Genomic DNA, 57,671 nt, shown 5'->3' with positions numbered 1-57,671 from the left:
CTGTTTGAACTGTATGACCGCATCCTTTCATCCATGAACAAACTCACAAATTTAAATGAACTTGCGCGCACGCTGCGCAATATGATACGCACCGGCGTTATTGTCGACACTGACCTTGATGCCGGGCGCTGTCGCGTGCAGACCGGCGGCAATGTTACCGACTGGCTCCAGTGGCTGACGCAGCGCGCCGGGCGTTCGCGCACATGGTGGGCTCCCTCCATTGGCGAACAGGTGCTCATTCTGGCCGTAGGCGGCGAGCTCGATACCGCGTTTGTGCTGCCCGGCATTTTCTCCGATGAGAACCGCGCCCCGTCCGCTTCGGCTGACGCCCTGCATATTGCTTTCCCGGATGGCGCGGTTATTGAGTACGAACCGGCGACCAGTGCGCTGACGGTCAGCGGCATCAGAACCGCCGACGTTACCGCATCGGAATCCCTCACCGCCACCGTGCCGGTGGTGCTGGTCAAAGCCTCTTCGCGCATCACGCTCGACACCCCGGAAGTGGTCTGCACGAACAGGCTCATTACCGGCACGCTGGAGGTGCAGAAAGGCGGCACGATGAGCGGGAATATCTCGCACAGCGGCGGCGCATTGTCGTCCAACGGCAAAGTGCTTCACACCCATCAGCACCCCGGCGACAGCGGCGGCACAACAGGAGCCCCCCTGTGACAGTGAACTATACCGGCATGAGCCGCGTAAATGGCCGCGCGCTTACTGATTCACAGCACGTCAGCCAGAGCATGAGCGACATTCTGCGCACGCCGGTCGGCTCCCGCGTCATGCGCCGGGAATATGGCTCGCTGCTCTCCACGCTGATTGACCAGCCGCAGACACCGGCGCTCACGCTGCAAATCCGCGTGGCCTGTTATATGGCGCTCCTGAAGTGGGAGCCGCGCATCACGCTGAGTGAAATCACTACGGAGCAAAGCGAAGGCCGGATGACCGTCAATCTGACCGGCCAGCTCGTCAGCACCGGGGAAACCCTTTCATTAACCCTTCCTGTGAGTTGAACCCATGCCGATTGTTGACCTGAGCGAGCTCCCCGCCCCGGATGTGGTCGAGGAACTCGATTACGAGAGCATTCTCACCGAACGCAAGGCGACGCTGGTTTCGCTGTTCCCTGCTGAAGAGCAGGACGCCGTTGCCCGCACGCTGGCACTGGAATCCGAGCCGCTGACCAAGTTTCTGGAAGAGAACGCGTATCGTGAGGTGCTGTGGCGTCAGCGCGTGAACGAAGCCGCCCGCGCGACGATGCTTGCCTATGCCACCGGCAATGACCTCGACGTTATCGGCGCGAATTATGACGTCGCGAGGCTGGTTATCACCCCGGCTGGTGACGCCGCATTCCCGCCCGTCGCGGCGGTGATGGAGGCGGACAGTGATTACCGGCTACGCATTCAGCAGGCAATGGAAGGGCTGAGCGTGGCGGGCTCAACCGGGGCTTATGAATTTCATGGGCGCAGCGCCGACGGACGTGTCGCGGATATTTCCGTTATCAGCCCGGCACCCGCCTGTGTAACCGTCTCTGTGTTGTCGCGCGAGGATAACGGCGCAGCGTCGGATGACCTGCTGATGGCCGTGCGAAATGCCCTTAACGATGAGGATGTGAGGCCGGTTGCCGACCGCGTGACCGTGCAGTCAGCGGCGATTGTTGATTACCGGATTGACGCCACGCTTTATCTCTACCCGGGCCCGGAAAGTGAGCCGGTTCGCCGTGCGGCGGAAAACAAACTCAAGGCGTATATCAGCGCACAGCATCGCCTCGGTCGCGATATCCGTAAATCTGCCATTTATGCCGCACTCCATGTTGAAGGTGTGCAGCGTGTTGAGCTGGCCGCCCCGGCGGCTGACATCGTACTCGATAAAACACAAGCCTCTTTTTGCACTGATTACCGGATAGTTGTCGGGGGCTCCGATGAGTGAATCGCGGCTGTTGCCGGTGGGCTCCTCGGCGCTGGAGGTGGCCGCCGCGCGCGCCTGTTCTGAAATCGAAAACACCCCGATACCGCTGCGCCGCCTGTGGAATCCTGACCTGTGTCCGGTCAGCCTGTTGCCGTGGCTGGCCTGGGCGTTTTCCGTTGACCGGTGGGACGAGAACTGGCCGGAAGAGACGAAACGGGACGTTATCCGCAGCGCCTATTTTATCCACTGTCATAAAGGCACCATCGGCGCAGTGCGGCGCGTGGTCGAGCCGCTCGGCTATCTCATTAATGTCACCGAGTGGTGGGAGACCGGCGATCCGCCAGGCACATTCCGGCTTGATATCGGCGTACTGGAAACCGGTATCACCGAAGAAATGTATACCGAGATGGAGCGGCTCATTGCGGATGCAAAGCCCGCCAGCCGCCATCTTATCGGCCTCAATATTATTCAGGACGTTGCCGGAGCTCTCTTTGCCGGTGGCGTGAATTACAGCGGCGACGTGACCACGGTTTACCCGGAGTGAGTAAAAGAAAATGGCAACGAAATACAAAACCGTCGTCACCACGGCAGGGGTGGCAAAATTTGCGGCAGCCCTCACGCCGGGCGGGAAAAAGGTGAATATTACTGCGATGGCCGTCGGTGATGGCGGCGGTACGCTGCCGCAGCCGGACGCCGGGCAGACAAAACTTATCAATGAGGTCTGGCGCCAGACGCTGAATAAAATCAGCCAGGACAACAGGCATAAAAATTATGTGGTGGCCGAACTGGTCATCCCGCCGGAAACGGGCGGTTTCTGGCTGCGTGAAATGGGACTTTATGACGACACCGGCACACTGGTCGCCGTCGGCAATATGGCAGAAAGCTATAAGCCAGAGCTCGAAGAAGGTTCCGGGCGGGCCCAGACTCTGCGCATGGTGATTATGCTGTCCGATGTTGCCTCTGTTGAGCTGGCTATTGACGGTTCCGTCGTGATGGCCACGCAGGATTATGTGGATGACAAACTTGCGGAGCATGAGCAATCGCGTCGCCATCCCGATGCCACACTGACGGACAAAGGTTTTACCCAGCTCAGCAGCGCCACGGACAGCGCAGCGGAGAACCTTGCCGCCACGCCCAGAGCGGTTAAGGCAGCGTATGACCTTGCCAGTGGCAAATACACGGCACAGGACGCGACCACGGCGCAGAAGGGGCTTGTCCAGTTGAGCAGCGCCACCGATAACGTATCTGAGGCGCTCGCCGCGACGCCGAAAGCGGTTAAGGCGGCGTATGACCTTGCTAACGGAAAATACACGGCACAGGACGCGACCACGGGGCAAAAGGGGCTTGTCCAGTTGAGCAGCGCGACCGATAACGTGTCTGAGGCGCTCGCCGCCACGCCGAAAGCGGTTAAGGCAGCGTATGACCTTGCTAACGGAAAATACACGGCACAGGACGCGACCACGGGGCAAAAGGGGCTTGTCCAGCTCAGCAGCGCGACCGATAACGCGTCTGAGGTGCTCGCGGCCACACCCAGAGCGGTTAAGGCGGCTAATGACAATGCCAATGGCCGGGTTCCGCTCACCCGCAGGGTTAATGGCCGGGAATTATCCGCTGATATCAACGTGACGGCGCAGGATATTTTTAACGGCCAGGCGGTGGCTATCGGCAATGCGGCTGACCTCAACTCGTTTATGACACCGGGGCTGTATTACCAGAATACAAATGATTATGCAGCGGCTGGTGCTAACTACCCGGAAGCTAGTGCTGGTTCACTTGAGGTATATAAACACGCCGGTATTACGCAGATTTACCGTATTTATAATAATTCGCGCAGCTATATCCGTACATACTGGAACAACGTCTGGAGCGCATGGGTTTCCAGTATTGATGCCTCCGGAGGAACCATAAACGGCGAGCTGAATCTTCACCGCGGATTCTGGATATCGGATAAGCAGACCGGCATTACCTTTGGCAATGATGATGCCAGCTTTAACAGTGCCAACATGATGATTAAATCCTGGTATGGGATTGGTTTTTATTCCACGCTCAACGGAAATGAGGGGATGGCGGGCTATATCAATGTCCGAACCGGTCATTTGCAAATGGCCGGGCATATAGTACCCGGCAACTACAGCAATTTCGACGAACGATATTTGCAGGATTTAAGCCCTTATGCAACAACAGCATGGGTCGGCGGTAATTTTGCCGGGGCTTCGTGGGTGGGCACTAATTTCCTGCAAGGAGGCATCAGATTAGCGTCACCAGGCGAAGTAAATAACGGGAATAATGATAATAATTTTGCCTATGCTCCAGCCGGCGCTGTTGTTACTGCGGTGCTGCAAAAGTCAAACTATACAGCAGTACAATATCGTTATATTCAATATAACATTGGTGGGAACTGGTTCACGGCATGGGTGGCTTAATGACAATGCAATCAGGCACATTTAAAAAATATGAACCATTAGAAAAATGGGGAAAATACACACCAGAGGAGGTTGCAACACTTTCCCCCGATGAGCTGGAATTATATTACATCGCAAAATCTCCGGGAATGAATATCGTTTTTCTGAAAGATGAGAATGATAGCGACTGGTATCTATGGCTTAAGACGCTGTCAACTGAAACGCTTAAAATATCATTTAATCCGGATTCAAAAGAAATCGTCCACTTTTCTTATGATGCGAGCACAATATTTCCGGTTAATCAGATTGTGGTGGAAATCGCACCGGAGAATGTGCCGCATGAATTTACCGCTGCGGGAGAAAAAGCAATCGGCGGGGCATTTATTTTTGACGGTGGGAAAATTACTGCCGCACCAGTGGATGATGAGGCAGAAGCCCAACGCAAAAAGCAGGAGCGGTTAACTCAGGCAAATAACATGATTGCGACACTTCAGGATGCTGTTGAACTGGGTATTGCCACCGACAGCGAAAAAACGTTGTTAACGGAGTGGAAGACATACCGGGTGGTACTGAACCGGATCCGGCCGGAGGATGCCCCGGAAATCGACTGGCCGGAGTTACCGGCATAATCACAGCGGGCAGACGCCCGCTTTTTTTTGTTTGCTGTTGTCCCTCACGCCCGCCAACCCTGATAAATAGCTCCGCACCCGCGCAGCCCGGACAATAACACTCACCCCAACCCCACGGAGTTAAACGGATGAGTGATTATCATCATGGCGTGCAGGTCGTCGAAATCAACGACGGCACGCGCGTCATTTCCACGGTCTCGACCGCCATTGTCGGCATGGTCTGTACCGCCAGCGATGCCGATGCCGCGACCTTTCCCCTTAACGAGCCGGTGCTGATTACCAGTGTACAAAGCGCCATCGCAAAGGCCGGTAAAAAAGGCACGCTGGCGGCATCATTACAGGCCATCGCCGACCAGGCAAAACCGGTGATTGTCGTTGTGCGCGTTGCCGAGGGCACCGGCGACGATGAAGAGGCGGCGCTCGCGCAGACCATTTCCAACATCATCGGCACCACGGACGAGAACGGCAAATACACCGGCCTGAAAGCGCTGCTGACCGCCGAGGCGGTGACCGGCGTAAAACCCCGCATCCTCGGTGTACCGGGTTTCGATACACTCCAGGTGGCGACCGCGCTTGCGCCCGTTTGCCAGAAGCTGCGCGCATTCGGCTACGTCAGCGCGTGGGGCTGCAAAACCCTCTCTGATGCCATCCGATACCGCGACAATTTCAGCCAGCGTGAGCTCATGGTTATCTGGCCGGATTTTCTCGCCTGGGACACCGTGAAAAATGCGACCACCACGGCATACGCCACCGCCCGCGCCCTCGGTCTGCGCGCGTACATCGACCAGTCGGTCGGCTGGCATAAAACCCTGTCTAACGTCGGCGTCAACGGTGTGACCGGCGTCAGTGCGTCGGTGTTCTGGGATTTGCAGGAGCCCGGCACCGATGCCGACCTGCTTAACGAGGCGGGTGTGACCACGCTTATCCGCAAGGACGGTTTTCGCTTCTGGGGCAACCGCACCTGCTCCGATGACCCGCTTTTCCTGTTTGAGAACTACACCCGCACGGCGCAGGTTATCGCTGACACGATGGCCGAAGCGCACATGTGGGCGGTGGATAAGCCGATCACCGCGACGCTGATCCGCGACATCGTGGATGGCATCAACGCCAAATTCCGTGAGCTGAAAAGTAACAGCTACATTGTGGATGCGACCTGCTGGTTTGACGAGGACGCCAACGACGCGGAAACCCTGAAAGCCGGGAAACTGTATATCGATTATGACTATACGCCGGTTCCCCCACTGGAAAATCTGACCCTGCGCCAGCGCATCACCGATAAATATCTGGCGACGCTGGTTTCCTCAGTAAACAGCAATTAAGGAGCCTGACTGAATGGCAATGCCACGCAAGCTGAAATACATGAATGTGTTTCTCAATGGCTACAGCTATCAGGGTATCGCGAAGTCGATCACTCTGCCGAAGCTGACGCGCAAGCTCGAAAACTATCGCGGGGCGGGGATGAACGGCGTCGCGCCGGTTGACCTCGGTCTCGATGATGATGCCCTGTCGATGGAATGGTCGCTCGGCGGTTTCCCGGATCCGGTTATCTGGGAGCTGTACGGCGCAACCGGCGTTGATGCCGTGCCGGTGCGTTTTGCCGGTTCCTTCCAGCGCGACGACACCGGCGAAACGGTCGCCGTTGAAGTGGTGATGCGTGGCCGTCAGAAAGAAATCGACACCGGCGAGAACAAACCCGGCGAAGACACCGAAGCGAAAATTTCGGTCGTCTGTACCTATTTCAAACTGACGATGGACGGCAGGGAGCTGGTTGAAATCGACACCCTCAACATGGTGGAGAAGGTCAACGGCACCGACCGGCTGGAACAGCACCGCCGCAATATCGGCCTGTAATTTTCACCCCGGCCGGTGCGCTGGCCGGTTCATCCTGAAACCCGGTTAAGAAGAGAAAATTATGAATAACGACAACGTGATCACCCTGGAAAATCCTGTTCAGCGCGGCGGGCAGACTATCGACACCATCACCCTGATTAAACCGAATGCCGGAACGCTGCGCGGTGTCAGCCTTGCTGCGGTGGCTAACTCCGACGTCGATGCCCTGATTAAAGTGCTGCCCCGCGTCACCGCGCCGTCACTGACCGAGCAGGAAGTCGCCGCGCTGGAACTGCCCGACCTTGTGGCGCTGGCGGGTAAGGTGATCGGTTTTTTGTCGCCGAGTTCGGCGCAGTAAATTTCCCCGACACACTCACTGTTGATGACCTGATGGCGGATATTGCGGTGATTTTTCACTGGCCGCCCTCAGAGCTCTATCTCCTGAGCCTGACAGAGCTCATTACATGGCGAGAAAAAGCCATCCAGCGAAGCGGAAACACGAATGAGTAGTGTGAAATTACAGGTATTACTCAAGGCTGTTGACCAGGCAACCCGCCCGTTAAAATCCATCGACAAGGCCAGCAAGGAACTGGCCGGAGGGATGCGGGCGACGCAAACCACGTTACGTGAGCTCAACAGCCAGGCATCAAAAATAGAGGGTTTTCGCAGGGCCCGCGCACAGCTTGCCGTGACCGGCCAGTCGCTCGAAAAAGCGAAACAGGAGGCCGCCGCGCTGGCCGTGGCATTTAAACAGACCGAAAACCCGACCCGCGCGCAGGCGCAGGCGATGGAGACGGCACGCAAAAGCGCCGCCGCGCTCCAGCTTAAACACAACAGCCTGCGTGAATCCGTGCAGCGTCAGCGGCAGGAGCTCAGCCTTGCCGGGATAAACACCCGCACGCTGGCCGCTGATGAGCGTCGCCTGAAAACCAGTATTGGTGAAACCACGTCACAGCTTAACCGGCAGCGTGAGGCGCTGGCGCGTGTCAGTGCGCAACAGGAGAAACTGAGCCGGGTTAAGCAGCGCTATCAGGCCGGGAAGGCGCTCGCCGGTAACGCGGCAGCGGTGGGCGCGGCAGGGGTGGGAATAGCGACAACCGCCACGCTGGCGGGAACGGCGCTGCTGAAACCGGGCTATGACTTTGCGCAAAAGAACTCGGAGCTTCAGGCGGTGCTTGGCGTGGGTAAAGACTCGGCAGAGATGGCCGCACTGCGCAAACAGGCGCGCCAGCTCGGCGACAACACCGCCGCCTCGGCTGACGATGCCGCCGGGGCGCAAATCATTATCGCCAAAGGCGGTGTCGTGGCAGCGATCGCCGCACGTAACAAACTGACCGCGAGTGTCATTCCGGCGCTGGCCGGGATTCATATCCCGCATATCGACCAGACGCAGGAATCCGACGCCAAATTCCTGACGCGGCTGGCTGACCGGAACGGCGGCGAGGTGTCGGTCAAGGCGGGGAAATTGCTGTTTCTCAAAGCCGGGAATGCCACAACCGCCAGCGGCAGGCCCATTCCGCAGGTGATGATCACCCGCAGTGATGGCGACCGGCACCAGTTTTCGATTGCAGACCGGGGCGCTTATACCGGTGTTACGGCTCAGTGGCTTCATACCAAAGACCCGAAACCGAAAAAAGTGAAGGTGAAGCGCAAGCCCAAAGAGCAGCATTTACGCGCACTACAGCACCCGAAAGCCAAAGCTAAAAAGAAGGAAACTAAAGTCCCGGAAGCCCGCGAGGGAGAATATCTGGCCGGTGAGGCGGATAACGTGTTTGCGCTTACAACGGTGTTCGCCACAAAAGCCCAGGCCATGCGGGCGGCGCAGGCGAAGTGGGACAAGCTACAGCGCGGTGTCGCGGAGTTCTCGATAAATCTGGCCGTCGGGCGTGCCGATCTCTACCCGGAAACGCCGGTGAAAGTCTCAGGGTTTAAGAGCGTCATAGATGAGCAGGCGTGGTTGATTAGTAGGGTGACTCATAACCTCAATAATAATGGCTTCACGACGGGCTTAGAGCTCGAAATAAAGCTTTCTGAGGTTGAGTACGAATCAGAAAATGATGAGTGACACAATTAATTTAACTTTTTGTTATATAAGGTTTTTTGTCGTAAAATTTCGACATTACTCAAACCGTCGAGGTGCTCATTATGTTCCATTGCCCGTTATGCCAACATGCCGCCCATGCGCGTACCAGTCGTTACATGACCGATACCACCAAGGAACGTTATCATCAATGCCAAAACGTTAACTGTAGTGCGACGTTTGTCACGCTGGAGTCAGTACAGCGCTATATCGTGAAGCCTGGCGAAGTGCAGCCAGTCAGACCGCATCCGACTTCATCGGGGCAGCAAACTTTGTGGATGTAATAATAAGCAGAGATCGTCACTCACGTTAGGATTTGCTATTTACCTGATCTTGAGTAGATTGCTTTTTAAGCACTAACCTACTAAATGATGGTCAAAAATGGAAAAAGTAATAATAGAGCTTGATAGGCGCTGGGAGTTGGCTGACTTTGCTGTTTTAACGAAAGAATATCTACAGCTTTACGGCTTCTTTTACTCTTTAAGAGAACGTCAGAAAATTGTTGCCAAACAGCTCCAATCTGGGGGAATACCGAAGGGCTACTCTACTATGCCTTGGGAAGGCGGGCATAGTGTCGTTAATTTTTTTAGAAGTGTTTACAGTAGCACTCCATCTGATTATCGCCCCGTTGTAAAAAAAATACAGTATGCCTCTCCTGGGTTTATAGAACTCTCAGCGCTAACAGATATAGCTTGGCAAGTTGCCGGACTAGTAACGGCAATTGGAGCTAGCATATTGGCTGCTAACAAGGTTGTTGATCAGATTATGCGTACTTATAGGCAACGTGAGTGGGCTAAGCTGAAATCAGAAAAACTACGCTTGGAAAATGAGCAGCTTGAAATAAAAAGAGTCCGTGAAGCCGTTAAAGCACTTGAATCAGTGATGTCACTTAGTGAAGAACAACGAAAAAATCTGGTTTTACTTTCTGGTGCAGACGAACTAGTACAGTTAAAAATGCTCTTAGCGGTCTATAGAAGGGTTCTGCCTCTCGCTGAGCTTCAACAGAGCGGTAAAGCTAATTTTACAAAAGATTAAACGCTGAGATGAAAAGAGCCCTGATGTACTACAGGGCTCTTTGTCGATGTGGTCAATGTGTGGACATTACAAGAAATAAATCCTTTTATTTCATTAAGATAGGTCTGATGCTAAAACACCATCCCTGTCTTCCCCCACATGATGTGGGGGTTTTTTTTATCTATGGCTTACTGTTAAGCCCTGAGCCGCTAACTTACGATAGTGGTAGGAGGCGCTTTTCTATCTAAATTTTACCTTTTATCCTCACTAAACGCGCGGAACCTCATAACACCATTTTTCTCCACATTTTTTTGATATATCATCAAGATGATATGTAGACGACGAGATACATAAACTCTATTGGTGGATTTCGGTAAATGATCGAGAAATTGAGAAATATTAATTTAAAAAAATATAGTTTTTGTTTTATTAAGGGACTGATAGTAGAGGCGTTATGTGTTTCAGTTATAATTTGTTTTTTGAAAATGGTCTTGGGTATCATCGGTGATAGCCCATATGGTATTAATCGACATGAGATGATTAGAATGTACTGGATGTCCGTACCAGTTATTTTTATTTACCTTATCCTTAGGTTGATTAATCTCAGAGTTCTTTTTTCCCTTTATTTAATAGCTTTGGTTTCAGCAATTATTTCGTTTATTAATATGACGAAAATATCACTAACTGATGAACCTCTATCCTTTAATGACATTGTTGCTGGATCCAATATTTCCCTGGCCTCAAAATATCTTTCTGTTGATAATATAATACTTTGTGCCGGCGCGATTCTTACTGGGCTGCTCTTGTTTTTTTTGGATCGGAAATTAAAATCCCCTAAATCTAATAAGCTGGCTGTTATTTTATTTTTGGTGTTTACCACACCTATGTTTTTTTCACCTTATTCAAATGCAATAGGTGGTCTACCGGATTGGATAGTAGAGAATGCAAACAGACTCACCAATAAATATGATGTTTATTATATTTCATGGGATTGGCCTGGCAACGTTAAACGCCATGGATTACCTATGCATCTAATTCAGACTAGCGTTCGTCGTTCAGCTCCTGGATTAAAAAAAGATAACGTCAAAGAGTACCTATCTCTGCGTACTACATATGCTAAAAGTGAACCCGGGAAGAAGACGGTAATATTTATTTTGTGTGAATCTTGTTGGTACGATGATAATAATTTTAAAGACCTTTATCAGCCCCTTATGGATAATGGCTTTACGGCCATGCGGGCAACATCTCCACACTATGGTGCAGGCACAGCTAACATTGAATTTGAAATGCTTACCGGCTTACCAAGCACGAGTCAGCATCTTTCTGGTATCATTTACCAGGAGTACGTTGATATTTTTAAGGATAATACCGAGTCTTTTGCTAGCGCCTTAAAACGTAAAAATTACTATGCATTTGCAGCCCATAACAATAACCGATCATTCTGGCGCAGAGGTGATGTCTACCGTAAATTTGGTTTTGATGAATTTGTCGATATAACTCAAATGGGTGACGTGCCAGTCGAAATTGCAAAAAATAAGAAGTCTTGGCAGTGGCAAACAGATGACATTGTACTTTACCGCTCAGCATTAAAAATGCTTCGAGAGAAGCAGGGAAAACCCATTTTTATGAATCTCATTACCATGGGTACTCATGGTCCTTTTCCACATCTCAATGATTCTGGTGAAACCGTTTATAAATATGAAGTGGCAGAATCTATCTCCCGTTTGACTGATTTTGCTCAACAGGTACAGGAGATAGATAAAGACGCGGTGATTATTGTTTATGGTGACCATAAACCAGCGCTTAATAAATATTTTTATGAACATAATGTACTTCCACATAATTTGTTCTCTGCTACTGGCAGCAAGGATGAGGATTTTACTTTTAAAACTAATGCTACCCCATTAGACCTTGGTGATGTTCCTGTTTTTGTTAAATCCAGCGATCAGAATGCCGTTGCAAAATTTGTACAGGACGCTAATAAGAAACCCTATTTCTGCGTGGCTGCACTTGCGGATAAATATTTTATAAGTTCAGGTATGTTCTCCGTTAATTATACACAGAGACACGGTTGCCAGGATCCGCTATATAGTGACCATAGTGGGTACCTTGACCTGATAAACAGTGTACCTTCATGGGTTTATGCCGTTTCATTGTTTGAAAATGTAAAAGAATAAAATGGCCCGGGATTGATTGTCTGTGGTGACCAGGCAATCAATCCCTGACAGGTCAACGCTATTCCTCCTGCAATGCACTGCACTATCAAACAATCTTACGCTTACTCATACTATCCCCACCGATGCCATCCGTTATAATTCCCGCACGGCAAAGCAGGAGCATTTATGAATCAATCCTATGGGCGGCTGATTACCAGGGCGGCAGTCGCGGCGACCGTCATGGCATCGTCACTACTGTTAATTAAAATTTTTGCATGGTGGTTCACCGGGTCGGTCAGCATACTGGCGGCGTTGGTGGATTCTTTGGTGGATATTGCGGCATCGTTGACCAACCTGTTAGTGGTGCGTTACTCGTTGCAGCCCGCTGATGAAGAACACACTTTCGGGCATGGTAAAGCGGAGTCGTTGGCCGCACTGGCGCAAAGTATGTTTATTTCTGGCTCGGCGCTGTTTCTGTTTTTGACCGGTATCCAGCATCTGGCCAGCCCCGAACCGCTTCGTGCTGCCGGGATTGGTATTACCGTCACGCTAGTAGCGTTATTCAGTACTGTGATATTAGTCACTTTTCAGCGCTGGGTGGTAAGTAAAACCCACAGCCAGGCGGTGCGGGCGGATATGCTTCATTATCAGTCTGATGTTATGATGAACGGTGCAATTCTCATCGCGCTTGGTCTGTCCTGGTACGGTTGGCGCCGTGCTGATGCGCTGTTTGCACTGGGGATCGGCAGCTATATTCTGTATAGCGCGTTACGCATGGGGTATGAAGCGGTTCAGGCGTTGCTTGACAGAGCGTTACCCGACGAAGAGCGCCGGGAGATTATTGATATCGTCATTGCCTGGCCCGGCGTTAGCGGCGCGCACGATCTTCGCACGCGGCAGTCAGGACCGACCCGCTTTATTCAAATACATTTAGAAATGGACGATAATTTGCCGTTGGTTCAGGCGCATATCGTGGCTGAGCAGGTAGAGTTAGCCATTTTGCAACGTTTTCCGGGATCGGATGTGATTATTCACCTGGATCCCTGCTCAGTCGTCCCTCAGGGACGTTAAGCGCAACAGTGCATTCGTATTTCAATGTAAAAAAATGAGCCAGACCCGTTTTTGTGTATAAATTACCGCCAGTTGGGCTGACCTGAATCAATTCAGCAAGCAGTGATTGATATACTATTTGCAGCATAGTTGTTCGCTCCCGTGGGGAGTCGCTTCGGGCCACAGAATTTATTTTGCATTCCTAGTTCAGAGGTAGTCATGATTAAAAAAATCGGTGTGTTGACAAGTGGCGGTGATGCGCCAGGCATGAATGCCGCGATCCGCGGGGTCGTCCGTGCCGCATTAACAGAAGGTCTGGAAGTTGCTGGTATCTATGATGGTTACCTCGGCCTGTACGAAGACCGCATGATTCAACTCGACCGCTACAGCGTGTCGGATATGATCAACCGCGGCGGTACCTTCCTCGGCTCTGCTCGCTTCCCTGAGTTTCGCGAAGAGCATGTCCGTGCCGTGGCTATTGAGAACATGAAAAAGCGCGGCATTGACGCCCTGGTTGTTATTGGCGGCGATGGTTCTTACATGGGTGCCAAGCGCCTGACAGAAATGGGTTTTCCGTGCATTGGTCTACCGGGCACCATCGATAACGACGTTGCGGGAACGGACTACACCATCGGTTATTTCACCGCGCTGCAAACCGTCGTTGAAGCGATAGACCGCCTGCGTGACACCTCTTCTTCCCACCAGCGCATCTCCATCGTTGAAGTGATGGGCCGTTACTGCGGTGACCTGACTCTGGCTGCGGCAATTGCTGGCGGCTGTGAGTTTATTGTTCTGCCGGAAGTAGAATTCAACCGCGAAGATCTGGTGTCAGAAATCAAAGCCGGTATCGCCAAAGGTAAAAAACATGCGATTGTGGCGATCACTGAGCATATCTGCGACATTGACGAGCTGGCGAAATACATCGAAAGCGAAACACAGCGCGAAACGCGTGCGACCGTTCTCGGCCACATTCAACGCGGCGGTTCTCCGGTGCCTTACGATCGCATTCTGGCATCCCGTATGGGTTCTTACGCTATTGAATTGCTGCTGCAGGGCTTTGGCGGTCGCTGCGTCGGTATCCAGAACGAAAAAATGGTTCACCACGACATTATCGACGCTATTGAGAACATGAAGCGTCCGTTCAAAGGCGACTGGCTGGACTGCGCGAAGAAACTTTATTAATCGTGCGAAACGTCCTCACAGTGAGGGCGTTTTTTTAGATTTATTTATTCCTCATAGTTATAGCCAATCTTTTTTTATTCTTTAATCATTGATTATCTTTCTGGCAGGCTGGTTTTATCAAAATAGATAACCAAAGAGAGTGGGCGATGAATAAATGGGGCGTAGGGATTACTTTACTGCTGGCTTCCACCAGCGTTCTGGCTAAGGACATCCAGTTATTAAACGTGTCTTACGATCCAACGCGTGAGTTGTACGAACAGTACAACAAAGCGTTTAGCGCACACTGGAAGCAAGAGACCGGCGATAATGTTGTGATCCGTCAATCTCACGGTGGCTCTGGTAAACAGGCGACCTCGGTGATTAACGGTATTGATGCCGATGTTGTGACACTGGCACTGGCTTATGACGTTGACGCTATCGCTGAACGCGGTCGCATTGATAAAAACTGGATCAAACGCCTACCGGACAACTCCGCGCCATATACCTCAACCATCGTCTTCCTGGTACGTAAAGGCAACCCGAAACAGATTCATGACTGGAACGATCTTGTAAAACCGGGCGTTTCCGTTATTACGCCGAACCCGAAAAGTTCCGGCGGCGCACGCTGGAACTATCTGGCTGCCTGGGGCTACGCTCTGCACCAGAACAATGGCGATCAGGCAAAAGCGCAGGAGTTCGTGAAAGCGCTGTATAAAAACGTTGAAGTGCTGGATTCCGGCGCTCGTGGCGCGACCAGTACCTTTGTTGAACGCGGCATTGGCGATGTGCTGATTGCGTGGGAAAACGAAGCGCTACTGGCAACCAACGAACTGGGAAAAGACAAATTTGAAATTGTGACACCGAGTGAATCGATCCTCGCTGAGCCAACAGTTTCTGTCGTTGATAAAGTTGTCGAGAAAAAAGGCACCGGGAAGGTGGCTGAAGCCTACCTGAAATATCTTTACTCGCCGGAAGGTCAGGAGATCGTTGCGAAGAACTTCTATCGCCCGCGTGATCCGCAAATTGCCGCGAAATATGCAAGTGAGTTCCCGAAACTGAAACTCTTTACCATTGATGATGAGTTTGGTGGCTGGGCCAAAGCGCAAAAAGAGCATTTCTCTAACGGCGGTACGTTCGACCAAATTAGCAAACGTTAATCCTCCAGACATTGCCCTCTTTTGAGGGCAATGTTGTTTTTGCGCCTGCGTAAAATCCAGGATTTCCGACTTCACTACTGTTTTGCGCTATCATTCCGGTTCTTTCAGCAAAGGAAGCGGAAATATGAAAACAGTACGTCGTCTTATCATTGCCCTGTTAGTGCTGGTTGTTCTGGCAGGCGCGGGAACTGCATACTGGTTTAAAGGTCGCGGCAATCCGGATGCGTTGCGGCAGATCGTTATCGGGCAATGCCTGCCAAATGCCCGCGAACATAATTCGCCAGCTCCCTGTGCGCAGGTGAATCTGAAAAGTGGTTACGTGCTGATGAAAGATCGCAATGGGCCGCTGCAATTTCTGTTGATGCCGACTTATCGCATCAACGGCATGGAAAGCCCGCTGTTGCTGCAAGTGACAACACCAAACTTCTTCTGGCAGGCGTGGCAATCCCGTGATGTGATGAGCAAACTGCGCGGCAGCGAAGTGCCGGATAATGCTATCTCTCTGACCATCAACTCCCGCACGGGGCGTACACAAAACCACTTTCACATTCACATCTCCTGCCTGCGCCCCGATGTACGTCGGCAGTTAAATGACAATGCAGTGCGTATTAGCAGTCAGTGGCTGCAGTTCCCGGGCGGCTTGCTCGGCCATCAATATTTGGCCCGACGCGTGACGGAAGCTGAGTTGGTGCAACGCAGCCCATTCCTTATGTTGGCGGAGGAAGTCCCGGAAGCAAAAGCACATATGGGGCGTTTTGCACTGGCGATGGCGCGACAGGCTGACGGTTCGTTTGTGCTACTGGCAACCGGGCGTAATCTGCTGGCGCTTAATCGTGCTTCTGCGGAGGAAATTCAGGATCATCAATGCGATATCCTCAAATAACCCCACTATAATTCGCGTTTACTCAACGTGTCTGTCGCCGTAGACTTGCTGAAAAAATCTACAGGAGACAGGCATGTCGCTCTGGCTTACTCACCCTCTGTTCCTTTCCTCGTTAATTGTCGGCATCACCATTGTACTGTGGGCAACCTCGCTGTTACCGGAGTTTATTACTGCGTTGTTGTTCTTTATGGCCGCTATGGTGGCGAAAATCGCGCCGCCGGAAGTGGTCTTCGCCGGATTTGCCTCTTCGGCATTCTGGCTGGTATTCAGTGGTTTTGTGCTGGGGGTGGCGATTCGTAAAACGGGGTTAGCGGATCGGGCGGCGAGAGCGCTGTCATTGAGGCTGACGACGTCATGGCTGCAAATGGTCGCCAGCGTCGTACTGTTGAGTTATGCGCTGGCTTTTGTCATGCCGTCGAATATGGGACGCATCGCGCTGTTGATGCCGATTGTTGCGGCAATGGCGGCACGCGCCGGTATCAACGAGGGTACCCGGTCATGGTACGGATTGGCGCTGGCGGTCGGCTTTGGGACATTTCAGCTGTCGGCGACAATTCTGCCCGCCAACGTCCCCAATCTGGTGATGAGCGGCGCGGCGGAAGGCTCATATGGTATTCATCTCAATTATCTTCCTTACTTACTATTGCACACGCCGGTGCTGGGCATTCTGAAAGGATTGATCCTGATTGGCCTGATCTGCTGGCTGTTTCCAGGGCAGCCTCAGGTGCCGCGTGAAGAGGCAATTTCTGCGCCAATTAGCCGGGAAGAGAAACGGCTGGCGTGGCTGCTGGCTTTAGTGCTGACGATGTGGGTGACGGAGAGCTGGCACGGTATTGGTCCAGCGTGGATCGGGTTGGCGGCGGCCTGTGTAACCCTGCTTCCTGGCATCGGCTTTATCAATGGCGACGAGTTTTCTACCGGGGTGAATATCCGCACCTGTATCTACGTTGCCGGAATTTTGGGCTTAGCAATCACGGTGACGCAAACCGGTATCGGTAGTGCGGTCGGGGAGGCGTTGCTGAGGGTAATGCCGCTCGATCCGGCTAACCCATTCACCAGTTTTCTTGCGCTGACGGGCATCACTACGGCACTCAATTTCATCATGACAGCCAACGGTGTTCCGGCGCTGTTTACTACACTGGCGCAGAGTTTTTCTGACGCGACCGGGTTCCCGCTGCTGTCGGTCATTATGATTCAGGTGCTGGGTTACTCTACACCGCTGTTGCCGTATCAGGCGTCGCCGATTGTGGTGGCAATGGCGCTCGGGAAAGTGCCTGCTCGAGCGGGAATACTGCTCTGTCTGGCACTGGTAGTGGTGACGTATCTGGCGCTGTTACCGCTGGACTATGCGTGGTTTCGCGTACTGGGGAGATTGTAAGAAAAACCCTCTCCCAATAGGGAGAGGGTAAAAAGCATTATGCCTGTTTTGCTGCTTCAGCTGCTTTGACGATCACTGCGAAAGCATCAGCTTTCAGGGACGCGCCACCAACCAGTGCACCGTCGATGTCCGGCTGGGTGAACAGCTCTGCGGCGTTACCGGCATTCACGGAACCGCCGTACTGAATGATTACTTGCTCAGCCACTTTAGCGTCTGCTTTAGCAATGTGGTCACGGATAAATTTGTGCACTGCCTGCGCCTGCGCCGGAGTCGCGGATTTGCCGGTACCGATCGCCCAAACCGGTTCGTAGGCAATCACTGCGCCTTCGAACGCGCTCGCGCCCTGGGTTTTCAGCACGGCGTCGATCTGGCGTGCGCATACTTCCTCGGTTTTACCCGCTTCGTTTTCTGCTTCTGTTTCACCGATGCACAGTACCGGGATCAGGCCCTGCGCTTTCAGTACGGCGAATTTTTTGGCGATGAATTCATCGGATTCTGCGTGGTAAGTACGACGTTCAGAGTGGCCGATGATGATGTATTTTGCGCCGATGTCTTTCAGCATTTCGGCAGAGGTTTCACCGGTGAAAGCACCAGACAGGTTAACGTCGACGTTCTGCGCGCCCAGGATGATGTGGCTACCGTCAGCGGCATGTTTAGCCAGATCCAGGTACATTTCCGGCGGTGCAATCGCGACTGCGCAGCCCGTTACGCCAGCCAGCTCAGTACGCAGGTTTGCAACCAGTTCGTTTACCATGTGGCGGCTGCCGTTCAGTTTCCAGTTACCCATCACTAAAGGATGTCGCATTTTTACTCTCCACGCGCTTGGCGAATTAAGGAATATGGCCGCCCTTCAGGGCAGCATGGTCTGTGAAACAGTATAGAGATTCATCCCCTGAAAGGCTTTGCTTTTTGTCATTTATTGTTATCTTCAAGTGATTCAGATAGCGTCAGCTTAATCGGTTCAACAGCGAAGGTCAGCCCTTTTTCGCCGTTATCTGCTACCACATAACGTACTGCGCCTTCTGTTTCCGCGTAGTACGGTTTGTTTTTGCCGTTATTCAGCAATTTTTGCAGCTTTTGCCCGCTTTGTGTGGTGGTCATCGTCGGGGAAAACGCGCGAATTATCGCCGCCATATACTCCTGGGCTTTCGCTTTCGCCGCTTTTTGCTCTGGACCCTGTACCGGTAGCCAGGTGATTTGCATCGATTTTATTTTCAGCGTACCGCGCTCCAGCGCTGTCGATGCATAAAGGTTGTCGTTGATTTTTGTTGCGGCGCGCGTCAGGCTCGCTTGATCGTTGCGGCTATCGACAGCGCGAAACTCGTTCAGTGCCAGCGTCGGGTTGTCGGTATTAAATTTTTCCCTGAACTGGCTGATCGACTGGTCGAATGTCGGTGCGCCTGGCAGCAGGTAGGGCGCGGTTGCTGTGGCAGGTGTCTCTTCCGCCCAAACAGTGGAGCCGAAGAGCAGCGCTGAGAAGAGCAGCAAAATCGGGTAACGCCATGCTTTCATTACATCGCCCTCTCTAAAGTATGCTCACGATTAAAACGATATCGGGCTGGCTTGTCAAAAACTCCCGCTGCCAGGGTAAACTACGCAGCATTACGATAATAAGGAACCTTACATGGGTATACAGCAGTGGTTGTTTTCGTTTAAAGGGCGCATTGGTCGACGCGACTTTTGGGTCTGGATCATCCTCTGGGTAGTGAGCATGACAGTGTTATTTGCCCTGGCAAACAGCGGAACGCTCGATTTCCAGATGGCCGCGTTTATTCTGGTGTGCCTCATCTGGCCGACGGCCTGCGTAATGGTGAAACGTTTGCACGATCGCGGCCGTCATGGTGCGTGGGGATTGCTGATGGTACTGGCGTGGATGCTGCTTTCCGGCCACTGGGAAGTGCTGAATGGCACGCTGGAGTGGGCGGTGGGACGTCTGATTCCGGTGGTGATTATCGTCATGCTGCTGATCGACCTGGGCGCGTTTGTCGGCACCCAGGGAGAAAACAAATACGGCAAAGAGACGCAGGAAGTGAAGTATCGCTAATTACCAGTAGTGTTCCGCGGTGATATGCCCCGGTCGGCGGCGCAGGTGCTTGGTCATTTGCCGCGAATCTTTAAGGAGTTGTGTGGTATCGCGTACCATCTGCGGGTTGCCACACAGCATCACATGGCTGGTTTCGGTGTTCATCGGCAGCCCGGCGGCTTTTTCCAGCACACCGCTTTCAATTAACGCCGGTACACGTCCGGTCAACGAGCCGGAAATCGTCTCCCGGCTGACTACCGTCTGAATACGCAGTTTCCCTTCATAACGCTGTTGCAGCTCCAGCATCAGCGGCAGGTAGCTGAGATCCGCGGCGTAGCGCACGGCGTGCACCAGTACCAGATTTTTAAAGCGTTGCAGATCCTTGCCTTCCTGCAAAATCGACAGATATGGCCCTATGGCGGTACCGGTGGCCAGCATCCATAGCGTTTCGCAGTCCGGTACTTCCTCAAGCACAAAGAAACCGGCGGCTTCGCTGACAATTTGCACCTCGTCTCCCGGTTGCAGGGCCGCCAGGCGTGGGCTCAGTTTGCCTTCCGGTACGGTGACAAGATAGAACTCAAGGTCGGGGTTACTCGGCGCATTGACGTAGGAGTAAGCGCGCTGAACGCGCTCGCCGTCAATTTCCAGACCAAGCTTGGCAAACTGCCCGGCAGTGAAGGGTTGAACGGGGGCATGAACGGTGAGGCTAAAGAGTGCATCGGTCCAGAACTGCACCTTAATGACTTTTCCTGTTACCCATTCCGCCATGGTTTTCTCCTGTTCAGTTGTGTTGCCTTATCTTCGTGCCTGTGGTGGGAGATTTCCAGCCCATGCGGGCTGGAAAGCTCAATTGAACAAATAGCCTTACAGGATGTGGCGTTGCACATCCGGGTCTTTGCGATCGAGGTAGTGGATGGACTGAATGCGGCGAATCGTGCGCGATTTCCCGCGGATCAGCAGCGTTTCTGTGGTGGCGATATTACCTTTGCGAGTAATGCCATCCAGCAGATCGCCTTTCGTGATGCCAGTTGCCGCAAAAATCACATTATCGCTACGCGCCATATCGTCCAGACGCAGCACGTTGCCCGCCTGAATGCCCATGCCATGGCAGCGTTTCAGCTCTTGCTCGCCGATGCGGCGGTTCTCTTCGCTGTCACCTTTAACCTGATGGCGTGCCAGTAAACGTCCCTGCATGTCTCCATCCAGCGCACGGATCACCGCTGCGGAAACCACACCTTCTGGCGCGCCGCCGATACCGTACAGCACATCGACTTCGCTATCCGGCATACAGGTAAGAATAGATGCCGCCACATCGCCGTCGGGAATGGCAAAAACGCGCACGCCGAGCTTTTGCATCTCTGCGATCGTTGCGTCATGTCGCGGTTTGGCAAGGATGGTGACCGTCAGTTCAGCCAGTGGCTTGTTCAGCGCGTCAGCGACATTGCGCAGGTTATCCGCCAGCGGCAGATTGAGATCGATAGCGCCTTTTGCGCCCGGGCCGACAATCAGCTTTTCCATGTACATATCCGGCGCATTCAGGAAGCAGCCCTTATCGCCGACAGCCAGTACCGCCAGCGCATTTGCCTGGCCCATTGCTGTCATGCGTGTGCCTTCAATAGGATCGACCGCGATATCCACGGCGTCGCCTTTTCCTGTGCCGACTTTTTCACCGATAAACAGCATTGGCGCTTCATCGATCTCCCCTTCGCCAATGACGATGGTACCGTCAATGTCGACATTGTTGAGCATGATGCGCATAGCGTTCACCGCTGCGCCGTCCGCCGTGTTTTTATCGCCACGTCCCAGCCATTTGTAGCCAGCCAGCGCCGCAGCCTCGGTAACGCGGGAGAATTCGATGGCAAGTTCTCGTCTCATAACACACTCTGTAGTGAAAGAAATTGCGCAAAGTTTATCACAGGGAGAGGGGCGAGAGGATTGATCCCCTCCCCCAAACGGGAGAGGGGAGAGGAGGCAGGATTACTCGTCGTGTTCTTCCCACGCCAGCGCGCGTTTAACGGCTTTTTTCCAGCCGCTGTAACGGTAGTTGCGCTCGGTGGTTTCGATGCCAGGGCGGAATTCGCGTTCAATGACCGCTTTTTCCTGCAATTCATCGAGATTCTGCCAGAAGCCGACCGCCAGACCAGCAAGATAAGCCGCGCCCAGCGCCGTCACTTCGCGCACTTCCGGGCGCTCTACGCGGGTGCCCAGAATGTCGGACTGGAACTGCATCAGGAAGTTGTTGGCCACCGCGCCGCCATCTACACGCAGCGCGTGCAGACGAATACCAGAATCTGCCTGCATCGCTTCCAGAACATCACGCGTCTGATAGGCGATCGATTCCAGCGTGGCGCGAATGATGTGGTTAGCGTTCACACCACGCGTCAGGCCGAAGATTGCGCCGCGTGCGTAGGGATCCCAGTAGGGTGCGCCGAGGCCAGTAAAGGCAGGAACCACGTACACGCCGTTGGTGTCCTTCACTTTGGTAGCGAAGTATTCAGAGTCGAATGCATCGCTGATCAGCTTCATTTCATCACGTAACCACTGGATAGAAGCCCCCGCCATAAAGACTGCGCCTTCCAGCGCATAGTTCACTTCGCCTTTCGGGCCGCAGCCGATGGTGGTCAGCAGACCGTGCTCAGATTTTACCGCTTTTTCGCCGGTGTTCATCAGCATAAAACAGCCGGTACCATAGGTATTTTTCGCCATCCCTTCTTTCACGCACAGTTGGCCAAACAGGGCGGCCTGCTGGTCGCCGGCGATCCCGGCGATAGGAATACGCGTACCGCCTTTACCACCAATGTTGGTCTGACCGTACACTTCTGAAGACTTGCGCACTTCCGGCAGCATGGCACGCGGGATATCCAGCGCATCCAGCATTTTGTCATCCCAGTCCAGCGCGTGGATGTTGAACAGCATGGTACGCGAAGCGTTGGTGTAATCGGTTACGTGAACGCGGCCCTGCGTCATTTTCCAGATAAGCCAGGTATCCACGGTGCCGAACAGCAGTTCGCCGCGCTTCGCACGTTCACGAGAGCCTTCAACGTGATCGAGGATCCACTTCACTTTGGTGCCGGAGAAGTACGGGTCAATCACCAGGCCGGTGGTGTTGCGCACATACTCTTCCATACCGTCGCGTTTGAGCTGCTCGCAAATCTCGGCAGTACGACGGCACTGCCAGACAATTGCGTTGTAGATTGGTTTGCCGGTTTCGCGTTCCCAGACGATGGCTGTTTCACGCTGGTTGGTAATACCGATGGCGGCGATTTCGTCGGAGTTAATGTCTGCTTTCGCTAACACTTCGACCAACGTCGAGCTTTGCGATGCCCAGATTTCCATGGGATCGTGCTCAACCCAACCTGGTTTCGGGTAAATTTGTTCAAATTCGCGCTGTGAAACGCTGATGATGTTGGCATCGTGATCCATCACAACTGCGCGGGAGCTGGTAGTACCCTGGTCGAGCGCAACGATATATTTTTTGTTAGTCATGGTTAGAGTCCCGTAGTCACGTTACAGCGAAGCTTTTTGTTGAGTAGTTGAGGCAGTGCCTTTTTCTTCCGCCGCCTCACTGGTTCCTGACGGCAGATGACAGCCAATCAGTTTACGATAACCGAACGCGCCGAGCGCTGCGCCTACGATCGGCCCGAACAGCGGGACGAGGAAGTAGGGAATATCTTTGCCGCCAGTAAAGGCAACATCGCCCCAGCCTGCCAGCCAGGCGAAAGTTTTCGGGCCGATATCACGTGCCGGGTTCATGGCGAAGCCTGTCAGTGGCCCCATCGACGCACCGATAACCGCAATCAGCAGGCCAATCAGCAGGGGTGCCAGCGGCCCGCGTGGAATGCCGTTGCCATCATCGCCCAGCGCCATGATGACGCCCATCAGAATAGCGGTAATGACCATTTCGACGGCGAAGGCCTGCCCAAAGTTGATGTGCGGGTTAGGGTAGGTTGAAAAGATACCCGCTAAATCAAGGCTTTCTATACTGCCCCGCACCATATTGTGCGTGTGTTCAAAGTCGAGGAAAAGGTTGTAGTAAAGCCCGTAAACAAGTGCCGCTGCGCAAAACGCGCCGGCAAACTGCGAAATGATGAAGGGAACCACTTTGCGCCCATCAAAACTGGCGAAGAGCCATAGTGCGATCGTTACCGCGGGGTTAAGATGCGCGCCGGAAACGCCTGCAGTCAGGTAGATGGCCATAGCCACACCAAGACCCCAGATGATGCTGATTTCCCACTGGCCGAAGGTGGCGCCTGCTACTTTCAGTGCTGCGACACACCCGACACCGAAAAAAATCAACAACCCGGTTCCGAGAAACTCGGCGATGCACTGGCCTTTTAAGGTTGATGTCTGACTCATAATCGGATCCTGCTAAAGAGTAATGGTTATTGTTAGCATGGGGCCAACGTCTCCCATGATGTCGTGTAGACATAGTGTTAATTTATCGTTAACGAGCAAAAACGAGAAATATCGAAATTAAAATGTGTGTGCTGCGTCAATAAAATGAGCGTTTTCGCGCTAATTGGGGTGTTTTTGTGCCATATCGAAATGTGAGCTGAATCATTTTTGTAACCTCATTATTAACAATGTAAAGACGCGCACCGCTATTGCACCAGGATGAGGACGAAAAGTGTTGCAAAGCGCAAACAGCGTGGCTCCGCGCTGGACAGGGGCTGGCGTGATTCATACAATCGGAGGCAAGCGAAATGCGCTCATTTTATTAAGGCGTCGCCGGTATTAGGGACGAAGGTTTACCTATCAACGCCTTGCAACTCAGGAGAGGTATGACAATGTCATTAGAAGTGTTCGAGAAACTGGAAGCGAAAGTGCAGCAGGCGATTGATACCATCACGCTGTTGCAGATGGAAATCGAAGAGTTGAAAGAAAAGAACAATAGTCTGGCCCAGGACATTCAGGCTGCACAGAATAGCCGTGAAGAACTGGAGCGCGAAAATAACCAGTTGAAAGAGCAGCAGCATGGCTGGCAGGAGCGTTTGCAGGCACTGCTGGGCCGCATGGAAGAAGTCTGATTACACTCGTTATCTTTCGCACTGTAGCGGTGTTGGCTGCGCGCATTCATTCCAGTCCGGCTATCTATGCTACCGGGGATCATTTGCTTGATGCCTTGCTACAACACGAAATCATTCGGATCGGATAAGCGAAGCGTTGTCTGACGCAAGAAAGAAGAAGGGTGCCTGATGGCACCCTTCTGTTTATTCAATATCGAGAGGATCTTCGGAAAGGATAATGCCGGTATTGTCGGCATACAGATGGTCGCCAGAGAAGAAAGTGACACCGCCGAAATTGACGCGCACGTCGCTTTCACCAATGCCCTCACCTGCTGCGCCAACCGGAATAGCGGCAATCGCCTGGATGCCGATATCCAGCTCTTCCAGATCGTCAACCTGGCGCACTGCGCCATAAACCACAATGCCTTCCCACTCGTTTTGCACCGCGGTGCGTGCGAGATCGGCGTCGATTAACGCGCGACGCATAGAACCACCACCGTCGACCAGCAAGACACGACCACGGCCATTTTGTTCGAGCAGATCGTACAGCAACCCGTTATCCTCGAAACATTTCACCGTGATGATTTGTCCCCCAAAAGACGACCGACCGCCAAAATTGGAGAATAGCGGCTCTACAACGTTGATCTCTTCCTGGTAGATGTCACAAAGCTCAGAAGTATCGTATTTCATAGGATTAACGTTCAGTTGATGCGAGAAACGTTAGTATATCGCGCATCCTGCACTGTTGGCAAAATCATCAATTGTTAATTGACATTAATCAGTTAAAGGTGTGTCTTGCTAAGGATTATTCCAATAACAAACAATAAGTTAGTAAGCAATGCACCTTTTACCGTACGTTCAAGCATTGGTGGCATAGCGCGTGGATTGTGTTCGCGCATCACATAGAGTGCTTGTTTGATAAGCAGCGGTGCTGCAAGGACAAACAACCATCCCCACAGGCTACGCAATGACAGCAGGTTGAACAGCGCCAGGCACAGTAGCGCGCCGACCAGCAAGCCGACATGATAGCGGCGGGCGTTGATTGGCCCTAAACGCACCACCAGCGTGTTTTTGCCGTTCTCTCTGTCGCTGTCGATATCACGCAAATTGTTGATATTCAATACAGCAGTTGCCAGCAGGCCGCAAGCCGTAGCGGGCAGGATAACCGCTGGGATTAGCATATGCGCTTGCAGATACCAGCTTCCCATCACGCTCAGCCAGCCAAAGAAAATCAGCACTGAGATATCGCCAAGGCCGATATAGCCATACGGGCGCTTACCAATGGTGTAGGTAATCGCCGCAACGATCGACAGGCCGCCAAGTACAAGGAAACCGATAAAATCCGCCAGCGTCTGTGTTGCCGCCGTCACCAGCAACAGCCCGGAAATACAACTCAGCACAATCACGATAATCAGCGCTCGCTTCATTTGTGCAAGCGAAATGGCGCCTTTCTGCATACCGCGTAGCGGCCCAATGCGATCTGGTTTATCGCTGCCCTTTACTGCATCACCATAATCATTGGCAAGATTAGAGAGAATTTGCAGCAGCCCGGCGGTGATCAACGCGAGCACGGCAACCAGCGGATCAAAATAACCCTGCCACCATGCCAGCACGGTACCCACGACAATGGCTGCGAATGCCAGCGGTAATGTTTTAGGCCGCAGGCTTTCCAGCCAGGCCTGAGTGAGGCTCAGAGATTGCGTTTCGTTCATAAATTACGCCAGCAAAAATGGGGGCATAAGCCCCCATCGAATGTGATGAAAACGTTGTGAACGGGATTATAAGATAAAACGGCTCAGATCTTCATCTGCCACTAAAGCATCAAGGTGCTTACTTACATATTCGGCATCAATGATAATGGTCTTACCGCCCAGATCGCTGGCGTCGTAGGAGATGTCTTCCATCAGACGTTCCAGCACGGTATGCAAACGGCGAGCGCCGATGTTTTCCGTGGTTTCGTTCACCTGCCAGGCAGCCTGCGCAATACGTTTGATACCATCGTCGGTAAATTCGATATTCACGCCTTCGGTTGCCATCAGCGCTTTGTACTGTACGGTCACAGATGCATTTGGTTCGGTCAGGATACGCTCGAAATCTTCCGTTGTTAACGCCTTCAACTCAACACGAATTGGCAGACGGCCCTGCAATTCCGGGATCAGATCCGACGGACTGGCAACCTGGAACGCACCGGAGGCGATAAACAGAATGTGATCGGTTTTCACCATACCGTGCTTCGTTGAGACGGTGCAGCCTTCCACCAGTGGCAACAGGTCGCGCTGTACGCCTTCGCGGGAAATGTCCGGCCCGGAGGTGTTGCCGCGCTTACAGATTTTGTCGATTTCGTCGATAAACACGATCCCGTGCTGCTCGACGGCTTCGATAGCATCCTGTTTCAGCTCTTCCGGGTTGACCAGCTTAGCGGCTTCTTCTTCAATCAGCAGCTTCATAGCATCTTTGATTTTCAGCTTACGCGGTTTCTGCTTCTGCCCGCCCAGGTTCTGGAACATGGACTGCAACTGATTGGTCATCTCTTCCATACCCGGAGGCGCCATGATTTCTACGCCCATCGGCGCAGCGGCGAGATCGATTTCAATCTCTTTATCGTCGAGCTGGCCTTCGCGTAGTTTTTTGCGGAAGGACTGGCGTGCAGCTGAAGGTTCAACGGGTTGCTCTGGCTGGCCCCAGTTGTTTTTCGCCGGTGGGATCAGCACGTCGAGAATACGCTCTTCGGCCATCTCTTCGGCGCGGTAGCGGTTTTTCTCGATCGACTGGATACGTACCATTTTCACTGCAGCATCGGTAAGATCGCGGATGATAGAGTCCACTTCTTTCCCGACATAACCCACTTCGGTGAATTTGGTCGCTTCAACTTTGATAAACGGCGCGCTAGCCAATTTTGCCAGACGACGAGCGATTTCGGTTTTACCGACGCCGGTCGGGCCGATCATCAGAATATTTTTTGGTGTTACTTCGTGACGCAGCTCTTCATTAAGCTGCATACGGCGCCAGCGGTTACGCAAGGCGATTGCCACTGAACGCTTGGCCGCGTTCTGGCCGATAATGTGTTTGTCCAGTTCGCTGACAATTTCGCGTGGGGTCATTTCAGACATTGGGAGATCCTTACGCTTTAGAGGATAATTCTTCGATGGTATGGAAATGGTTGGTGTAAATGCAGATATCGCCTGCAATATCCAACGCCTTCTCAGCGATTTCACGCGCGCCAAGCTCAGTATTTTCCAGTAACGCACGGGCTGCGGCCTGGGCGTATGGCCCGCCGGAACCGATAGCGATCAGGTCATTTTCCGGCTGAACCACATCACCATTACCAGTGATGATCAGCGACGCGTTCTCATCTGCTACCGCCAGCAGCGCTTCCAGCTTGCGCAGCATGCGATCGGTGCGCCAGTCCTTCGCTAACTCGACAGCTGCTTTCACCAGATGGCCCTGGTGCATTTCCAGTTTACGTTCGAAGAGTTCGAACAGAGTGAAGGCATCGGCTGTACCACCGGCAAACCCTGCGATAACTTTATCGTTATACAGGCGGCGGACTTTTTTCACGTTGCCCTTCATTACGGTATTACCCAGTGTGGCCTGGCCATCACCGGCAATAACGACGTGGCCGTTACGGCGTACGCTTACGATTGTTGTCACGAGCAGACCCCTTGGTTACAAATGCAGAATACAGCGCCCCGCACAGCGTACGGGGGCAGAATGCAATTATAGATGGGGGAGATTTTGGGGGTTTCAACCCCCGGAGGCGAGACGGATACAGTTTGTATGACCCGCCATTTTCAGACGGCTAATGGTGGAATCGGCATTCTCTTTGCCTTTTAGCGGACCAAGTACCACGCGGTTCCAGCCGTTGTTACTGGTGATATGTGAATCAAATCCTTCAAATGCCAGTTGGGCACGCACGGTTTCTGCCTGCTCCTGACCTTTAAACGAACCACACTGGATCATCCAACGGCGGTCATCTTTTTTCTCTGCCGTTTGTGTTTTCGGCGCTTCCGCTTCATGTGTTATCGGCGCGGCTTGCTGCGCTTTCGGCTGTGCTGCCGTGGTATGCGGCGGCGTTTGCAACAGATCCTGGTACGGTTGCGATGTGGCGGCGGTTTTCGGTTGCTGCTGAGCTTGCGTTTGGCGCGGTGCAGCGGCTGTTGTCCGCGCTGGTTGTTGCTGTACCGGCTGTTCCACAATGTGCGTCTGCGCACGCGGTTGCTGTACTGGCTGCGTTTGCGTCCACTGCGGTTGCTGCTGTGCCTGGCGCTGACGCTGCAACGTTTGTTGACGTTGTTCCTGCGTCTGTTCGTTCCACGGTACTTCATTAAGCTGCGTCGGCTGCTGGCGCATATCCGCCTGCATCTGCGCTAACAGCTGGCGCTGTTCATCTGTCAGTTGATCCGGCGTTTTCACCTCTCCACCTGCAGAGGGTTCTGTCGGCGCAAGCACGCCTGGCTGACGGCTTTCCAGCTCTTTGATGTAGCGCCAGCGCTCTTCCGGCTTCGGCGGCAGGCCGTTACCGGTGACCTTTTGATTTTGCAGCGATTCGGATTCTTCTTTTTTGTGGTGCGTAATAAAGTACAGACCACCGATAAAGGCGACCAGCACAGCCGCCGCGATAGCGACCATGGCTGGAGAGACCGCAGACCTGCTGCGTTGCTTTTTTCTTGAGTTGCTCGCTTTTCGCCGCGAAGGAGCCGGCTGGCTGCGGCGTACATAATCTCGTTGTGCCACTATCGTTTCGCTGTATGTATATCGTTTATCAGCCCGCCATGTTACTTAAGCGACGGGCTTTTGACCAGAAGGGGGTGTCTTAAAGCCCGGTTTTTACGTAATCGCGCGGGTACTGCCGCGCAGGATTAATTCGCAATCCAGCAGGCGTGATCCGCTATTGACGTTATGACCTTGCAGTTGTTCGAGCAGGAGCAGCATCGATTCGCGGCCAATTTCGTAGCGCGGCTGGGCAACGGTGGTTAGCGGCGGGTCGCAATACTCTGCCAGAGAAATGTTATCGAAACCGATGATCGATAAGTCGTCCGGTACTTTCAGTCCCCGGCGTTTGGCGAGCGACAGCGCACCCAGCGCCATAACGTCGCTGTGGCAGAACACCGCCGTTGGCGGCTTGGGCAACATCAGCAGCTGTTCCAGCGCGTGTGCTCCGGCTTCAAAGGTAAAATCACCGCGCGCAATATAGTGCGGATCGACGGTCGTTCCGGAGCGGCGCAGCGCCTGCACATAACCCTGCAAGCGGTAGTGGCACAATGGCATCTCTTCAGGCCCGGCAATGCAGCCAATCAGACGGTGCCCTTGTTCCTGTAGATAATTGACGGCATTAAAAGCGGCGGTCAGGTTATCAATGTGTACGGTTGGCAGCTCCAGCTCAGGAGCAAATTCATTCGCCATGACCATCGGCGGCAAATTGCGCTGCTCTTCAATACTGGCGTCGAACGGCAGGCGTGAACCTAACAGCAGCATGCCGTCGATTTGCTTGGTAATGATCAGATCGATAAACGTTTTTTCTTGCTGATTCTGATGGGCGCAATCGCCAATCAGTACCAGATAGCCGTGTTCGGCCGCGGTAACCTCAATCCCGCGAATGATTTCGCTGAAAAAGGGATCACAGATATCCGGCACAATCACCAGCAGAGTGCGGGATTCGTTTCTCTTGACGTTACGTCCCATCGACTGGGGTAAATAACCCACTTCCATGGCGGCTTGTTCAACCCGATTACGGGTCGTCTGCGACACTTTTTCCGGATTCATTAATGCACGGGATACGGTTGCCGTAGAAACCTTTGCTTTCATGGCAACATCTTTCATGGTCGCTGCTGCGACCTGATTTTTGGGTTTCAACTTGTTCTCCTCGCATGCACTGCGCAAGCGTAGTCACATTTTTATCAGATAGTTAGACGCAGCGGTTACAGAATTTTCATGAAAAGTGTGATGAAAGTTGAATTTTATGCCGCCGATCGCAACCTCAGCTCTCGATAGGATCAACATCCAGCACCCATTTAACCCGCCGCGCATCGGGCAGCGTGTTAATCAACGCCAGCGCGCCGCTGACAATATGCTGTAAGCGAATGCGGGAAGGGTGTTGCAGTAGGATCTGCCAGCGATAGCGTCCGGCGCGTTTCGCCGCCATCGCCGGAACCGGGCCGAGGATCCACAGTTGGTTATCTGCCAGCGGGCTGGCTTGTAGTAAGTTTTTCAACTGTTGCAGGAACAGCGGAGCGTACTGATTGTTCTGATCTTCTGCGCGGATCAACACATGACTGGTCCACGGCGGCAGCTGCAGCGTTTGACGCTCGGCCAGCGCTTGTTCTGCAAAGGTATCGTAACCTTTATGCAGCAGGGTTTGCAGCAAGGGATGTTCAGGATGGTGGGTTTGCAGCACCACCTCGCCTTGCTTCCCGGCACGTCCGGCGCGGCCCGAAACCTGGGTGTAGAGCTGAGCAAACCGCTCCGCCGCGCGGAAATCCGCAGAAAAGAGTGCGCCATCGACATCCAGCAGCGCTACCAGCGTCACATCCGGGAAGTGATGGCCTTTTGCCAGCATCTGTGTACCAATCAGGATCCGCACACCACCGCGATGAACTTCCGCCAGGTGCTGCTCCAGTGCACCTTTGCGGCTGGTAGTATCACGATCGATACGCGACACCGGCACGCCAGGGAACAGCGGCGCAAGCGCCTGTTCCAGTTGTTCAGTCCCTAAACCAACGGGCAGCAGGTGCGTGGAGCCGCAGGAGGGACACTGGCGCGGCACCTGGCGCTGGCTATCGCAATGGTGGCAGCGCAAATGCTGCTGTGCCTGGTGAAAAGTGTAGTAGTGATCGCAACGTGGGCATTCTGCTATCCAGCCGCAGTCATGGCACAGCAGAGCCGGAGCGAAACCCCGGCGGTTAAGAAACAAGATCACCTGATTGCCTGCCTGCAAATGCTGGCGCATGCGGTTGATGAGTGCGGGTGCTAATCCGGCCTGCAACTGCTGGCCTTTCATATCCAGCACATGCTGTATTGCCGGGCGCGCACTGCCAGCGCGGCGCGTCAGGCGTAGCAACCGGTATTTTCGTGCTCGCACATTATATAAGGTCTCCAGCGCGGGAGTCGCCGAGCCGAGAATGATGGGGATCTGTTCGCTATGGGCGCGATAGACCGCCAGATCCCGCGCGTGATAGCGCCAGCCTTCCTGTTGTTTATAGGAGCTGTCGTGCTCCTCATCAATAACGATCACGCCGAGGTTTTTAAACGGTGTGAACAGCGATGAACGTGTGCCGATAACAATTGCTGCTTCGCCGTTTTTCGCTTTTTGCCATGTGGTAAGACGCTCACTGTCGTTGAGGCCTGAATGCAGCACGTCGACCGGCGCGTTAAAGCGCTCACGAAAGCGGGCGATGGTTTGCGGCGTCAGGCCAATTTCCGGCACCATCACCAGTGCCTGTTTACCTTGCGCCAGCACATTTTCCAGCACACTTAAATAGACTTCGGTCTTACCGGAACCCGTGACGCCTGCCAGTAGCCAGGCAGAGAATTGATCGGCCGCACTGTGAATAGCGCCGACGGCAGTGGCCTGCTCCGTGTTCAGCCGCAGCCTGTCGCCGCTGACGAAGAATTGGCTGCGCCAGTCGCTGAATATCGGCGTTTCGCTGCTCATTTCTGCCAGCCCTTTGGCGCGCAGCGCCTGCAGAGTGACGCTTTTCAGATCCAGAGCAGCCAACTGGTGCTGCCAGATTTTGCCTTTACGCAGAGCCGAAAGCGCCTGCTGCTGCTTTGCTGACTTCACGCGGTTAATGTCTGTCGCCTGGCCCTGCTCAGTGACGAACCAGTAGCCCTGAAACTCTGCGCTGGTCGTTTTTGTCTGGCGTAACAGAACGGGAAGGGCATTGATCAGTACATCGCCGATCGGATGATGGTAATAGTCAGCTGCCCATAACAACAGACGCCAGACGGCGGGCGAAAAAGCGGGCTCGCTGTCGAGCACTTCTTCTACCTGCTTCAGCTCGGTAAGCGGCAACTCGCTTTTATCGCTGATCGCTACTACGACGCCAACGCGTTGCTGAGTACCGAACGGCACGCGCACGCGACAACCTGCACGGACGATCATGTCGTCCGGCAACAGATAATCAAAGGTGCGGGGTAAGGGTACAGACAGCGCAACGTGGGCGACGGGCATCTCATCTTCCTGACTTGAAAACTGGCGGGTTAGTATACACATTGTTGCTACGGGCGAGCGGATCAGTTTGCATGTGCTGGTTAGTTTCTGTATGATTCGCCGCCTTTAGTGCGGATTTAGCGCGCCAAAGATACACTTATTATTTAACTCGCGTGGTGTCTGGCGTTAGGGCTGGAAGAGCGACGCGGCCTTAAACTGAGGTTTCCCATGAAAAAAGGTATTCACCCGAATTACGTTGCGATTACTGCAACCTGTTCTTGCGGTAATGTGATCAAAACCCACTCCACCGTGGGCCACGACCTGAACCTGGACGTGTGCGGCAAATGCCACCCGTTCTTTACTGGTAAACAACGTGTTGTTGATACCGGTGGTCGTGTTGAGCGTTTCAACAAACGCTTCAGCATCCCGGGCAGCAAATAAGTTGCCAAAGAAAAAAGCGCCGCGAGGCGCTTTTTTTGTCTCTGCAGATTGCCGAATGGGGATTTTTTTGTGATATGAATCACAAAAATATTGCTCTGCATTAAAAAATGCACATATCCTTCTTCGTCATTCCGGTCCTGTGAACAGAGCGAAAAAGAGGCGTGATATGCTGACGGCAATGAAAAATGTATTTATGTCTTACCTGCTTTCTCTGGCATAAGTACACCCGGAAGTGACGCGCTTCTGATTGGGCGGCTGACATAAGCAAAAAGGGCGGAAGATATCTTCCGCCCTTTTGTTTTGAATCAGTATTCCCAGGTATCCGGGTCGATGCCCAGTTCACGCATAATCACTTTCGCCTCTTCCGGGATTTCATCACTGCGCTCTTTACGCAGATCTTCATCGTTCGGCAGAGGCTGACCGGTGAACGCATGCAGGAATGCCTCGCACAGCAGCTCGCTGTTGGTGGCGTGACGCAGGTTGTTCACCTGACGACGGGTACGTTCATCGGTGAGGATTTTTAACACCTTAAGAGGAATGGAAACCGTAATTTTCTTTACTTGCTCACTCTTCTTGCCGTGCTCAGCGTATGGGCTGATATATTCGCCGCTCCATTCAGCCATGAGATACCTTTAATCCTCTCAGTCATTAGTCTAAACCCGGGCGAGCCCAGGCTGTAATCCCGCGTAGTTTACCGTAGAGTCATCACAGTGACACGGTGTATCGCTCTGCGCGCCCACACTAAAGCATATAATTTTAACGGCTATTGCGTGTTTGCTCAATCTATACGCAAAGAAGTTTAGATGTCCAGATGTATTGACGTCTATCTATTCAATGTTTACTCTGTGGTCAGATTTTTCATCCATTAAGCTAGGAAGCCTTCACCATGACGCGTAAACAGGCCACCATTGCAGTGCGTAGCGGATTGAACGATGACGAGCAGTATGGCTGCGTTGTCCCGCCGATTCACCTCTCCAGTACCTATAATTTCACCGGTTTTAACGAACCCCGCGCGCATGACTACTCGCGTCGCGGTAACCCCACGCGTGATGTGGTACAGCGCGCGCTGGCGGAGCTGGAAGGTGGCGCTGGCGCGGTGTTGACCAATACCGGCATGTCGGCGATTCATCTGGTGACCACGGTTTTCCTCAAGCCAGGCGATCTGCTGGTTGCACCGCATGATTGTTACGGCGGCAGCTATCGCCTGTTCGACAGCCTGGCGAAGCGCGGCTGCTACCGTGTGAAATTCGTCGATCAGGGCGATGAACAGGCGCTGAAAGCAGCGCTGGCGGAAAAACCGAAACTGGTGCTGGTAGAAAGTCCAAGCAACCCATTGTTGCGCGTCGTGGATATTGCGAAAATTTGCCAACTGGCGCGTGAAGCGGGCGCAGTTAGCGTCGTTGATAACACCTTCCTCAGCCCGGCGTTGCAAAATCCACTGTTGCTGGGAGCCGATCTGGTGCTGCACTCTTGCACTAAATACCTCAACGGGCATTCCGATGTGGTAGCGGGCGTGGTGATAGCAAAAGATGCAGAGACTGTCACCGAACTGGCATGGTGGGCAAATAATATTGGCGTCACCGGCAGCGCTTTCGACAGCTATTTGCTGTTGCGCGGGCTGCGCACGTTGTCGCCGCGTATGGAAGTGGCGCAGCGTAACGCACAGGCGATTGTCGATTTCCTGCAAACTCAGCCGCTGGTGAAAAAGCTTTACCACCCGTCTCTGCCGGATAATCAGGGGCATGAGATTGCTGCGCGTCAACAAAAAGGCTTTGGCGCGATGTTAAGTTTTGAACTGGATGGCAACGAGCAAACGCTGCGTCGTTTCCTGAGCGGTTTGTCACTGTTTACTCTGGCGGAATCATTGGGCGGGGTCGAAAGTTTAATTTCCCACGCCGCCACCATGACTCACGCAGGTATGGCACCGGAAGCGCGTGCCGCCGCCGGGATCTCGGAAACGCTGTTACGTATCTCGGCCGGTATTGAAGATAGCGAAGATTTAATTGCCGATCTGGAAAATGGCTTCCGGGTCGCAGCTGAGGGGTAAACATGAGTGTGATTGCGCAGGCAGGGACGAAGGCTCGTCAACTGCACAAATTTGGTGGCAGTAGTCTGGCGGATGTGAAGTGTTACCTCCGCGTTGCAGGGATCATGGCGGAGTATTCACAACCGGGCGACATGATGGTTGTCTCTGCTGCGGGCAGCACCACCAACCAACTGATCAACTGGCTGAAATTAAGCCAGACTGACAGGCTCTCTGCGCATCAGGTTCAGCAATCCCTGCGTCGTTATCAAAGTGACTTGATTGGCGGGCTGTTGCCCGCCGATGTGGCCGATGGCCTGACCAGCGAATTTATCCACGATCTGGAACATCTGGCGGCGCTGCTCGACGGCGGTATCACCGACGCGGTTTACGCGGAAGTGGTCGGCCACGGTGAAATCTGGTCTGCGCGTCTGATGGCCGCTGTACTCAATCAGCAAGGTCTTGATGCGGCCTGGTTGGATGCCCGCGAATTTCTGCGTGCCGAGCGCTCGGCGCAGCCGCAGGTGAACGAAGGGGCATCTTACCCCCTTTTGCAGCAAAAGCTGGCGCAACATCCTGGCAAGCGCATTGTCGTCACCGGTTTTATCAGCCGTAACGAGGCTGGTGAAACGGTGCTACTGGGGCGTAACGGCTCTGACTATTCAGCAACGCAGATTGGTGCGCTGGGCGATGTTTCCCGCGTCACCATCTGGAGTGACGTGGCCGGTGTCTACAGCGCAGACCCGCGCAAAGTGAAAGATGCCTGTCTGCTGCCGCTGCTGCGTCTTGATGAAGCCAGCGAACTGGCGCGTCTTGCCGCTCCGGTACTACATGCCCGCACGCTGCAACCGGTTTCCGGCAGCAATATCGATCTGCAACTGCGCTGTAGCTATAACCCGGATCAAGGCTCTACGAGGATTGAACGCGTGCTGGCGTCCGGTACCGGCGCGCGCATCGTGACGAGCCACGATGATGTCTGCCTGATTGAACTACTCGTTCCTGGCGGACAGGACTTTAAACTGGCGCAAAAAGAGATCGATCTGCTCCTCAAGCGAGCGCAGGCGCGTCCGCTGGCAGTGGGTGCTCATGCCGACCGTAATCTGCTGCAACTCTGCTATACCTCAGAAGTGGTTGATAGCGTCTTTAAACTGCTGGATGAAGCCGGTCTGCCGGGTGAATTACGCCTGCGACAAGGGCTGGCGCTGGTGGCGATGGTCGGTGCTGGCGTATGCCGTAACCCGTTACACAGCCACCGTTTCTGGCAGCAGTTGAAAGGTCAGCCGGTTGAGTTTATCTGGCAGTCTGACGAAGGTATCAGCCTGGTCGCGGTACTGCGCGTTGGCCCGACCGAGAACCTGATTCAGGGGTTGCACCAGTCGCTGTTCCGCGCGGAAAAACGTATCGGTCTGATGTTGTTCGGCAAGGGGAATATCGGTTCCCGTTGGCTGGAGTTGTTCTCCCGCGAGCAGAGCGCACTTTCGGCGCGTACAGGGTTTGAATTTGTGCTGGCCGGCGTGGTGGATAGCCGCCGTAGCCTGCTGAATTACGATGGGCTGGATGCCAGCCGTGCGCTGGCTTTCTTTAATGATGAAGCCGTCGAGCAGGATGAAGAGTCGCTGTTCCTGTGGATGCGCGCTCACCCGTATGACGACCTCGTCGTACTGGATGTTACCGCCAGCGAGCAATTGGCCGGGCAGTATCTGGATTTTGCTAGCCACGGTTTTCATGTGATCAGCGCCAATAAACTGGCCGGGGCGAGCACGACCAATAATTATCGCCAGATCCACGATGCGTTTGAAAAGACGGGGCGCCACTGGTTGTATAACGCCACTGTCGGTGCCGGATTGCCGGTTAACCATACGGTGCGTGATCTGCGCGATAGCGGTGATGCGATTCTGGCGATCAGCGGTATCTTCTCTGGCACCCTCTCCTGGTTGTTCCTGCAATTCGACGGTACTGTGCCGTTTACCGACCTGGTCGATCAGGCGTGGCAGCAGGGGCTGACTGAGCCGGATCCGCGTGTCGATCTTGCCGGTAAAGATGTGATGCGCAAGCTGGTGATCCTCGCCCGTGAAGCGGGTTATGACATCGAACCAGAGCAGGTTCGCGTGGAATCGCTGGTGCCTCCGCATTGTGAAGAAGGTTCGGTGGATCATTTCTTCGAAAATGGCGACGAGCTGAATGAGCAGATGGTACAGCGCCTGGAAGCTGCCCGCGAAATGGGCCTTGTGCTGCGTTATGTCGCACGTTTCGATGCGAGCGGCAAAGCACGCGTAGGCGTGGAAGCAGTCCGTCTGGAGCATCCGCTGGCGGCGGTACTGCCGGGTGATAATGTCTTTGCCATTGAAAGTCGCTGGTATCGCGATAATCCGCTGGTCATCCGCGGACCAGGCGCAGGACGTGATGTCACTGCCGGCGCTATCCAGTCAGATATCAACCGCCTGGCGCAATTGCTGTAATTTTCTCCTCACCCTCACCCTCTCCCCGGGCGGGGAGAGAGTATTTGATTGCTCGTCATGAATTTTTTTCATCTTCACTGAACATTCCTCACTCAGAATAATGATTTTCCGGTTGACGGCCTGTGTAAATTCCGTCATTTTTACATCTGGACGTCTAAACGTATAGAAGTTCACAAACAATAGACAATGACATGCGATTGATGAGGTAAGGTATGAGCTTTTTTCACGCCAACCAGCGGGAAGCCCTGAATCAGAGCCTGGCTGAAGTACACGGCCAGATTAATGTTTCCTTTGAATTTTTCCCGCCGCGCACCAGTGAAATGGAACAGACCTTATGGAGCTCCATCGATCGCCTGAGTAGCCTGAAGCCGAAATTCGTGTCGGTGACATATGGGGCAAACTCCGGCGAGCGCGATCGTACTCACAGTATTATCAAAGGTATCAAAGAGCGCACCGGCCTGGAGGCCGTGCCGCATTTGACCTGCATCGACGCCACCCGCGATGAACTGCGCGCGATTGCGCAGGATTACTGGAATAATGGCATCCGCCATATCGTGGCGCTGCGCGGTGATTTACCGCCGGGCGGCGGCAAGCCGGATATGTATGCCGCCGATCTGGTGACATTGTTAAAAGAGGTCGCCGATTTCGATATCTCTGTTGCCGCCTACCCGGAAGTACACCCGGAAGCAAAAAGCGCCCAGGCGGATCTGCTCAACCTGAAGCGCAAAGTGGACGCAGGTGCCAGCCGCGCGATCACCCAGTTCTTCTTTGACGTGGAAAGCTATCTGCGTTTTCGCGATCGCTGTGCCTCGACCGGCATCGACGTGGAGATCGTTCCGGGCATTCTGCCGGTTTCCAACTTCAGGCAGGCGAAAAAATTCGCTGATATGACCAACGTTCGTATTCCGGCGTGGATGTCGCAAATGTTCGACGGTCTGGATGACGACGCCGAGACCCGCAAGCTGGTGGGGGCAAATATCGCGATGGATATGGTGAAGATTTTGAGCCGTGAAGGGGTGAAGGATTTCCACTTCTACACGCTGAACCGCGCGGAAATGAGCTATGCGATTTGCCACACGCTGGGCGTTCGCCCTGGCGTCTGACCTGAAATAAAACGCCCGGAACAACCGTTCCGGGCGTTTGCTTTACAGACCCGGTAAGCATTCGCACCTCCGGGTATGTTAACGCTTATTCCCACTCTTCCAGGAAACGTTGCCCGTACTGGTCGGCGACCAGCAGTGCGGCATAGACCTGATCCGGCGTTGCGCCGCCTGGCATGTTGTGGATGGTTTCACCTTCCGCACAGGCCGTTTCGGCAACGATACGCATCTTCGCCGGAATATCTGTTTTGATATCCAGTTGCGCCAGTGTGATCGGCAGACCAACGGTGTGGCACAGCGCGGCGACCGTTTCGATCTCATCCAGCGGCGCGTTTTCCAGCACCAGTTGCGTCAGTGTACCGAACGCCACTTTCTCACCGTGATAGTAGTGGTGCACATCCGCGAGGGCGGTTAAACCGTTGTGAATAGCATGCGCAGCCGCCAGGCCACCACTCTCGAAGCCGACACCGCTCAGATAGGTATTCGCTTCCACCACGCGCTCCAGGGCTGGTGTTACGACATGTTGTTCAGCCGCAAGCATGGCTTTCTCACCCTCTTCCAGCAGCGTGTTGTAACACAGCTCGGCCAGCGCCAGCGCAGATTGTGTGCTTCGCCCGCCTGCCATGGTTTTTGCGCCGCTGCGTGAACAGGCTCGGGCTTCAAACCAGGTGGAGAGTGCATCGCCGATCCCCGCTGCCAGTAGCCGCGCCGGTGCGCCGGCAACGATTTTGGTATCGACAATCACGCGGTTCGGGTTGTTGGGAAGTAACAGATAGCGATCGAATTCACCGTTATCAGTATAGATAACCGAAAGTGCGCTGCACGGTGCGTCGGTGGAAGCGATTGTCGGCGCTATTGCCACCGGAACGTGCATGAAGTGCGCCAGCGCTTTGGCAGTATCCAGCGTTTTCCCGCCGCCAATACCGAGCACTGCGCCGCAGTGAGCGTTTTCCGCAACACCGCGCAGCCGGTCAATTTCATTTTGTGAACACTCGCCACCGAATGGCACAATTTCACAGGCCAGCCCGGCATCCGCCAGACTTTTTTGCAGCGTTTCCTGGGCAAAACCAAGCACGAATTTATCGCCCACGACCAGCCAGCGTTCGGCCAGCGGTTTGAGATAGTCGCCGAGACGGGTAATTACGTCTGCTCCCTGGATGTATTTTCCTGGCGACTGGATGATGCGATCCATATATTGCCTCCTACAGGTTGAGGTTGCCAAAAGCCGTTTTCCAGTCCTGCTCAAACTTCTCTATTGCTGACTCTACTGCGGGCGTATTGAGTATTTGTTGCGCTACATCTAATGGCAGCGTGATTGCTTCACATCCGGCAAGCAGGCAGTCGAGTGCCTGACGCGGTGTTTTGAAGCTGGCGGCCAGCACTTTGCTTTGCGGCGCGTGAAGTTTCAGCAGTGTTTGCAACTCCTGCACCATGCGAATGCCGTCGCCACCCTGGGCATCGACACGGTTGACATAAGGTGCAACATATTTTGCTCCAGCAAGCGCCGCGAGCAAGCCTTGCGCGGCGCTGTATACGGCGGTGCCGAGTGTGACAATATCCTCTTTCTTCAATCGCTTGATGGCGGATAATCCTTCCGTAGTGACCGGGATTTTTACCACGATGCCGGGAAAGGCGTTATTGAAGCGTCTGGCTTCCGACACCATGCCTTCCACGTCGCGGCTCAATACCTGCGCAAACAGCGTTCCGTCGGGGCCGATGGCATTTCGCAGACGCGGTAATACATCCCATATCGGCATTTTTCCCGCGGCAATAATGCTGGGGTTGGTGGTGACACCCGCGAGCGGATAAACTCGCGCCAGCCGTTCAACTTCCGCCACGTTGGCAGTGTCCAGATAGAGTTCCATCGTACTTCCTCGTATAACGTTTCTGGCACCAGCATACGAGTGCTTGCCAGACAATCGCCATATAACAAATCTGCCAAACACTGGATAAATGTAAGCTTCACGACGAATTGAGATTTGGCTCACACCTCACTCTGTATCACGATGAAACGCGTGGGTTCAGACCTTTACTAAGCTGCGGGATGCGATTTTTAACGTATAAAAATCCAGTGCCGCAGGCTCAATCCAGTCTTTCGCTGAGATGGCTGTGGTACTGCTGGCGGTATTCTGATGGAGAACGTTCGGTATTTTTGCGGAACAGGCGGCAGAAGTAGTTACTGTCGACAAAACCGCAGGCGTGCGCGACTTCTTTGATTTTTAAGTCGTAACCCTTGAGCAGCGTTTTGGCATGTTCCAGCCGGGTGTGAGTGAGGTATTCGTTAAAACCAAGACTGCCGGTTTTCTGGAATAGATGCGAAAGGTAATTGGGTGAAATGTAAAACGCCTGCGCCACCGATTCGCGAGTGAGCGGCTTGGCGTAATTTTCGTCTATATAGCTGCGAATGGCTTCGAACAGCGCTTCGCTGCGGGAAGCGGTCTGGATCTGGCTACCAAGAAGATCGTGGCAGTGGCTGAGTAGGCTGGTGACAATCAGCCGTGCGGTTTGCTGCTCACGCGGCTGCATTTGCATTTCATGCAACGTGTGCAGCAGGAAAGAACCCACGCGCGGGCCACGGCGTGCGACATGCTGTTTCGCCAGCTTTTGCAGGTTTTCGCCATTCCACTGGTTCACGCTAAAGCTCAGTTGCTGCTTGCCAAACAATACGCTTAAGGTGCTGGCCGGTGCCTGCCATTGCTGCCAGTTCCAGCCTCCAGCTGGAATATACAGCACGTCATGTTGCGTCATCAGCGTCGCTTCCCCGGCGATCCCGATATCCATGAGCGATCCTTCCAGCACAATTTCCAGCCGCGGAAAATCGACCTGACAGGCCAGTGCAGGCGCGCTACCGGTGGCTCCGGCAAAACAGACCTGACGCAGTGGCAGCGGGCCGTTGATCAGGCGTGAGATGAGATGGCTGACGTCGTGGCTCATGCTTTCCTTTTCGTGACGGGCGAAGGAACAACCTTAGCTGGCGACATAAAAAAAGGCCACAGCAAGTGTGACCTTTTGCGATGCGGGGAGAAAATTAGCCCGTGTTACGCATGCCCGCTGCAACACCCGCAATGGTCACCATCAACGCTTGTTCTACACGCTCGTCCGGCGCTTCACCGGCTTCTTCGGCCTGACGCGAACGGTGCAGCAGCTCAGCTTGCAATACGTTCAGTGGGTCAGTGTAGATGTTACGTAACTGGATGGATTCGGCGATCCACGGCAGATCGGCCATCAGATGGGAATCGTTGGCAATTGCCAGTACCACATTAATATCCGCCTGCAGCAGTTTACGCAGCTCGTTGCCCAGCCCCCACAGTTCTGGTTTTACCAGACGCTGATCGTAGTATTCCGCCAGCCACAGATCGGCTTTGGAGAAGACCATCTCCAGCATGCCAAGGCGGGTTGAGAAGAACGGCCAGTCGCGGCACATTGCTTCCAGTTCGCTCTGTTTGCCATCTTCCACCACCTTCTGTAGTGCAGTGCCTGCGCCCAACCAGGCCGGAAGCATCAGGCGGTTCTGCGTCCAGGCGAAGATCCACGGAATGGCACGTAGCGACTCGACGCCGCCGGTCGGACGGCGTTTTGCCGGACGCGAGCCGAGCGGCAGTTTGCCCAGTTCCTGCTCCGGCGTTGCCGAACGGAAATAGGGAACAAAGTCTTTGTTTTCGCGCACGTAGCCACGGTACATCTCGCAGGAGGTGTCCGACAGTGCGTCCATAATATGACGCCATTGCGGTTTCGGCTCCGGCGGCGGCAGCAGGTTAGCTTCCATAATGGCGCTGGTATAAAGCGACAGGCTGCTGATGGTGACTTCCGGCAGACCATATTTAAAGCGGATCATTTCGCCCTGTTCGGTCACGCGCAGACCGCCTTTTAGGCTACCTGGCGGTTGGGAGAGCAGCGCCGCATGCGCTGGCGCACCACCGCGACCAATGGAGCCGCCGCGGCCGTGGAACAGCGTCAGTTCGATTCCGGCTTTCTCGCAGGTTTTGATCAGCGCATCTTGAGCCTGATATTGCGCCCAGCTTGCGGCCATTACGCCCGCATCTTTCGCGGAATCGGAATAGCCAATCATCACCATTTGTTTGCCCTGGATAAAGCCGCGATACCAGTCGATATTCAGCAACTGGGTCATTACGTCGTCGGCGTTGTTGAGGTCATCCAGTGTTTCAAACAGCGGTGCAACCGGCAGCGCAAAGCCAATACCAGCTTCTTTCAGCAGTAGGTGAACGGCCAGCACATCGGACGGCGTTTTGGCCATGGAGATCACATAGGCGGCGATAGATCCGCGCGGCGCTTCGGCGATCACCTGGCAGGTGTCCAGCACTTCGCGGGTCTCATCGCTTGGTTCCCACTGGCGTGGCAGCAGTGGGCGTTTGGAATTCAGTTCGCGGATCAGGAACGCCTGCTTGTCCGCTTCCGACCAGCTTTCATAATCGCCAATGCCAAGATAGCGGGTCAGTTCACCCAGCGCTTCGGTATGTCGGGTACTCTCCTGACGAATATCGATGCGCACCAGCGGCACGCCGAAACTTTTCACGCGGCGTAATGTATCAAGCAGCTCACCGTTGGCGATAATGCTCATGCCGCAAGCTTGTAGCGATTTATAGCAGGCGTATAGCGGTTCCCACAGTTGCTCGTTTTGCGTCAGTAAACCGGCAGGCTTCGGCAGTTTTTGTCCCTTCAGGCGCGCTTCCAGCCAGGCCTGAGTCGCCATCAGGTCAGCACGCAATTTTTTCATCAGATAACGGTACGGCTCGCGCGCGCCTTCTGCGCCCGCCAGCTCACGCAGTTCATCGGTGCATTCAACCATCGACAGCTCGGAGATCAGCAACTGAATATCTTTCAGGAACAGATCGGTCGCTTTCCAGCGGCTGAGCAGTAGCACATGGCGAGTGATGTCGGCGGTCACGTTCGGGTTGCCGTCGCGGTCACCGCCCATCCATGAGGTAAAGCGCACCGGCACAAAATCAACCGGCAGCTTGTAATTAAGGTGTTCTTCCAGCTGTTCGTTCAGTTCGCGCAGGTAATTTGGCACGCCTTCCCACAGGCTGTTTTCCACGACCGCGAAGCCCCATTTGGCTTCATCAACCGGGCTCGGGCGATTGCGACGGATTTCATCGGTATGCCAGGACTGGGCGATCAACTGGCGCAGACGGCGCATTAGCTGGTGGCGCTCGTAGTCAGCAATATCGCCGTTATCCAGTTGTTTCAGGCAGGTGTTCACTTCCACCATTTTGTGGATCAGTGTACGGCGGGTGATCTCGGTTGGATGGGCAGTCAGCACAAGCTCCAGCGACAGCGATTCAACTGCTTTAATAATGGTGGCTTCGTTGAGATTGGGTTGGTCTTTCAGCTTTTTGATAGTGCGGGCAATCACTTCCGGGTTGCTTGCCGCTTCACCTTTGGCAGAAATGCTGTGGTACTGCTCAGCGGTGTTCGCAAGATTCAGGAACTGGCTGAAAGCACGCGCCACTGGCAGCAGTTCGTCATTAGACAGATTCTGCAATGTGGTGAGCAGCTCCTGACGGCTGGCTTCATTACCGGCGCGAGAAGATTTAGACAGTTTGCGGATTGTTTCTACCCGGTCGAGGATGTTCTCGCCGAGAGCATCCTTGATGGTATCTCCCAGCAGTTTACCGAGCATACTGACATTACTACGCAAAGCGGAATATTGTTCGTTCATGTTACCCCAGACACCCCATCTCATTTTATTTTGTTATATCTGCCATCGCGCAGATATAAGACACCGCCTTTTATAAAGCCACGTAAAACCCACTACGTCAATTGCTGCGAAATCGCTTCAGCAAACGAATAAATGGCATCAATTTACGAAATTTAATTCGCTTTCTGCCAGATAAGTAATGCTTATGAGATTGTGACATTTGTCACCCTTTGCGCACATAAAAACCCCCTGCTTAGAGGGGGTACTCGCGAGAAAAAGGGCGATCAGTGCCAGCAGAAATGATGGACAACCTGGGTAATAAGTTCGCGCGTTGGCTTAATAAAGCGCGTTTCCAGATATTCATCTGGCTGATGAGCCTGATTGATGGAACCCGGACCAAGCACCAGCGTTGGACACAGCGTCTGAATAAAGGGCGCTTCGGTGCAGTAGTTCACTACTTCAGTTTCAACGCCGAGCAGTTTTTCCACCACGCTCACCAGTTGGTGATCCGGCGGACACTCGTATCCCGGAATTGGCGGATGCAGTTCAGAAATGGTCAGTCGGCCCGGCCAGCGGGAACTTACCGGCTCCAGCGCCTCATTCAACAATCCATTCAGATCGTTCAGCGTCATGCCAGGCAGTGGGCGAATATCCATATGCAGTTCGCAACAAGCGCAAATACGGTTCGCCGCATCACCGCCATGAATATGCCCCAGGTTCAGCGTCGGGTACGGTACGGTGAATGCTGCATAGTGATAACGCTCTTTCAGGTTGTCACGCAGTTGCAGAATATGGCCGATAGCATCGTGCATAAGTTCGATAGCGTTGATGCCGCGCGCCGGATCGCTGGAGTGGCCGGACTGTCCGAGGATACGAATCGCGTTGGACATATGGCCTTTATGCGCGCGCACCGGTTGCAGGGAGGTTGGCTCGCCGATGATGGCACAATCCGGACGCAGCTGCGTATTTTCGGCAAAATAACGTGCGCCCGCCATGCTGGTCTCTTCATCGGCAGTGGCGAGGATGTAGAGTGGTTTGCTCAGCTTTGTCACATCGACGTCACGCAGCGCATCAAGAATAAAGGCAAAGAAGCCTTTCATGTCGGCGGTGCCAAGGCCGTAGAGTTTGTTGTCATGTTCGGTGAGCGTGAAGGGATCGCGCGTCCAGCGACCGTCATCAAACGGCACGGTATCGGTGTGGCCGGTCAGCAACAGACCGCCCGCGCCTGTTCCGGTGCTGGCGAGCATATTGAATTTATTGCGCGTGCCGGGCACCGGCTGCACTTCAACAGTAAAGCCGAGATCGCCAAACCATCCTGCCAGCAGATTGATTAAAGACTCATTGCTCTGATCCAGCGCTTCTTCCGTTGCGCTGATTGACGGAGTGGCAATCAGGGCGCGGTAAATCTCGATAAATGGCGGCAAATTCATTTTCATTGTTGACATACCTGAGTTCGTGATAGTATCAATATTCATGCACTAAATGTGAATAAAAATACATTAAAGCTGAGCGTAAGGGAACCCAAAAGGCGACTTGCTCAGTAACGCGGGAGGGATGCTGAGTCTTTCCCTGGCACACGTGACGTAAGAAGGTAAACCGCCCCAATGTTGAACACATTAATTGTGGGCGCCAGCGGTTACGCTGGCGCAGAGCTAGTGACCTATGTAAATCGCCATCCTCATATGAACATAACCGCTTTGACGGTTTCTGCGCAAAGTAATGATGCAGGAAAGTGTATCTCCGATTTACATCCGCAGTTGAAAGGCATTGTTGATCTCCCGTTGCAGCCGATGTCCGACATTGCTGAGTTCCTCGATGGCGTGGACGTGGTTTTCCTGGCGACAGCGCATGAAGTGAGCCACGACCTTGCGCCGGTTTGCCTGGCCGCGGGCTGTGTGGTGTTTGATCTCTCTGGCGCGTTCCGCGTTAACGATCCCGCGTTTTACGAAAAATTCTATGGCTTCACCCATCAGCACGCCGATTTGCTTGCGCAGGCAGTTTACGGGCTGGCGGAGTGGAACCACGACAAACTGAAAGAAGCGCAATTAATTGCCGTGCCGGGCTGTTACCCGACGGCGGCGCAGCTCTCGTTAAAACCGCTGATCGATGCCGGTCTGCTGGATCTGAACCAGTGGCCGGTAATTAACGCGACGAGCGGTGTGAGCGGTGCCGGGCGTAAAGCGGCACTCTCCAATAGCTTCTGCGAAGTGAGCCTGCAACCTTACGGTATTTTCAACCACCGGCATCAGCCCGAAATTTCCACGCATCTTGGCACGGACGTGATTTTCACGCCGCATCTGGCGAGCTTCCCGCGTGGCATACTGGAAACCATCACCTGCCGCCTGAAGCCTGGTGTGATGCGGGAACAGGTCGCCGCTCTGTTCAAACAGGCTTACGGCAACAAACCGCTGGTGCGTCTGTATGACAAAGGCGTTCCGGCGCTGAAAAACGTGGTCGGTCTGCCGTTCTGCGATATTGGTTTTGCCGTTCAGGGCGCGCATCTGATTGTGGTCGCCACGGAAGATAACCTGCTGAAAGGCGCGGCGGCACAGGCGATGCAGTGCGCAAATATTCGTTTCGGCTATGCTGAAATCCAGTCACTTATTTAAGACAGGCGTGATGATGAATCCATTAATTATTAAGCTCGGTGGTGTATTACTGGACAGTGAAGAAGCGCTGGAGCGTCTGTTTACGGCGCTGGTGCAGTATCGTGAATCTCATCAGCGCCCTTTAGTCATTGTCCACGGCGGCGGTTGTGTGGTGGATGAGTTAATGAAACAACTTAACCTGCCGGTGAAGAAGAAAAACGGCCTGCGCGTGACGCCTGCCGATCAAATCGACATCATTACCGGCGCGCTGGCGGGTACCGCCAACAAAACGCTGCTGGCATGGGCGAAGAAACACCATATCGCTTCCGTTGGCCTGTTCCTCGGCGATGGCGACAGCGTCAAGGTAACCCCGTTGGATGAGGAGCTGGGCCATGTTGGGCTGGCGCAGCCAGGCTCGCCGAAACTGATTAATACGCTGCTGGAAGGTGGTTTTCTGCCGGTGATAAGCTCTATTGGCGTGACCGACGAAGGCGCGCTGATGAATGTCAACGCTGACCAGGCGGCGACTGCGCTGGCGGCAACGCTCGGCGCGGATCTGATTCTGCTTTCTGACGTGAGTGGTATTCTCGACGGTAAAGGTCAGCGTATTGCTGAAATGACGGCAGCCAAAGCCGAGCAATTGATCGCGCAGGGCATTATTACCGATGGCATGATCGTCAAAGTGAATGCCGCGCTGGATGCTGCGCGCGCACTGGGTCGCCCGGTTGATATCGCCTCCTGGCGCCATGCCGAGCAGTTACCGGCACTGTTTAACGGCACGCCGATCGGTACGCGTATTCTGGCGTAATCCATTTATGTGCCTGATGACGGCTACGCCTTATCGGGCCTGCGTGAACTGAACCTCCAGGCCGGCCAAGCGCAGCGCTATCCGGCAATGAAATTCAAGAAATTAAGGAAGCATATTATGGCACTTTGGGGCGGGCGTTTTACTCAGGCAGCGGATCAACGGTTCAAACAGTTCAACGACTCTTTGCGCTTTGACTATCGCCTGGCAGAGCAGGATATCGTTGGCTCTGTGGCCTGGTCTAAAGCGCTGGTGACGGTTGGCGTACTGACGCAGGCAGAACAACAGCAGCTGGAAGAGGCGCTGAGCAACCTGTTGCAGGAGGTGCAGGCCGATCCGCAGCAGATCCTGCAGAGCGATGCAGAAGATATTCACAGTTGGGTAGAAGGCAAACTGATCGATAAAGTCGGCCAACTGGGTAAAAAGCTGCATACCGGACGCAGCCGTAATGACCAGGTCGCCACTGATCTGAAATTGTGGTGTAAAGACACTATCAGCGAATTACTACTGGCGAACCGTCAGTTGCAGAGCGCGTTGGTGGTGACAGCAGAAAATAATCAGGATGCGGTAATGCCAGGTTATACGCACCTGCAACGTGCGCAGCCGGTGACATTTGCTCACTGGGCGCTGGCCTATGTTGAGATGCTGGCGCGTGATGAGAGCCGTTTGCAGGATTCGCTGAAACGACTCGATGTCAGCCCGCTCGGTTGCGGCGCGCTGGCGGGTACGGCTTATGAAATCGATCGCGAGCAACTGGCTGGCTGGCTGGGTTTTGCCTCGGCAACCCGCAACAGCCTGGATAGTGTTTCCGATCGTGATCATGTGCTGGAACTGCTCTCCGATGCTTCGATCGGCATGGTGCATTTATCGCGTTTTGCCGAAGACCTGATCTTCTTCAACTCTGGTGAAGCGGGTTTTGTTGAGCTGTCTGATCGGGTGACCTCAGGTTCTTCACTGATGCCGCAAAAGAAAAACCCGGATGCGCTGGAGCTGATTCGTGGTAAATGTGGCCGCGTGCAGGGTGCGTTGACCGGCATGATGATGACGCTGAAAGGTCTGCCGCTGGCCTACAACAAAGATATGCAGGAAGACAAAGAAGGGCTGTTCGATGCACTCGATACCTGGCTCGATTGTCTGCATATGGCGGCGCTGGTGCTGGACGGTATTCAGGTGAAACGCCCGCGCTGCCGGGAAGCGGCGCAGCAGGGTTATGCAAACGCAACCGAACTGGCCGATTATCTTGTCGCCAAAGGCGTGCCGTTCCGCGAAGCGCACCATATTGTTGGTGAAGCTGTGGTGGAAGCGATTCGCCAGGCTAAGCCACTGGAAGGGCTGTCGCTTACCGATCTGCAAAAATTCAGTACGGTGATTGGCGACGATGTTTATCCTGTGCTGTCACTGCAATCCTGCCTGGATAAACGTGCGGCGAAAGGCGGCGTATCACCAGCTCAGGTGGCGCAGGCTATCGCTGATGTGAAAGCGCGTCTGGTGTAATCCGCAAGAAAACGCAATATCGGGCCTGGCACTCCGCCGGGCTTTTTTACGCAAAAAAAAGCGGACACTCAGGTCCGCTAAACGTTCACGTTGGCTTAGTTGTTCAGAGAGAAACTGAGGGTTAACCGTCTCATCAAGGGGTAAGTGAGGCACCGCTTCGTTTCTGGTGCTTATTATTCAACAGAATGCTTGATAGGGATAATCGTTCGTTGCTATTCTATCTATCGCCATGAACTATCGTGGCGACGGAGGATGAATAATGAATATTCGTGATCTTGAATACCTTGTGGCGTTAGCTGAACACCGCCATTTTCGCCGTGCAGCCGACTCCTGCCACGTTAGCCAGCCAACGCTGAGCGGGCAGATCCGGAAGCTGGAAGATGAATTGGGTGTGATGCTGCTGGAACGTACCAGCCGCAAAGTGCTGTTCACCCAGGCCGGTTTGTTGCTGGTGGACCAAGCGCGTACGGTGCTGCGCGAGGTTAAAGTGCTGAAGGAAATGGCAAGCCAGCAGGGGGAAACGATGTCCGGTCCGCTGCATATTGGCCTGATCCCAACCGTTGGACCTTATCTGCTGCCGCATATCATTCCGCTGCTGCATCAAACCTTCCCGAAACTGGAAATGTACCTGCACGAAGCGCAGACGCATCAGTTGCTGGCACAACTGGACAGCGGCAAGCTCGATTGCGCCATTCTGGCGCTGGTCAAAGAGAGCGAAGCCTTTATTGAGGTGCCGTTGTATGACGAACCGATGTTGCTGGCGATTTATGAAGACCACCCGTGGGCGAACCGCGAATGTGTACCGATGTCTGATCTGGCCGGCGAAAAACTGCTGATGCTGGAAGATGGCCATTGCCTGCGCGATCAGGCGATGGGTTTCTGCTTTGAAGCCGGGGCCGATGAAGATACACACTTCCGCGCAACCAGTCTGGAAACGCTGCGTAATATGGTGGCGGCCGGAAGCGGTATCACGCTGTTGCCTGCGCTCTCTGTTCCGCGTGAACGTAAACGTGATGGCGTGGTTTACCTGCCGTGCATTAAGCCAGAACCGAAACGTACTGTTGGCCTGGTTTATCGCCCGGGGTCACCGCTGCGCAGCCGCTATGAGCAGCTGGCAGAGGCCATCCGCAGTACAATGGATGGCCATTTCGATAACGCGTTAAAACAGGCGGTTTAAACCGTTTAGCGCGGCAACCCGATAGGCTTCCGCCATTGTCGGGTAGTTAAAGGTGGTGTTAACGAAGTACTCGATCGTGTTACCGCCACCTTTCTGCTCCATGATCGCCTGGCCGATATGAATAATTTCGGCCGCGCGCTCGCCAAAGCAGTGGATCCCCAAAATTTCTTTCGTTTCGCGGTGGAACAAGATTTTTAGGGTACCGACATTCATGCCGACAATTTGCGCCCGTGCCAGGTGTTTAAACTGCGCCCGGCCCACTTCATACGGCACTTTCATCGCAGTCAGCTGTTGCTCGGTCTTACCTACGGAGCTGATTTCTGGAATGGTGTAGATGCCGGTCGGGATATCTTCAATCAGGTGCGCTGTCGCTTCGCCTTTAATCATTGCCTGCGCGGCGATACGCCCTTGATCGTAAGCCGCTGACGCCAGGCTTGGGTAGCCAATGACATCGCCCACAGCATAAACGTGCGGCAGCGCGGTCTGGTACATGCTGTTGACCTTCAATTGCCCACGGCCATCTGCTTCCAGACCAATATTACTCAGCTGCAGGGTGTCGGTATTACCGGTACGGCCGTTAGCATAGAGCAGACAATCGGCTTTCAGTTTCTTACCCGATTTGAGGTGCATGATGACGCCGTCTTCCAGCGGCTCGATACGCTCATACTCTTCGTTGTGACGGATAACGACACCGCTGTTCCAGAAGTGGTACGAGAGCGAATCCGACATCTCCTGATCGAGAAATGCCAGCAGACGATCGCGGGTGTTGATCAAATCGACCTTAACGTTCATTCCCCGGAAGATCGACGCATATTCGCAGCCAATCACCCCGGCGCCATAAATAATGACGTGGCGGGGTTCATGGTGCATATCAAGGATAGAATCGCTGTCATAGACGCGCGGATGGGTGAAATCCACATCGGCCGGGTGGTAAGGGCGTGAGCCGCAGGCGATAACAAACTTCTCTGCAGTGATGGTTTCTACCGTGCCGTCGTGGCACTCCAGCGCCAGCGTGTGGTCATCAATAAAATGGGCGTTGCCTTCAAGAATTTCGCAACGGTTACGCTCATAAAAGCCCTGACGCATGCGAGTTTGCTGATTAATCACGCTCTCTGCATGGTTCAGGATATCAGCAAAAGAGGAGCGGAGGAGGCGGCTATGGTCGCTGTAGAGAGGGTTTTGGTTGAATTCGATAATGCGGCTAACGGCATGGCGCAACGCTTTAGACGGGATGGTTCCCCAGTGTGTGCAGCCGCCGCCGACGTTATGGTAACGCTCAACAACCGCGACGCGTGCTCCTTGTTTAACCAGACCCATGGCTGCGCCTTCGCCGCCCGGGCCGGAGCCTATTACAATTGCATCATAATCGTAGGAATTTGGCATGGTAAGGCTTACCTGTTCTTATACATAAAAACAACAGAATACTAACATTAAAGCCGAAATATCCCAATTATTGTTGTGCTTTTTTCATGCATAAAAGAAGAAACGGGGTGTAAATAATCGGTCACAATCCAGTACGATCAGATTGGATTTTTCTCTGGTATATTGCCCAGAAAGCCCCAGGAAGGATTCAAACGTAATGATGGGTGTAAGAGCGCAACAAAAAGAGCGAACCCGGCGTTCGCTGGTGGAAGCGGCATTTAGCCAACTGAGCGCCGAGCGGAGTTTTGCCAGCCTTAGCCTGCGGGAAGTTGCCCGCGAGGCGGGTATTGCACCGACGTCTTTTTATCGGCATTTTCGGGATGTTGATGAGCTTGGTCTGACCATGGTGGACGAAAGCGGGTTGATGCTGCGCCAGTTGATGCGCCAGGCGCGCCAGCGTATTGCCAAAGGCGGCAGTGTTATCCGTACCTCGGTTTCCACTTTTATGGAATTTATTGGCAACAATCCCAACGCATTTCAGCTACTGCTGCGTGAGCGTTCCGGAACGTCAGCCGCTTTTCGCGCGGCGGTCGCGCGAGAAATTCAGCACTTTATCGCGGAACTTGCCGACTATCTCGAACTCGAAAATCATATGCCGCGCGCCTTTACCGAGGCGCAAGCCGAGGCGATGGTAACGATCGTTTTTAACGCCGGTGCAGAGGCGCTGGATGTGAGCGCTGAACAACGCCGGCAGTTAGAAGAGCGGCTGGTATTGCAATTGCGGATGATTTCAAAAGGCGCCTATTACTGGTATCGCCGCGAGCAGGAAAAACTGGCGCATCAATCGACGAGTGAAGCAAAGGATGAGTAATGAAACAGTCAGGTCAAGATAAAGGTACGTTGCTGCTGGCGCTGGTTGCTGGCTTATCGATTAACGGCGCATTTTCTGCTGTATTCAGTTCCGTGGTTCCCTTTTCTCTGTTTCCAGTTATTTCGCTGGTGCTTACGGTCTATTGCCTGCATCAGCGTTACCAGAATCGCACCATGCCAGTTGGTCTGCCGGGCCTTGCCGCCGCCTGCTTTATTCTCGGCGTGCTGCTGTACAGTACGGTCGTTCGCGCTGAATACCCGGTGATCGGCTCTAACTTCCTGCCGGCCGTGCTGTCGGTAGTGCTGGTCTTCTGGATTGGTTTCCGCCTGCGTAGCCGTAACCGCAAACATGAGGCGTCGGAGTGATTTTTCCCTCTCCTTGACGGGAGAGGGATGAGGGAGCTTACTTCCTGGTCAACAGAACTCCGCACTCCATATGGTGCGTGTAAGGGAACTGATCAAATAGCGCCAGACGTGACACGTTGTGCGTCTGGCTTAATGTTTCGAGGTTCTTGCACAGCGTTTCCGGGTTGCAGGAGATGTACAGAATACGCGGATAGGCCTGCACCATTTTTTCGGTTTCCGCATCCAGCCCGCTGCGCGGCGGATCGACGAAGATCGTTTCACACTGGTAGCTTTCCAGATTGATCCCTTGCAAACGGTTAAAGGTTCGTACGCCGTTCATCGCCTGCGTGAATTCCTCCGCGGACATACGAATGATTTGTACGTTATTAATATGGTTGGCGGCAATGTTGTACTGCGCGGCGGCGACAGACGGCTTGGCGATTTCCGTGGCCAGCACGCGATTGAAATTGTGCGCCAGCGCCAGCGAGAAGTTGCCGTTACCGCAATACAGCTCCAGCAAATCTCCGCTGGCGTTGCGAGTGACATCCTGCGCCCATTCCAGCATCTGAATATTCATTGCCGCGTTAGGCTGGGTAAAACTGTTTTCCACCTGACGGTAGATCATCTCTCTGCCACCGACTGGCAGGCGTTCATCGACATAATCCTGATCGAGCTCGATTTTGGTTTTCGTGGCGCGGCCAATCAATTGCACATTCAGGTTTTGCGCCCGCAGCGCATCGCGTAACTGTGTGGCGGCTTCATGCCACTCGTTATCCAGCTTTTTGTGATACAGCAGCGTCACAATCGCCTGATTGCTCATGGTACTCAGGTAGTCAATCTGGAACAGCTTGTGGCGCAGCGTGTGATTGCTGCGCACGGCATCAACCATCACCTTCATTAACACGTTAATCAGCTCGCTGGCCGCGGGGAAGCTGTCGACGCGGATACGCGATTTTGTCTGCTGATCAAAGATGATGTGGTAGAGATCGTCCCCGTCATGCCAAATCCGGAATTCGGCGCGCATGCGGTAATGGCTGACCGGCGAGCGAAACACCTCAGGAAGCGGCGCGGAAAATGGCGTCATCAGCGATTGCAGACGTACGACTTTTTCGGCCAGTTGGGCTTCGTATTGTTCTGTCGGCAGGTGTTCGGGGGTCATGATGCTTCCTGAGAGATCTAAGAATAACGCGGCGATTGTAGGGATTGCTCACCGGATGTCCAGCGCTGGATGTTTTTGAAATACTCACTTAGCAGTCTGGACATCCATATGTAACAGAATGTAGCATCCGTGTTCCGGTCCTGTGAGTTAAAAGGGAACCCAGTGTGAATCTGGGGCTGACGCGCAGCGGTAAGGATTAAGGTGAGACAGCAGACACTGCCTGTGGTGGGAAGTCCTGTCTTGTTGTACCTCCAAGCCCGAAGACCTGCCGGAATACGTCGCATCTGGTGACATCATCGCGTGCTATTGATGGAACCTGCGGCATCCTTTTTATTTTGTGGATGCTCTCACAATGATTAAAAAAGCTTCGCTGCTGACGGCGCTCTCCGTCACAGCATTTTCCGGCTGGGCGCAGGATAGCGGCTCAGACAATTTGGTGGTGACAGCAAATCGTTTTCAACAATCGGCTAAAACTGTGCTGGCACCGACCGAGGTGGTGACGCGCGAGGATATAGATCGCTGGCAATCCCGTTCGCTCATTGATGTGCTTCGCCGTTTACCGGGCGTAGATATCGCGCAAAACGGTGGGCTGGGACAAACAGCGTCCGTTTATGTTCGCGGTACAGAAGCAAAACATCTGCTGCTGCTGATTGATGGCGTACCGGTGGCGCGTTCAGGGATTTCGAACGATCCCGAACTCAATCAAATCCCGCTCTCGATAGTGCAGCGCGTTGAGTATATTCGCGGGCCACGCTCTGCGGTTTATGGCTCCGGCGCGATTGGCGGCGTGGTTAACGTTATTACAATGACGGATAGCGAGAAATCCCAGATCAACGCCAGCATTGGCTCAAAAGGTTATCAAACCTATGACGGCACTTTGCGCCAGCGTTTTGGCGATACGATGGTGACCGCCGCAGGTTCTTATACCAGCACGCGCGGATTCAACGTGCAGCCGGATTCGACATGGGAGCATGACGAAGATCGCGATGGCTACCGTAATAAAACGTTCTGGGGCAGCTTACAACATAAGTTTGATGACCATTTTGACGGTTTCTTCCGTGGCTACAACTTCAGCAATAATGTGGATTACGATCTGGGTAGTGCGCCGTTTTCGCCAGATTACAGCGCTGATGAGCGCCAGTTGTATGTTCAGGGCTGGGATACAGGGCTGAATTTCAACCAGGGGATTTACTCTTCGCAACTGCTGGCCAGCTATCAAAAAAGCAAAGACTACAACTACAGCAGCATCTATGGCCGTTATAACGATGGCACTACGCTGGATGATATGGAGCAGCGTTACATTCAGTGGGGTAACAATATTGCGGTGGGTAAAGGCTCGCTGGGCGCAGGTGTCGACTGGAAACAGGAGCGTCTGGTTTCATCTAATCAAAGCACGAGCGACAGCTACGATCGTGATAACAGCGGCCTCTACCTGAACGGGATGCAGCAGTTTGGTGATGTTACGCTGGAGGCTTCCGGGCGCGAAGATAAAGATGATTCGTTCGGCTGGCACGGCACCTGGCAAACGGCTGCTGGCTGGGAGTTCGTGGATAACTACCGCCTGACGCTCTCCTACGGTACGAGTTTCCTGGCACCTTCGCTTGGCCAGCAGTACGGCGCGAAGCGCTTTGGCATTGCTTCCAATCCGGATCTGAAACCGGAAGAGTCAAAACAGTGGGAAGCTGGTGTGGAAGGGTTAACCGGCCCGGTTGACTGGCGTCTGTCCGCATATCGTTATGAGATCGATAATCTGATCACCTATAGCGATACGGCTTACTACAACATCAATTCTGCGACCATTAAAGGCGTTGAGTGGACAGGAAGCGTCGATACGGGCATTTTCTCGCATCGTGTGACCTTGCAGTACATCGATCCGCGTGATGACGAAACGAACGAAGTGCTGCCGCGCCGCGCAAAACGCCAGGCCAAGTACCAACTCGACTGGTCCATCTACAATGTGGATATGGATCTTGCGTGGGAATACTTCGGTAAACGCTATGACAATAGCACGTCAATTTATAACCCTGAGCAACGTGTTTTGCCGAGTTATAGTACGGTTGATCTATCTGCCTCATATCCAGTGACATCTCGCCTTACAGTTCGTGGTAAAATAGCTAACTTGTTCGATAAAGAGTACGAGACAGCTTATGGCTACCAAACTGCAGGACGGGAATACACCTTGTCTGGCAGCTACACCTTCTGACGCGCGTCCCACCGTCCTGGTGTTTGACTCCGGCGTCGGTGGGTTATCCGTCTATGATGAGATTCGGCATCTCCTGCCGGATCTCCATTACATTTACGCTTTCGACAATGTCGCTTTCCCCTACGGTGAGAAAAGCGAAGAGTTTATCGTTGAACGTGTTGTCGAGATTGTTACCGCTGTTCAGGCGCAATATCCCCTCGCATTGGCTGTTATCGCCTGTAACACCGCAAGCACCGTCTCTCTTCCCGCGCTGCGTGACAAATTCACCTTTCCTGTGGTTGGCGTTGTCCCCGCCATCAAACCGGCCGCGCGCTTAACGGCAAACGGTATTGTAGGTCTACTGGCAACGCGCGGCACAGTGAAACGGCCTTATACGCATGAACTGATTTCGCGTTTCGCGAATGAATGTCGTATTGAGATGCTGGGGTCGGCGGATCTGGTGGTTCTGGCTGAAGCGAAACTACACGGTAAGGAAGTGTCGCTTGAAGAACTGCGCCACATCTTGCGTCCCTGGTTACGCATGAAAGAGCCTCCGGATACTGTGGTCTTGGGTTGTACGCACTTTCCGCTGCTGCAGGATGAACTGTTGCAGGTGCTGCCTGAGGGCACACGGCTGGTGGATTCCGGTGCAGCCATTGCACGTCGTGCCGCCTGGTTGCTGGAACATGAAGCGCCGGATGCAAAATCCGCTGGTGATAATATTGCGTACTGCATGGCGCTAACGCCTGAAACTGCACAGTTATTGCCCGTTTTGCAGCGCTATGGCTTTAAAACGCTCGAAAAACTGGCTCTTTAGGGCGCCCTTGAACAAAAAAGAGACGGTTGAAAACTTTTTTTAAATTAGGGGTTGTCAGCCGGAATTAACTCCCTATAATGCGCCTCCACTGACACGGCACAACGGCAAACACACCGGCCTGTCAGGTGAAGAAATCTGAAAATAATCAGTTGACTTCACAGCGGGAAAGCGTAATATGCACACCCCGCGCCGCAGCGAAAATACAGCGGCACTGCTCTTTAACAATTTATCAGACAATCTGTGTGGGCACTCAGGTGACATGGATTCTTGATGTCTTCGGACAAAAAATGAATACCAAGTCTCACGGGTGAACACGTAATTCATTACGAAGTTTAATTCGATGAGCATCAAACTTTAAATTGAAGAGTTT

At 53.7% G+C, this 57,671-nt stretch carries 54 protein-coding genes and 1 riboswitch; of the genes, 33 read left to right on the top strand and 21 right to left on the bottom strand.

The window, feature by feature from the left end; genetic code table 11:
* The first annotated feature begins 33 nt into the window (after positions 1-33).
* The 19 genes from BM427_RS22355 to BM427_RS22265 all read left to right on the top strand — a co-directional run bounded on the left by BM427_RS22355 (position 34) and on the right by BM427_RS22265 (position 17,642).
* A complete protein-coding gene (locus tag BM427_RS22355) occupies positions 34-669 on the top strand; it encodes a phage baseplate assembly protein V (protein ID WP_090126273.1) in 636 nt (211 codons plus the stop codon).
* Positions 666-1,010 carry a GPW/gp25 family protein gene (locus BM427_RS22350; protein ID WP_090126086.1) on the top strand — a complete coding sequence of 115 codons (345 nt, stop codon included), beginning with the start codon at positions 666-668 and terminating at the stop codon, positions 1,008-1,010. The genes BM427_RS22355 and BM427_RS22350 overlap by 4 nt, the downstream gene beginning before the upstream one ends.
* Before the next feature lie 4 nt (positions 1,011-1,014).
* Entirely contained in the window at positions 1,015-1,923 is a 909-nt protein-coding gene (locus BM427_RS22345) for a baseplate assembly protein (protein ID WP_090126083.1), read from the top strand.
* Complete coding sequence (locus BM427_RS22340; protein WP_090126080.1) at positions 1,916-2,446, top strand: phage tail protein I; 531 nt, start codon at positions 1,916-1,918, stop codon at positions 2,444-2,446. The genes BM427_RS22345 and BM427_RS22340 overlap by 8 nt, the downstream gene beginning before the upstream one ends.
* A gap of 10 nt (positions 2,447-2,456) precedes the next feature.
* Positions 2,457-4,325 (top strand): tail fiber protein, encoded by a 1,869-nt coding sequence (locus tag BM427_RS25825; RefSeq protein WP_217647358.1) that lies wholly within the window; start codon positions 2,457-2,459, stop codon positions 4,323-4,325.
* On the top strand, positions 4,325-4,933 hold the full coding sequence (locus tag BM427_RS22330) for a tail fiber assembly protein (RefSeq protein ID WP_167518544.1): 609 nt from the start codon (positions 4,325-4,327) through the stop codon (positions 4,931-4,933). Before BM427_RS25825 ends, BM427_RS22330 begins: the two co-directional genes overlap by 1 nt.
* 128 nt (positions 4,934-5,061) lie before the next feature.
* Positions 5,062-6,252: a phage tail sheath protein gene (locus tag BM427_RS22325; RefSeq protein ID WP_090126076.1), complete on the top strand. Its 1,191-nt coding sequence runs from the start codon at positions 5,062-5,064 to the stop codon at positions 6,250-6,252.
* Between the two features lie 13 nt (positions 6,253-6,265).
* The gene (locus tag BM427_RS22320; RefSeq protein WP_090126073.1) at positions 6,266-6,784 is read left to right on the top strand and encodes a phage major tail tube protein; all 519 of its coding nucleotides are present in this window, start codon (positions 6,266-6,268) and stop codon (positions 6,782-6,784) included.
* A 61-nt stretch (positions 6,785-6,845) separates the two neighbouring features.
* Positions 6,846-7,121: a phage tail assembly protein gene (locus BM427_RS22315; protein ID WP_090126070.1), complete on the top strand. Its 276-nt coding sequence runs from the start codon at positions 6,846-6,848 to the stop codon at positions 7,119-7,121.
* A 32-nt stretch (positions 7,122-7,153) separates the two neighbouring features.
* Positions 7,154-7,273, top strand: a complete 120-nt coding sequence (locus BM427_RS22310; RefSeq protein WP_090126067.1) for a GpE family phage tail protein — start codon at positions 7,154-7,156, stop codon at positions 7,271-7,273.
* The gene (locus tag BM427_RS22305) at positions 7,266-8,828 is read left to right on the top strand and encodes a phage tail tape measure protein (RefSeq protein ID WP_090126064.1); all 1,563 of its coding nucleotides are present in this window, start codon (positions 7,266-7,268) and stop codon (positions 8,826-8,828) included. Before BM427_RS22310 ends, BM427_RS22305 begins: the two co-directional genes overlap by 8 nt.
* Before the next feature lie 80 nt (positions 8,829-8,908).
* Positions 8,909-9,127, top strand: a complete 219-nt coding sequence (locus BM427_RS22300; protein ID WP_090126061.1) for a DNA-binding transcriptional regulator — start codon at positions 8,909-8,911, stop codon at positions 9,125-9,127.
* Between the two features lie 97 nt (positions 9,128-9,224).
* Entirely contained in the window at positions 9,225-9,878 is a 654-nt protein-coding gene (locus BM427_RS22295; protein ID WP_090126058.1) for a hypothetical protein, read from the top strand.
* A gap of 356 nt (positions 9,879-10,234) precedes the next feature.
* Positions 10,235-12,034 (top strand): LTA synthase family protein, encoded by a 1,800-nt coding sequence (locus BM427_RS22290; protein WP_090126055.1) that lies wholly within the window; start codon positions 10,235-10,237, stop codon positions 12,032-12,034.
* Between the two features lie 165 nt (positions 12,035-12,199).
* Positions 12,200-13,084 (top strand): CDF family cation-efflux transporter FieF, encoded by an 885-nt coding sequence (gene fieF / locus BM427_RS22285; RefSeq protein ID WP_090126052.1) that lies wholly within the window; start codon positions 12,200-12,202, stop codon positions 13,082-13,084.
* 198 nt (positions 13,085-13,282) lie between these two features.
* Positions 13,283-14,245 (top strand): 6-phosphofructokinase, encoded by a 963-nt coding sequence (gene pfkA, locus BM427_RS22280; RefSeq protein ID WP_090126049.1) that lies wholly within the window; start codon positions 13,283-13,285, stop codon positions 14,243-14,245.
* Between the two features lie 146 nt (positions 14,246-14,391).
* Positions 14,392-15,381, top strand: a complete 990-nt coding sequence (locus tag BM427_RS22275; protein WP_090126046.1) for a sulfate ABC transporter substrate-binding protein — start codon at positions 14,392-14,394, stop codon at positions 15,379-15,381.
* Between the two features lie 124 nt (positions 15,382-15,505).
* The gene (locus BM427_RS22270) at positions 15,506-16,264 is read left to right on the top strand and encodes a CDP-diacylglycerol diphosphatase (protein WP_090126043.1); all 759 of its coding nucleotides are present in this window, start codon (positions 15,506-15,508) and stop codon (positions 16,262-16,264) included.
* 73 nt (positions 16,265-16,337) lie between these two features.
* Entirely contained in the window at positions 16,338-17,642 is a 1,305-nt protein-coding gene (locus tag BM427_RS22265) for an SLC13 family permease (protein ID WP_090126040.1), read from the top strand.
* A 37-nt stretch (positions 17,643-17,679) separates the two neighbouring features.
* Here BM427_RS22265 and tpiA read toward each other — a convergent pair whose 3' ends face one another.
* Entirely contained in the window at positions 17,680-18,447 is a 768-nt protein-coding gene (tpiA, locus tag BM427_RS22260; protein ID WP_007369238.1) for a triose-phosphate isomerase, read from the bottom strand.
* A gap of 107 nt (positions 18,448-18,554) precedes the next feature.
* On the bottom strand, positions 18,555-19,154 hold the full coding sequence (locus tag BM427_RS22255) for a DUF1454 family protein (RefSeq protein ID WP_090126037.1): 600 nt from the start codon (positions 19,152-19,154) through the stop codon (positions 18,555-18,557).
* A gap of 112 nt (positions 19,155-19,266) precedes the next feature.
* On the opposite strand from BM427_RS22255, the gene BM427_RS22250 reads away from it, so the two are divergent.
* Positions 19,267-19,686 carry a DUF805 domain-containing protein gene (locus BM427_RS22250; RefSeq protein ID WP_090126034.1) on the top strand — a complete coding sequence of 140 codons (420 nt, stop codon included), beginning with the start codon at positions 19,267-19,269 and terminating at the stop codon, positions 19,684-19,686.
* Here BM427_RS22250 and fpr read toward each other — a convergent pair whose 3' ends face one another.
* The 4 genes from fpr to BM427_RS22230 form a co-directional block, all read right to left on the bottom strand.
* Positions 19,687-20,433, bottom strand: a complete 747-nt coding sequence (gene fpr / locus BM427_RS22245; protein ID WP_090126031.1) for a ferredoxin--NADP(+) reductase — start codon at positions 20,431-20,433, stop codon at positions 19,687-19,689.
* Positions 20,434-20,529: 96 nt separating this feature from the next.
* Positions 20,530-21,540, bottom strand: coding sequence for a class II fructose-bisphosphatase (gene glpX, locus BM427_RS22240; protein ID WP_090126028.1), 1,011 nt, complete (start codon positions 21,538-21,540; stop codon positions 20,530-20,532).
* A 102-nt stretch (positions 21,541-21,642) separates the two neighbouring features.
* The gene (gene glpK, locus BM427_RS22235; RefSeq protein WP_090126022.1) at positions 21,643-23,151 is read right to left on the bottom strand and encodes a glycerol kinase GlpK; all 1,509 of its coding nucleotides are present in this window, start codon (positions 23,149-23,151) and stop codon (positions 21,643-21,645) included.
* A 21-nt stretch (positions 23,152-23,172) separates the two neighbouring features.
* The gene (locus BM427_RS22230) at positions 23,173-24,021 is read right to left on the bottom strand and encodes an MIP/aquaporin family protein (RefSeq protein ID WP_090126019.1); all 849 of its coding nucleotides are present in this window, start codon (positions 24,019-24,021) and stop codon (positions 23,173-23,175) included.
* A 425-nt stretch (positions 24,022-24,446) separates the two neighbouring features.
* On the opposite strand from BM427_RS22230, the gene zapB reads away from it, so the two are divergent.
* Positions 24,447-24,692, top strand: a complete 246-nt coding sequence (gene zapB / locus BM427_RS22225) for a septal ring assembly protein ZapB (protein ID WP_090126017.1) — start codon at positions 24,447-24,449, stop codon at positions 24,690-24,692.
* A 183-nt stretch (positions 24,693-24,875) separates the two neighbouring features.
* On the opposite strand, the gene rraA is transcribed toward zapB, so the two are convergent.
* The 7 genes from rraA to priA form a co-directional block, all read right to left on the bottom strand.
* Positions 24,876-25,361: a ribonuclease E activity regulator RraA gene (gene rraA, locus BM427_RS22220; RefSeq protein ID WP_007369230.1), complete on the bottom strand. Its 486-nt coding sequence runs from the start codon at positions 25,359-25,361 to the stop codon at positions 24,876-24,878.
* 92 nt (positions 25,362-25,453) lie between these two features.
* On the bottom strand, positions 25,454-26,383 hold the full coding sequence (gene menA, locus BM427_RS22215; protein ID WP_090126014.1) for a 1,4-dihydroxy-2-naphthoate polyprenyltransferase: 930 nt from the start codon (positions 26,381-26,383) through the stop codon (positions 25,454-25,456).
* Positions 26,384-26,449: 66 nt separating this feature from the next.
* Positions 26,450-27,781, bottom strand: coding sequence for an ATP-dependent protease ATPase subunit HslU (gene hslU / locus BM427_RS22210; protein WP_090126010.1), 1,332 nt, complete (start codon positions 27,779-27,781; stop codon positions 26,450-26,452).
* A gap of 10 nt (positions 27,782-27,791) precedes the next feature.
* On the bottom strand, positions 27,792-28,322 hold the full coding sequence (hslV, locus tag BM427_RS22205; RefSeq protein ID WP_090126007.1) for an ATP-dependent protease subunit HslV: 531 nt from the start codon (positions 28,320-28,322) through the stop codon (positions 27,792-27,794).
* Positions 28,323-28,415: 93 nt separating this feature from the next.
* Positions 28,416-29,405, bottom strand: coding sequence for a cell division protein FtsN (ftsN, locus tag BM427_RS22200; protein WP_090126004.1), 990 nt, complete (start codon positions 29,403-29,405; stop codon positions 28,416-28,418).
* A 93-nt stretch (positions 29,406-29,498) separates the two neighbouring features.
* Positions 29,499-30,524, bottom strand: a complete 1,026-nt coding sequence (cytR, locus tag BM427_RS22190; RefSeq protein WP_090126002.1) for a DNA-binding transcriptional regulator CytR — start codon at positions 30,522-30,524, stop codon at positions 29,499-29,501.
* A gap of 124 nt (positions 30,525-30,648) precedes the next feature.
* A complete protein-coding gene (priA, locus tag BM427_RS22185; RefSeq protein WP_090125999.1) occupies positions 30,649-32,841 on the bottom strand; it encodes a primosomal protein N' in 2,193 nt (730 codons plus the stop codon).
* A gap of 207 nt (positions 32,842-33,048) precedes the next feature.
* Between priA and rpmE the strand changes: the two genes are divergently transcribed.
* Positions 33,049-33,261 (top strand): 50S ribosomal protein L31, encoded by a 213-nt coding sequence (gene rpmE, locus BM427_RS22180; protein ID WP_007369223.1) that lies wholly within the window; start codon positions 33,049-33,051, stop codon positions 33,259-33,261.
* Positions 33,262-33,566: 305 nt separating this feature from the next.
* Here rpmE and metJ read toward each other — a convergent pair whose 3' ends face one another.
* Positions 33,567-33,884 carry a met regulon transcriptional regulator MetJ gene (gene metJ / locus BM427_RS22175; protein WP_007369220.1) on the bottom strand — a complete coding sequence of 106 codons (318 nt, stop codon included), beginning with the start codon at positions 33,882-33,884 and terminating at the stop codon, positions 33,567-33,569.
* 263 nt (positions 33,885-34,147) lie between these two features.
* On the opposite strand from metJ, the gene metB reads away from it, so the two are divergent.
* The 3 genes from metB to metF all read left to right on the top strand — a co-directional run bounded on the left by metB (position 34,148) and on the right by metF (position 38,846).
* Positions 34,148-35,308 carry a cystathionine gamma-synthase gene (metB, locus tag BM427_RS22170; protein ID WP_090125996.1) on the top strand — a complete coding sequence of 387 codons (1,161 nt, stop codon included), beginning with the start codon at positions 34,148-34,150 and terminating at the stop codon, positions 35,306-35,308.
* A 2-nt stretch (positions 35,309-35,310) separates the two neighbouring features.
* A complete protein-coding gene (locus BM427_RS22165) occupies positions 35,311-37,743 on the top strand; it encodes a bifunctional aspartate kinase/homoserine dehydrogenase II (protein ID WP_090125993.1) in 2,433 nt (810 codons plus the stop codon).
* A 212-nt stretch (positions 37,744-37,955) separates the two neighbouring features.
* Positions 37,956-38,846, top strand: a complete 891-nt coding sequence (gene metF / locus BM427_RS22160; protein ID WP_090125990.1) for a methylenetetrahydrofolate reductase — start codon at positions 37,956-37,958, stop codon at positions 38,844-38,846.
* An 85-nt stretch (positions 38,847-38,931) separates the two neighbouring features.
* Here the strand turns inward: metF and gldA are convergent, their stop codons facing one another.
* The 5 genes from gldA to argE form a co-directional block, all read right to left on the bottom strand.
* A complete protein-coding gene (gene gldA, locus BM427_RS22155; protein WP_090125987.1) occupies positions 38,932-40,035 on the bottom strand; it encodes a bifunctional L-1,2-propanediol dehydrogenase/glycerol dehydrogenase in 1,104 nt (367 codons plus the stop codon).
* Between the two features lie 10 nt (positions 40,036-40,045).
* On the bottom strand, positions 40,046-40,708 hold the full coding sequence (gene fsa, locus BM427_RS22150; protein WP_090125984.1) for a fructose-6-phosphate aldolase: 663 nt from the start codon (positions 40,706-40,708) through the stop codon (positions 40,046-40,048).
* 217 nt (positions 40,709-40,925) lie between these two features.
* Entirely contained in the window at positions 40,926-41,777 is an 852-nt protein-coding gene (locus tag BM427_RS22145) for an AraC family transcriptional regulator (RefSeq protein WP_090125979.1), read from the bottom strand.
* Between the two features lie 94 nt (positions 41,778-41,871).
* Positions 41,872-44,523, bottom strand: a complete 2,652-nt coding sequence (gene ppc, locus BM427_RS22140) for a phosphoenolpyruvate carboxylase (protein ID WP_090125976.1) — start codon at positions 44,521-44,523, stop codon at positions 41,872-41,874.
* Between the two features lie 263 nt (positions 44,524-44,786).
* Positions 44,787-45,938: an acetylornithine deacetylase gene (gene argE / locus BM427_RS22135; protein ID WP_090125973.1), complete on the bottom strand. Its 1,152-nt coding sequence runs from the start codon at positions 45,936-45,938 to the stop codon at positions 44,787-44,789.
* Positions 45,939-46,106: 168 nt separating this feature from the next.
* Between argE and argC the strand changes: the two genes are divergently transcribed.
* The 4 genes from argC to oxyR all read left to right on the top strand — a co-directional run bounded on the left by argC (position 46,107) and on the right by oxyR (position 50,566).
* A complete protein-coding gene (argC, locus tag BM427_RS22130; protein ID WP_090125970.1) occupies positions 46,107-47,111 on the top strand; it encodes an N-acetyl-gamma-glutamyl-phosphate reductase in 1,005 nt (334 codons plus the stop codon).
* 10 nt (positions 47,112-47,121) lie between these two features.
* Positions 47,122-47,898 carry an acetylglutamate kinase gene (gene argB, locus BM427_RS22125; protein WP_090126270.1) on the top strand — a complete coding sequence of 259 codons (777 nt, stop codon included), beginning with the start codon at positions 47,122-47,124 and terminating at the stop codon, positions 47,896-47,898.
* Positions 47,899-48,015: 117 nt separating this feature from the next.
* Positions 48,016-49,389, top strand: coding sequence for an argininosuccinate lyase (gene argH / locus BM427_RS22120; RefSeq protein ID WP_090126267.1), 1,374 nt, complete (start codon positions 48,016-48,018; stop codon positions 49,387-49,389).
* Between the two features lie 259 nt (positions 49,390-49,648).
* Positions 49,649-50,566, top strand: a complete 918-nt coding sequence (gene oxyR, locus BM427_RS22115) for a DNA-binding transcriptional regulator OxyR (RefSeq protein ID WP_090125967.1) — start codon at positions 49,649-49,651, stop codon at positions 50,564-50,566.
* Here the strand turns inward: oxyR and sthA are convergent.
* Positions 50,549-51,949, bottom strand: coding sequence for a Si-specific NAD(P)(+) transhydrogenase (sthA, locus tag BM427_RS22110; RefSeq protein WP_090125963.1), 1,401 nt, complete (start codon positions 51,947-51,949; stop codon positions 50,549-50,551). The two genes, oxyR and sthA, sit on opposite strands and share 18 nt — an antisense overlap.
* Positions 51,950-52,145: 196 nt before the next feature.
* On the opposite strand from sthA, the gene fabR reads away from it, so the two are divergent.
* Positions 52,146-52,799 carry an HTH-type transcriptional repressor FabR gene (gene fabR, locus BM427_RS22105; protein WP_090125960.1) on the top strand — a complete coding sequence of 218 codons (654 nt, stop codon included), beginning with the start codon at positions 52,146-52,148 and terminating at the stop codon, positions 52,797-52,799.
* Complete coding sequence (locus BM427_RS22100) at positions 52,799-53,164, top strand: YijD family membrane protein (RefSeq protein WP_043955909.1); 366 nt, start codon at positions 52,799-52,801, stop codon at positions 53,162-53,164. Before fabR ends, BM427_RS22100 begins: the two co-directional genes overlap by 1 nt.
* Before the next feature lie 37 nt (positions 53,165-53,201).
* On the opposite strand, the gene trmA is transcribed toward BM427_RS22100, so the two are convergent.
* A complete protein-coding gene (gene trmA / locus BM427_RS22095; protein WP_090125957.1) occupies positions 53,202-54,302 on the bottom strand; it encodes a tRNA (uridine(54)-C5)-methyltransferase TrmA in 1,101 nt (366 codons plus the stop codon).
* Positions 54,303-54,420: 118 nt separating this feature from the next.
* A riboswitch (cobalamin riboswitch) is annotated at positions 54,421-54,589 on the top strand.
* 65 nt (positions 54,590-54,654) lie between these two features.
* Between trmA and btuB the strand changes: the two genes are divergently transcribed.
* Together btuB and murI are read left to right on the top strand one after the other, a co-directional pair.
* The gene (gene btuB / locus BM427_RS22090) at positions 54,655-56,505 is read left to right on the top strand and encodes a TonB-dependent vitamin B12 receptor BtuB (protein WP_090125954.1); all 1,851 of its coding nucleotides are present in this window, start codon (positions 54,655-54,657) and stop codon (positions 56,503-56,505) included.
* Positions 56,450-57,301, top strand: coding sequence for a glutamate racemase (gene murI, locus BM427_RS22085; RefSeq protein ID WP_090125950.1), 852 nt, complete (start codon positions 56,450-56,452; stop codon positions 57,299-57,301). The genes btuB and murI overlap by 56 nt, the downstream gene beginning before the upstream one ends.
* Positions 57,302-57,671: the final 370 nt, after the last annotated feature.

Source organism: Kosakonia arachidis (assembly GCF_900116535.1).
GTDB classification, from domain to species: domain Bacteria; phylum Pseudomonadota; class Gammaproteobacteria; order Enterobacterales; family Enterobacteriaceae; genus Kosakonia; species Kosakonia arachidis.
This window is presented reverse-complemented; position numbering and strand designations above follow the sequence as displayed.

Excerpts from the sequence above, each read along its gene's own strand:
- BM427_RS22345 (WP_090126083.1), top strand. The coding sequence starts at position 1,015 with ATGCCGATTGTTGACCTGAGCGAGCTCCCCGCCCCGGATGTGGTCGAG.
- BM427_RS22265 (WP_090126040.1), top strand. The coding sequence starts at position 16,338 with ATGTCGCTCTGGCTTACTCACCCTCTGTTCCTTTCCTCGTTAATTGTC.
- trmA (WP_090125957.1), bottom strand. The coding sequence starts at position 54,302 with ATGACCCCCGAACACCTGCCGACAGAACAATACGAAGCCCAACTGGCC.
- murI (WP_090125950.1), top strand. The coding sequence starts at position 56,450 with ATGGCTACCAAACTGCAGGACGGGAATACACCTTGTCTGGCAGCTACA.
- tpiA (WP_007369238.1), bottom strand. The coding sequence starts at position 18,447 with ATGCGACATCCTTTAGTGATGGGTAACTGGAAACTGAACGGCAGCCGC.
- metJ (WP_007369220.1), bottom strand. The coding sequence starts at position 33,884 with ATGGCTGAATGGAGCGGCGAATATATCAGCCCATACGCTGAGCACGGC.
- priA (WP_090125999.1), bottom strand. The coding sequence starts at position 32,841 with ATGCCCGTCGCCCACGTTGCGCTGTCTGTACCCTTACCCCGCACCTTT.
- BM427_RS22270 (WP_090126043.1), top strand. The coding sequence starts at position 15,506 with ATGAAAACAGTACGTCGTCTTATCATTGCCCTGTTAGTGCTGGTTGTT.
- hslU (WP_090126010.1), bottom strand. The coding sequence starts at position 27,781 with ATGTCTGAAATGACCCCACGCGAAATTGTCAGCGAACTGGACAAACAC.
- argB (WP_090126270.1), top strand. The coding sequence starts at position 47,122 with ATGATGAATCCATTAATTATTAAGCTCGGTGGTGTATTACTGGACAGT.
- BM427_RS22230 (WP_090126019.1), bottom strand. The coding sequence starts at position 24,021 with ATGAGTCAGACATCAACCTTAAAAGGCCAGTGCATCGCCGAGTTTCTC.
- sthA (WP_090125963.1), bottom strand. The coding sequence starts at position 51,949 with ATGCCAAATTCCTACGATTATGATGCAATTGTAATAGGCTCCGGCCCG.
- BM427_RS22305 (WP_090126064.1), top strand. The coding sequence starts at position 7,266 with ATGAGTAGTGTGAAATTACAGGTATTACTCAAGGCTGTTGACCAGGCA.
- BM427_RS22340 (WP_090126080.1), top strand. The coding sequence starts at position 1,916 with ATGAGTGAATCGCGGCTGTTGCCGGTGGGCTCCTCGGCGCTGGAGGTG.
- BM427_RS22275 (WP_090126046.1), top strand. The coding sequence starts at position 14,392 with ATGAATAAATGGGGCGTAGGGATTACTTTACTGCTGGCTTCCACCAGC.
- BM427_RS22145 (WP_090125979.1), bottom strand. The coding sequence starts at position 41,777 with ATGAGCCACGACGTCAGCCATCTCATCTCACGCCTGATCAACGGCCCG.
- BM427_RS22325 (WP_090126076.1), top strand. The coding sequence starts at position 5,062 with ATGAGTGATTATCATCATGGCGTGCAGGTCGTCGAAATCAACGACGGC.
- fieF (WP_090126052.1), top strand. The coding sequence starts at position 12,200 with ATGAATCAATCCTATGGGCGGCTGATTACCAGGGCGGCAGTCGCGGCG.
- BM427_RS22355 (WP_090126273.1), top strand. The coding sequence starts at position 34 with ATGAACAAACTCACAAATTTAAATGAACTTGCGCGCACGCTGCGCAAT.
- rraA (WP_007369230.1), bottom strand. The coding sequence starts at position 25,361 with ATGAAATACGATACTTCTGAGCTTTGTGACATCTACCAGGAAGAGATC.
- BM427_RS22100 (WP_043955909.1), top strand. The coding sequence starts at position 52,799 with ATGAAACAGTCAGGTCAAGATAAAGGTACGTTGCTGCTGGCGCTGGTT.
- BM427_RS22255 (WP_090126037.1), bottom strand. The coding sequence starts at position 19,154 with ATGAAAGCATGGCGTTACCCGATTTTGCTGCTCTTCTCAGCGCTGCTC.
- BM427_RS22310 (WP_090126067.1), top strand. The coding sequence starts at position 7,154 with ATGGCGGATATTGCGGTGATTTTTCACTGGCCGCCCTCAGAGCTCTAT.
- btuB (WP_090125954.1), top strand. The coding sequence starts at position 54,655 with ATGATTAAAAAAGCTTCGCTGCTGACGGCGCTCTCCGTCACAGCATTT.
- BM427_RS25825 (WP_217647358.1), top strand. The coding sequence starts at position 2,457 with ATGGCAACGAAATACAAAACCGTCGTCACCACGGCAGGGGTGGCAAAA.
- metF (WP_090125990.1), top strand. The coding sequence starts at position 37,956 with ATGAGCTTTTTTCACGCCAACCAGCGGGAAGCCCTGAATCAGAGCCTG.
- fpr (WP_090126031.1), bottom strand. The coding sequence starts at position 20,433 with ATGGCGGAATGGGTAACAGGAAAAGTCATTAAGGTGCAGTTCTGGACC.
- fsa (WP_090125984.1), bottom strand. The coding sequence starts at position 40,708 with ATGGAACTCTATCTGGACACTGCCAACGTGGCGGAAGTTGAACGGCTG.
- BM427_RS22250 (WP_090126034.1), top strand. The coding sequence starts at position 19,267 with ATGGGTATACAGCAGTGGTTGTTTTCGTTTAAAGGGCGCATTGGTCGA.
- gldA (WP_090125987.1), bottom strand. The coding sequence starts at position 40,035 with ATGGATCGCATCATCCAGTCGCCAGGAAAATACATCCAGGGAGCAGAC.
- BM427_RS22290 (WP_090126055.1), top strand. The coding sequence starts at position 10,235 with ATGATCGAGAAATTGAGAAATATTAATTTAAAAAAATATAGTTTTTGT.
- BM427_RS22315 (WP_090126070.1), top strand. The coding sequence starts at position 6,846 with ATGAATAACGACAACGTGATCACCCTGGAAAATCCTGTTCAGCGCGGC.
- argE (WP_090125973.1), bottom strand. The coding sequence starts at position 45,938 with ATGAAAATGAATTTGCCGCCATTTATCGAGATTTACCGCGCCCTGATT.
- BM427_RS22320 (WP_090126073.1), top strand. The coding sequence starts at position 6,266 with ATGGCAATGCCACGCAAGCTGAAATACATGAATGTGTTTCTCAATGGC.
- metB (WP_090125996.1), top strand. The coding sequence starts at position 34,148 with ATGACGCGTAAACAGGCCACCATTGCAGTGCGTAGCGGATTGAACGAT.
- ppc (WP_090125976.1), bottom strand. The coding sequence starts at position 44,523 with ATGAACGAACAATATTCCGCTTTGCGTAGTAATGTCAGTATGCTCGGT.
- oxyR (WP_090125967.1), top strand. The coding sequence starts at position 49,649 with ATGAATATTCGTGATCTTGAATACCTTGTGGCGTTAGCTGAACACCGC.
- fabR (WP_090125960.1), top strand. The coding sequence starts at position 52,146 with ATGATGGGTGTAAGAGCGCAACAAAAAGAGCGAACCCGGCGTTCGCTG.
- pfkA (WP_090126049.1), top strand. The coding sequence starts at position 13,283 with ATGATTAAAAAAATCGGTGTGTTGACAAGTGGCGGTGATGCGCCAGGC.
- BM427_RS22300 (WP_090126061.1), top strand. The coding sequence starts at position 8,909 with ATGTTCCATTGCCCGTTATGCCAACATGCCGCCCATGCGCGTACCAGT.
- glpK (WP_090126022.1), bottom strand. The coding sequence starts at position 23,151 with ATGACTAACAAAAAATATATCGTTGCGCTCGACCAGGGTACTACCAGC.
- zapB (WP_090126017.1), top strand. The coding sequence starts at position 24,447 with ATGACAATGTCATTAGAAGTGTTCGAGAAACTGGAAGCGAAAGTGCAG.
- BM427_RS22165 (WP_090125993.1), top strand. The coding sequence starts at position 35,311 with ATGAGTGTGATTGCGCAGGCAGGGACGAAGGCTCGTCAACTGCACAAA.
- BM427_RS22330 (WP_167518544.1), top strand. The coding sequence starts at position 4,325 with ATGACAATGCAATCAGGCACATTTAAAAAATATGAACCATTAGAAAAA.
- BM427_RS22295 (WP_090126058.1), top strand. The coding sequence starts at position 9,225 with ATGGAAAAAGTAATAATAGAGCTTGATAGGCGCTGGGAGTTGGCTGAC.
- argC (WP_090125970.1), top strand. The coding sequence starts at position 46,107 with ATGTTGAACACATTAATTGTGGGCGCCAGCGGTTACGCTGGCGCAGAG.
- rpmE (WP_007369223.1), top strand. The coding sequence starts at position 33,049 with ATGAAAAAAGGTATTCACCCGAATTACGTTGCGATTACTGCAACCTGT.
- argH (WP_090126267.1), top strand. The coding sequence starts at position 48,016 with ATGGCACTTTGGGGCGGGCGTTTTACTCAGGCAGCGGATCAACGGTTC.
- glpX (WP_090126028.1), bottom strand. The coding sequence starts at position 21,540 with ATGAGACGAGAACTTGCCATCGAATTCTCCCGCGTTACCGAGGCTGCG.
- menA (WP_090126014.1), bottom strand. The coding sequence starts at position 26,383 with ATGAACGAAACGCAATCTCTGAGCCTCACTCAGGCCTGGCTGGAAAGC.